This is a genomic window from Streptomyces sp. NPDC017095 (assembly GCF_044332325.1).
In the GTDB taxonomy this organism is placed as follows: domain Bacteria; phylum Actinomycetota; class Actinomycetes; order Streptomycetales; family Streptomycetaceae; genus Streptomyces.
On sequence record NZ_JBIROU010000002.1, the window covers coordinates 649,640 to 705,928 of the forward strand.

Annotated in this window: 38 protein-coding genes and 1 pseudogene (1 of these 39 running past the window's edge); 23 read left to right on the top strand and 16 right to left on the bottom strand. The window is 73.9% G+C overall.

Features of this window, described 5'->3' with window-relative positions:
* Positions 1-800: the beginning of a serine/threonine-protein kinase gene (locus ACH4OA_RS05955; RefSeq protein ID WP_397967818.1), read on the bottom strand. It extends 937 nt beyond the left edge of the window; 800 of the gene's 1,737 nt are visible here — the first part of the coding sequence; it begins with the start codon at positions 798-800; the stop codon falls past the left edge of the window.
* A gap of 428 nt (positions 801-1,228) precedes the next feature.
* Between ACH4OA_RS05955 and ACH4OA_RS05960 the strand changes: the two genes are divergently transcribed.
* The 7 genes and pseudogenes from ACH4OA_RS05960 (at position 1,229) to ACH4OA_RS05990 (ending at position 13,828) form a co-directional block, all read left to right on the top strand.
* On the top strand, positions 1,229-4,993 hold the full coding sequence (locus tag ACH4OA_RS05960; RefSeq protein WP_397967820.1) for an FHA domain-containing protein: 3,765 nt from the start codon (positions 1,229-1,231) through the stop codon (positions 4,991-4,993).
* Between the two features lie 196 nt (positions 4,994-5,189).
* A complete protein-coding gene (locus tag ACH4OA_RS05965) occupies positions 5,190-6,575 on the top strand; it encodes an ABC transporter substrate-binding protein (RefSeq protein WP_397947382.1) in 1,386 nt (461 codons plus the stop codon).
* 70 nt (positions 6,576-6,645) lie between these two features.
* The gene (locus ACH4OA_RS05970) at positions 6,646-7,926 is read left to right on the top strand and encodes a carbohydrate ABC transporter permease (RefSeq protein ID WP_397941269.1); all 1,281 of its coding nucleotides are present in this window, start codon (positions 6,646-6,648) and stop codon (positions 7,924-7,926) included.
* The gene (locus ACH4OA_RS05975; protein ID WP_397941271.1) at positions 7,923-8,831 is read left to right on the top strand and encodes a carbohydrate ABC transporter permease; all 909 of its coding nucleotides are present in this window, start codon (positions 7,923-7,925) and stop codon (positions 8,829-8,831) included. Before ACH4OA_RS05970 ends, ACH4OA_RS05975 begins: the two co-directional genes overlap by 4 nt.
* Positions 8,832-9,023: 192 nt before the next feature.
* A pseudogene (locus tag ACH4OA_RS05980) lies at positions 9,024-9,203 on the top strand (hypothetical protein); the annotation flags it as partial.
* 200 nt (positions 9,204-9,403) lie between these two features.
* On the top strand, positions 9,404-11,605 hold the full coding sequence (locus tag ACH4OA_RS05985; RefSeq protein ID WP_397947384.1) for a CDP-glycerol glycerophosphotransferase family protein: 2,202 nt from the start codon (positions 9,404-9,406) through the stop codon (positions 11,603-11,605).
* Positions 11,606-11,611: 6 nt separating this feature from the next.
* A complete protein-coding gene (locus tag ACH4OA_RS05990; RefSeq protein WP_397967822.1) occupies positions 11,612-13,828 on the top strand; it encodes a CDP-glycerol glycerophosphotransferase family protein in 2,217 nt (738 codons plus the stop codon).
* Between the two features lie 3 nt (positions 13,829-13,831).
* Here the strand turns inward: ACH4OA_RS05990 and ACH4OA_RS05995 are convergent, their stop codons facing one another.
* Positions 13,832-14,245 carry an organic hydroperoxide resistance protein gene (locus ACH4OA_RS05995; RefSeq protein WP_365880771.1) on the bottom strand — a complete coding sequence of 138 codons (414 nt, stop codon included), beginning with the start codon at positions 14,243-14,245 and terminating at the stop codon, positions 13,832-13,834.
* A gap of 99 nt (positions 14,246-14,344) precedes the next feature.
* Between ACH4OA_RS05995 and ACH4OA_RS06000 the strand changes: the two genes are divergently transcribed.
* A complete protein-coding gene (locus ACH4OA_RS06000) occupies positions 14,345-14,863 on the top strand; it encodes a MarR family winged helix-turn-helix transcriptional regulator (protein ID WP_397941279.1) in 519 nt (172 codons plus the stop codon).
* On the opposite strand, the gene ACH4OA_RS06005 is transcribed toward ACH4OA_RS06000, so the two are convergent.
* Positions 14,757-16,394 carry a hypothetical protein gene (locus ACH4OA_RS06005; protein WP_397967824.1) on the bottom strand — a complete coding sequence of 546 codons (1,638 nt, stop codon included), beginning with the start codon at positions 16,392-16,394 and terminating at the stop codon, positions 14,757-14,759. The two genes, ACH4OA_RS06000 and ACH4OA_RS06005, sit on opposite strands and share 107 nt — an antisense overlap.
* A 228-nt stretch (positions 16,395-16,622) precedes the next feature.
* On the opposite strand from ACH4OA_RS06005, the gene ACH4OA_RS06010 reads away from it, so the two are divergent.
* Complete coding sequence (locus ACH4OA_RS06010) at positions 16,623-17,894, top strand: glycosyltransferase family 87 protein (protein WP_397967825.1); 1,272 nt, start codon at positions 16,623-16,625, stop codon at positions 17,892-17,894.
* Between the two features lie 35 nt (positions 17,895-17,929).
* Positions 17,930-19,618, top strand: a complete 1,689-nt coding sequence (locus tag ACH4OA_RS06015) for a glycosyltransferase family 2 protein (RefSeq protein ID WP_397967826.1) — start codon at positions 17,930-17,932, stop codon at positions 19,616-19,618.
* Here ACH4OA_RS06015 and ACH4OA_RS06020 read toward each other — a convergent pair.
* On the bottom strand, positions 19,605-20,243 hold the full coding sequence (locus tag ACH4OA_RS06020) for a TetR/AcrR family transcriptional regulator (protein WP_365882565.1): 639 nt from the start codon (positions 20,241-20,243) through the stop codon (positions 19,605-19,607). The genes ACH4OA_RS06015 and ACH4OA_RS06020 overlap by 14 nt on opposite strands.
* 202 nt (positions 20,244-20,445) lie before the next feature.
* On the opposite strand from ACH4OA_RS06020, the gene ACH4OA_RS06025 reads away from it, so the two are divergent.
* From ACH4OA_RS06025 to ACH4OA_RS06040, 4 genes are all read left to right on the top strand, one after another.
* Complete coding sequence (locus tag ACH4OA_RS06025) at positions 20,446-21,360, top strand: ABC transporter permease (protein ID WP_397941285.1); 915 nt, start codon at positions 20,446-20,448, stop codon at positions 21,358-21,360.
* Complete coding sequence (locus tag ACH4OA_RS06030) at positions 21,353-22,189, top strand: ABC transporter ATP-binding protein (protein ID WP_397941287.1); 837 nt, start codon at positions 21,353-21,355, stop codon at positions 22,187-22,189. The genes ACH4OA_RS06025 and ACH4OA_RS06030 overlap by 8 nt, the downstream gene beginning before the upstream one ends.
* Positions 22,190-22,291: 102 nt before the next feature.
* Positions 22,292-24,502 (top strand): CDP-glycerol glycerophosphotransferase family protein, encoded by a 2,211-nt coding sequence (locus ACH4OA_RS06035; protein WP_397967828.1) that lies wholly within the window; start codon positions 22,292-22,294, stop codon positions 24,500-24,502.
* Positions 24,499-26,145, top strand: coding sequence for a glycosyltransferase family 2 protein (locus tag ACH4OA_RS06040; RefSeq protein ID WP_397967830.1), 1,647 nt, complete (start codon positions 24,499-24,501; stop codon positions 26,143-26,145). Before ACH4OA_RS06035 ends, ACH4OA_RS06040 begins: the two co-directional genes overlap by 4 nt.
* Positions 26,146-26,220: 75 nt before the next feature.
* Here the strand turns inward: ACH4OA_RS06040 and ACH4OA_RS06045 are convergent, their stop codons facing one another.
* Both ACH4OA_RS06045 and ACH4OA_RS06050 read right to left on the bottom strand, forming a co-directional pair.
* The gene (locus ACH4OA_RS06045; protein WP_397967873.1) at positions 26,221-27,654 is read right to left on the bottom strand and encodes a hypothetical protein; all 1,434 of its coding nucleotides are present in this window, start codon (positions 27,652-27,654) and stop codon (positions 26,221-26,223) included.
* A gap of 159 nt (positions 27,655-27,813) precedes the next feature.
* Positions 27,814-32,760, bottom strand: a complete 4,947-nt coding sequence (locus tag ACH4OA_RS06050) for an NAD-glutamate dehydrogenase (protein WP_397941293.1) — start codon at positions 32,758-32,760, stop codon at positions 27,814-27,816.
* 604 nt (positions 32,761-33,364) lie between these two features.
* Here ACH4OA_RS06050 and ACH4OA_RS06055 point away from each other — a divergent pair.
* Positions 33,365-33,931: a DJ-1/PfpI family protein gene (locus ACH4OA_RS06055; RefSeq protein ID WP_365883086.1), complete on the top strand. Its 567-nt coding sequence runs from the start codon at positions 33,365-33,367 to the stop codon at positions 33,929-33,931.
* A 109-nt stretch (positions 33,932-34,040) separates the two neighbouring features.
* Here the strand turns inward: ACH4OA_RS06055 and ACH4OA_RS06060 are convergent, their stop codons facing one another.
* Both ACH4OA_RS06060 and ACH4OA_RS06065 read right to left on the bottom strand, forming a co-directional pair.
* A complete protein-coding gene (locus ACH4OA_RS06060; RefSeq protein WP_397941295.1) occupies positions 34,041-34,709 on the bottom strand; it encodes an HAD family hydrolase in 669 nt (222 codons plus the stop codon).
* A gap of 47 nt (positions 34,710-34,756) precedes the next feature.
* Entirely contained in the window at positions 34,757-35,269 is a 513-nt protein-coding gene (locus ACH4OA_RS06065) for a DUF6912 family protein (protein ID WP_397941296.1), read from the bottom strand.
* Between the two features lie 329 nt (positions 35,270-35,598).
* Between ACH4OA_RS06065 and ACH4OA_RS06070 the strand changes: the two genes are divergently transcribed.
* Positions 35,599-36,171, top strand: a complete 573-nt coding sequence (locus ACH4OA_RS06070; RefSeq protein WP_397941298.1) for an Rv3235 family protein — start codon at positions 35,599-35,601, stop codon at positions 36,169-36,171.
* A 105-nt stretch (positions 36,172-36,276) separates the two neighbouring features.
* Here the strand turns inward: ACH4OA_RS06070 and secA are convergent, their stop codons facing one another.
* On the bottom strand, positions 36,277-39,090 hold the full coding sequence (gene secA / locus ACH4OA_RS06075; RefSeq protein WP_365941931.1) for a preprotein translocase subunit SecA: 2,814 nt from the start codon (positions 39,088-39,090) through the stop codon (positions 36,277-36,279).
* A 252-nt stretch (positions 39,091-39,342) separates the two neighbouring features.
* Between secA and ACH4OA_RS06080 the strand changes: the two genes are divergently transcribed.
* Complete coding sequence (locus ACH4OA_RS06080) at positions 39,343-39,912, top strand: GNAT family N-acetyltransferase (RefSeq protein ID WP_397941300.1); 570 nt, start codon at positions 39,343-39,345, stop codon at positions 39,910-39,912.
* Between the two features lie 78 nt (positions 39,913-39,990).
* Complete coding sequence (locus ACH4OA_RS06085; protein WP_365881029.1) at positions 39,991-41,166, top strand: DNA glycosylase AlkZ-like family protein; 1,176 nt, start codon at positions 39,991-39,993, stop codon at positions 41,164-41,166.
* On the opposite strand, the gene ACH4OA_RS06090 is transcribed toward ACH4OA_RS06085, so the two are convergent.
* The 7 genes from ACH4OA_RS06090 to mtnA all read right to left on the bottom strand — a co-directional run bounded on the left by ACH4OA_RS06090 (position 41,163) and on the right by mtnA (position 50,369).
* On the bottom strand, positions 41,163-41,909 hold the full coding sequence (locus ACH4OA_RS06090; protein WP_365881031.1) for a response regulator transcription factor: 747 nt from the start codon (positions 41,907-41,909) through the stop codon (positions 41,163-41,165). The genes ACH4OA_RS06085 and ACH4OA_RS06090 overlap by 4 nt on opposite strands.
* Positions 41,910-42,113: 204 nt before the next feature.
* Positions 42,114-42,806: a ribosome hibernation-promoting factor, HPF/YfiA family gene (gene hpf, locus ACH4OA_RS06095; RefSeq protein WP_397967833.1), complete on the bottom strand. Its 693-nt coding sequence runs from the start codon at positions 42,804-42,806 to the stop codon at positions 42,114-42,116.
* 311 nt (positions 42,807-43,117) lie between these two features.
* Positions 43,118-44,158, bottom strand: coding sequence for a ComF family protein (locus ACH4OA_RS06100; protein WP_397967835.1), 1,041 nt, complete (start codon positions 44,156-44,158; stop codon positions 43,118-43,120).
* Positions 44,159-44,277: 119 nt separating this feature from the next.
* Entirely contained in the window at positions 44,278-46,110 is a 1,833-nt protein-coding gene (locus ACH4OA_RS06105) for an LpqB family beta-propeller domain-containing protein (RefSeq protein ID WP_397967837.1), read from the bottom strand.
* Positions 46,100-48,205: an MtrAB system histidine kinase MtrB gene (mtrB, locus tag ACH4OA_RS06110; protein WP_397967839.1), complete on the bottom strand. Its 2,106-nt coding sequence runs from the start codon at positions 48,203-48,205 to the stop codon at positions 46,100-46,102. Before mtrB ends, ACH4OA_RS06105 begins: the two co-directional genes overlap by 11 nt.
* 1 nt (position 48,206) lies before the next feature.
* Positions 48,207-48,896 (bottom strand): two-component system response regulator MtrA, encoded by a 690-nt coding sequence (gene mtrA, locus ACH4OA_RS06115; RefSeq protein ID WP_187279108.1) that lies wholly within the window; start codon positions 48,894-48,896, stop codon positions 48,207-48,209.
* A gap of 330 nt (positions 48,897-49,226) precedes the next feature.
* Positions 49,227-50,369: an S-methyl-5-thioribose-1-phosphate isomerase gene (gene mtnA / locus ACH4OA_RS06120; RefSeq protein WP_397941310.1), complete on the bottom strand. Its 1,143-nt coding sequence runs from the start codon at positions 50,367-50,369 to the stop codon at positions 49,227-49,229.
* A 140-nt stretch (positions 50,370-50,509) separates the two neighbouring features.
* Here mtnA and ACH4OA_RS06125 point away from each other — a divergent pair, with 140 nt between their 5' ends.
* The 5 genes from ACH4OA_RS06125 to ACH4OA_RS06145 are packed head-to-tail and all read left to right on the top strand — an operon-like array spanning position 50,510 to position 56,126.
* Positions 50,510-51,853: a glycerophosphoryl diester phosphodiesterase membrane domain-containing protein gene (locus tag ACH4OA_RS06125; RefSeq protein ID WP_397967843.1), complete on the top strand. Its 1,344-nt coding sequence runs from the start codon at positions 50,510-50,512 to the stop codon at positions 51,851-51,853.
* Positions 51,854-51,857: 4 nt separating this feature from the next.
* A complete protein-coding gene (locus ACH4OA_RS06130; RefSeq protein ID WP_397941313.1) occupies positions 51,858-52,634 on the top strand; it encodes a DUF4129 domain-containing protein in 777 nt (258 codons plus the stop codon).
* The gene (locus ACH4OA_RS06135; RefSeq protein ID WP_397967844.1) at positions 52,631-53,827 is read left to right on the top strand and encodes a DUF4350 domain-containing protein; all 1,197 of its coding nucleotides are present in this window, start codon (positions 52,631-52,633) and stop codon (positions 53,825-53,827) included. Before ACH4OA_RS06130 ends, ACH4OA_RS06135 begins: the two co-directional genes overlap by 4 nt.
* Positions 53,824-54,816, top strand: a complete 993-nt coding sequence (locus ACH4OA_RS06140) for an AAA family ATPase (protein WP_397967846.1) — start codon at positions 53,824-53,826, stop codon at positions 54,814-54,816. Before ACH4OA_RS06135 ends, ACH4OA_RS06140 begins: the two co-directional genes overlap by 4 nt.
* Entirely contained in the window at positions 54,816-56,126 is a 1,311-nt protein-coding gene (locus ACH4OA_RS06145; protein ID WP_397967848.1) for a DUF58 domain-containing protein, read from the top strand. The genes ACH4OA_RS06140 and ACH4OA_RS06145 overlap by 1 nt, the downstream gene beginning before the upstream one ends.
* Positions 56,127-56,289 lie beyond the last annotated feature (163 nt).

Below are 56,289 nucleotides of genomic sequence, written 5' to 3' on the forward strand. Positions count from 1 at the left end.
TCGGCGCTCGGCCGCTGCCCGGGGTCCTTGCGCAGGCAGCGCTCTATGACCGTCCACAGCGGGTCCGGGACGGTGGACGGGCGGCGCGGCTCGGCGCTCAGGTGCTGGTGCAGCACCTCCAGGGCGCTGCCGCCGGAGAACGGCGGCCGGCCGGTGACCAGCTCGTACAGCAGGATGCCGGCGCCGTAGATGTCGACGGCGGAGGTCTGCGGGCGGCCCTCGGCGGACTCCGGGGCGACGTACGCGGGCGTGCCGACGAACTCGTGGGTGCGGGTCAGGCCCGGCGAGTCGGCGAGGCGGGCGATGCCGAAGTCGGTCAGCATCGGGTGCATCTCGCCGCTCTGCTGCTTCAGCAGCACGTTGGCGGGCTTCAGGTCCCGGTGGACGACGCCGTCGGCGTGGCTCGCGGCGAGGGCGTCGGCGATCTGGGCGGTCAGCAGGGCGGCGGCGACGGGGGTGAAGGGGCCGTTCTCGCGCAGGTAGCGGTGCAGGTCCGGGCCGTCGACGAGATCCATGACCAGGGCCAGCAGGTCGCCCTCGACGACCAGGTCGCGGACCCGGACGATGTTCGGGTGGGTGAGCCGGAGCAGGACGGAGCGCTCACGCAGGAAGCGCATCACGATGTCCGGGTCGCTCGCCAGCTCCTCCTTGAGGACCTTGATCGCGACCGTCTCCCCCGGCTGGCCGGGCACGGCCGCCTCGGCGCCCGCGGTCTCCCTCTGGCGGGCACGCCAGACGGTGCCTGTGGCGCCGCGTCCGAGCGGCTCCTCAAGCAGGTACTTGCTGCCGACTGGCCGCACGTCACGCGCTCCCTGCTGGTTGCTGTTGTTCGCTTGCTCGCTGCCTGCGTTTCCCGGTGCTTGCCGGTGTTCCGCCCCACTGTAGTGCCGCCTTTCGGGGCGCCACCCACGCGTTGCCGGGCATGTCCGGGGGCGCCGGCACGGGGTTTCGACGGAAAGACGCGGGTCGCGGGCGCGTGGTTGCCGGGGCCGGACGTGACCGATCTCAACTGATCGCCGGCGGTGCACGGGTCCGGCATTTTTGGGGGCAGAGCCGACCAATCAAGATCACTTGTTGCCGGGTTCGGGGCGCGTTGTCGGCGGCAGGTGCGAGGATGCCTCCAGCAGCCTGCTGGGACGGCTCAGCGGCTACTGGCCGACGTGCTCGTGTGGGGGTGGGGGGAAGTCCGCGCCCGCGCAGACCCGCGCAGAAGGGACCGCTGACGCCGATGCAGATCCGGCTGACCGTCGTAGACCCGCTCGGTCCGCATCCGCAGCGGGGCCGCACCGCGTGCCGGGACGTGCTGGTCACGGCGCCCGTGGGCACGGAGCTGGCCGCGGTCGCGTCGGCGCTGGCCGGGGCGGTCACCGGCGAGAGCGGCGCGGGCCGGGAGGCCGGCGGTGCCGTGGTGCTGTACGCGGGCGCCGAGCGGCTCGATCCGCGCCGGTGCACGCTCGGCGAGCCGCCGCTGGTCGACGGCGCGGTGCTGTCCCTGGGCGTCCCGGCGGCCCCCGAGCCGCATCCCGAGCTGGACGAGGCGCCGACCCGGCTGCACGTGGTCGCCGGGCCGGACGCGGGCGGGGTCCACCTGCTGCACGGCGGCCGGATCACCGTGGGCCGCTCCGCCGACGCCGACGTCCCGCTGGACGACCCCGACGTCTCCCGGCTGCACTGCGCGGTCACCGTCGGCGCCGACGGCCGTGTCTCGGTCGCCGACCTCGGCTCCACCAACGGCACGGTCCTGGACGGCACCCGGGTGACCGAGCGGCCGGTGCGGTTCCCGGCCGGGGCGCTGCTGCGGATCGGCGAGTCCGCCCTGCGGGTCACCCCGTCCGGCGGCCCCGGGATACGGGTCCGCACGGTGCCCGACGGAGAGGGCTGCGTACGGGTGCCGGCGGGCGGCGCGGACGCGGACGCGCCGGGTGCGGACGGCTCGCGCGCGGGCGGCCCCGGCGGAGCGGGAACGGGTGCCGGCGGGCAGGCGTCCGGGGCGCGGGCCGGCGCCGCGGGTCCCTCGGGCCGTACGCGGCACGCCTATGGCCCCTACGCCCCCGCCGGCCGGGAGCATCGGCGCGGCGCGGCGCCGCTGGTGCCGGGACAGGCCGGGGCGCCGAGCGTGGAGAGCCACGGCGCGGGCTCCGGTGCGCCCGGCACGGGGTCCGGCGGCGACACGCACGCGGGGCGCTTCGGGGCCGGCGGGCCGGGCGGGGCCCCCACGGCGGCGTACGGCGGCGGGCCGGACGGCGAGGACGTACGCGCGGGCGGCCGCAAAGGCACCCCGGTCAGGGGTACGGACTTCCCCGACTATCCGGATATCACGCACACTTCCGATCCTTTCTCCGGTGGCCGTCCCGGCCCCGCCGACGCCCCGCAGGGCACCCGTCCCGAGCCGGCCGGCGCCCCGCAGGGCGGGCTGCGGCGGGGGCTCGGCGCCTGGGCCCGGCGGCTGGCCGGCGGGCGCGGGGAGCAGACCGCCGGGACCGCGCCGTACGAGGGCACGGCCGTCCCGGCCGGTGACGTCCCGCCGGCCGGACCCGCGCGGCAGCCGGAGACCTGGCCGGACCCGGCCGCCCTGCTGCTGACGGCGCTCGGCCCCGGGCCCCGGCTGTGGGAGCGGGGGCCCGGCCATCCGGAGGCGCTGACGGTGCGGCTCGGCACGGCCGACCGGAGCGCGCCGGACGGCTCGGGCCCGCTGCCGGCCGTGCCGGTGACCGCCGCGCTCCGCGAGGCGGGCGCGCTGGGCCTGGCCGGGCCGCGCCCCCGGCTGTCCGGGCTGGCCCGCGCGGTGCTGGCCCAGCTCGCCGCGCTGCACTCCCCCGACCTGCTGGAGATCGTGCTGATCAGCGCGGACCGCGCCCGTCCGGTGGCGGACCGCACGGCGGAGTGGGCCTGGCTCGGCTGGCTCCCGCAGGTGCGGCCGGGCCACGGCCAGGACTGCCGTCTGCTGCTGGCCTACGACCGCGAGCAGGCGGCGGCGCGGGTGGAGGAGCTGCTGCGCCGGGTGGAGGACCAAGCGGCGACGGACCGGCCGTCGGCCCGCCCGGCACCGCACCCCGCGGAGCCCGAGGACCCCGCGCGCTCCTTCCCGGCGGCCGGCACCCCGGCCCGGACCGCGGCACCGGGTCCGGCCGGCCCACCCGCACCAGGCTTCCCCGCACCCGGCGTCCCCGCGCCGGGCACGCCCTCCCGGACCGCCGGCCGCCCGGCCCCCGCCGATCCCGCGCACGGCCCGTACGGCCCGCGCGCCGCGGGTCCGGGTCTGCCGGGTCTGCCCGTCCCCGGCACGGCCCCCGGCGGCCCGGCGGACCCGCGCGGCGCCCTCGCCGGTCCCGCCCCCCGCGTGCCCGCCGGCCCCCGGGACCACGGGGCCGGAAACCCGGCCGCCGCGCGCACCGCCGGCCGTCCGGCCCCGGACAGCACCGCGACCGGCGGGGACCCGCGTGCCGGCCGCTTCCCGGGCCCGTTCACCGTCGTCGTCGTGGACGGTGATCCCGGCGGCACCGCGTTGCGGGACGCCCTCGCGCGGCTGGCCGTGGCCGGACCGCGGGCCGGGATCCATCTGCTGTGCCTGGCCGAGACCGAGCCCGCCTCCCCTTCCTCCCCGGTGCCGCGGACGTACGAGGCGGCCTGCGCGGTGACGCCCGCCTTCCGGCACTGCGGTGCCGTCGCGCTGCTCAGCGGGGACGTCGCCGCCGCGCTGCACCTGCTGCGGGTCGCGCCGGGCGGCCCGGTCGGCCCCGGTACGCACGCCACCGTCGACGCCATCTCCGCCGCCTGGGCGGAACGCTTCGCGCGGGCGCTGGCGCCGCTGCGCCCGGACGGCCCGGCCGGCGAGCCGCACGCGCGCGTGGCCACGCCGCTGCCCCGCTCGGCGCGGCTCCTGGACGAGCTGGGCCTGGCCCGCGCCACCCCGGCGTCGCTGATGGCGCGCTGGGCGGACGCGGCGGACGACACCGAGTCGCCGGGCGGCCGGGCCCGGGCGGTGCTCGGCGCCGGACCGCGCGGCCCGGTCACCGTCGACCTGGTGGCCGACGGCCCGCACCTGCTGATCGAGGGCCCGCCCGGCAGCGGCCGTACCGAGCTGCTGCGGACCGTGGTCGCCGCGCTGGCCGCCGCCGAGCGGCCGGACCGGCTGGCCGTGGTGCTGCTCGACGGCCGGGACGGGATCGGCGCCGGCGGGGACGAGGGCCTGCGCCTGTGCACGGACATCCCGCACGCGACCACCCACCTGATCGCCAACGACCCGGTGCGCATGCGGGAGTTCGCCCAGTCGCTGAGCGCCGAGCTGAAGCGCCGGGCGGAGCTGCTGGGCCGGACGGACTTCACCGACTGGCACGCGGGGCGGGAGGTGTCCGGCCGGATGGTGGCCCAGCGCACCGCCCCCGGCGGCACCGCCTCCGGGGACATAGAGTCGCCGCCCAGCTCCACCCTGCGGCTGCGGCCGGGCGCGGCGGCCCGGCAGCGCGCCGGGGCGGTCCCGCCGCTGCCCCGGCTGGTGGTCGTCGTCGACGACCTGGACGCGCTGGTCTCGCCGGCGCTCGGCTCGCCGGGCCGGCCGGCCGCCGGCTCGGTGATACGGGCGCTGGAGGCGGTGGCCCGCGAGGGCGAGCGGCTCGGGGTGCACCTGGTGGCGGCGGCCGGGGCCGACGGCCGGACGGCGGAGTCGGAGCCGGCCCGCCGGGCGGCCCTGCGGGTGGTGCTGGAGGCGCCGCAGCCGGGGCCGGACCAGCCGGCGCCGGGGCGGGGCAGGCTGGCGTACGCGGACGGGCGGGCCGTGGCCTTCCAGGGCGGCCGGGTGACCGGCCGTATCCCGCGTACCGCGACCCAGCGGCCCACGGTGGTCCCGCTGGACTGGCAGCGCATGGGCGATCCGCCGGCCCGCCGGCCCGTGCGGGAGCTGGGCAACGGCCCGACCGACCTGGCCCTGCTGGCGAGCGCGGTGGAGCGGGCGGCCCGGCAGGTCGCGGCGGCCGAGGTGCCGTCCCTGCTGTAACCGGCCGCCGGAGCCGTCCGCGCCGGCTCCCGGAAACCGGTGCGCATACACCGCTGGTCACGAGCCGATCACGATGCACCGGTCCGTGCCGCAGGTGCTCTTGCCCGCCCGGAGCGGCCCGGCGTAGACCGGACCGCACGGGACAGAGTTCATACGTTCAACGCGCGTTCAACGAAGAACGACGAACGGGGAAGTGATGCGCAGCAAGAGCAACACGTTCCACACCCACAGGGCCGTCACCGCGGTCGCCGCCCTGCTCGCGGGAGCCCTGGCGCTCTCCGCCTGCTCCGGCGGCGACGGCGACGACGGCGAGAGGGGAACCGGGCAGGAGAGCGGCGGGACCACCGGGTCCACGGTCACCCTGCCGAAGCTGGACGGCGCCAGACTGGAGGTGGCCGCCGTCTGGACCGGTGGTGAGCAGGCCAACTTCAAGAAGGTCCTCGCCGAGTTCGAGAAGCGCACCGGAGCGCAGGTCACCTTCGTGCCCGCGCAGGACCCGATCATCAACTTCCTCGGGTCGAAGATCGCGGGCGGCCAGCCGCCGGACGTGGCGCTGCTCCCGCAGCCCGGCGCGATCAGGCAGGCCGTGCAGAAGGGCTGGGCCAAACCGCTCGGCCCGGAGGCGCTGAAGGAGCTGGGCGAGAACTACTCGCAGGGCTGGCAGGACATCGGCGCGGTCGGCGGCAAGCGGTACGGCGTCTACTACAAGGCCGCCAACAAGTCGCTGATCTGGTACAACGCCGAGGTCTTCGCGAACGCGGGGGCGAAGGAACCGAAGACCTGGCAGGACCTGCTGACCGCCTCGCGCGCGGTGTACGACTCCGGGGTCACGCCGTTCTCGGTGGCCGGCGCCGACGGCTGGCCGCTGACCGACTGGTTCGAGAACGTCTATCTGTCCCAGGCGGGCCCGGAGAAGTACGACCAGCTCGCCCAGCACAAGATCAAGTGGACCGATCCGTCGGTGAAGCAGGCGCTCACCACCCTCGCCCAGCTCTGGAACCGCAAGGACTACCTGGCGGGCGGCCAGAACGGCGCGCTCCAGACGGAGTTCCCGCAGTCGGTCACCCAGACGTTCACCGGCGGCGACCAGCCGAAGTCCGCGATGGTCTACGAGGGCGACTTCGTGCAGGTCAACATCGCCGAGACCAAGTCGAAGGTGGGCACGGACGCCAAGGTGTTCCCGTTCCCGGCCGTCGGCTCGGCCGCGCCGGTGGTCTCCGGCGGCGACGCGGCCGTGGTCCTGAAGGACTCCAAGGCGGCGCAGGCGCTGGTCACCTTCCTCGCCTCCCCGGACGCGGCCACCATCCAGGCCAAGCTGGGCGGTTACCTCTCCCCGAACAAGAACGTGCCGCTCACGGCGTATCCGAACGCGGTACAGCAGAAGATCGCCAAGGCGCTGGTCGCGGCCGGCGACGACTTCCGCTTCGACATGTCCGACCAGGCGCCGCAGGCCTTCGGCGGCACGCCCGGCAAGGGCGAGTGGAAGGACCTCCAGGACTTCCTGAAGAACCCGCGGGACGTCGCGGGCGCCCAGGCGAAGCTGGAGAAGGACGCGGCGGCGGCGTACGGGAACGGGGGCTGATCCGGCCATGGCGTCGGCAGCGGCGGCGGGGTCCCCACCGGGCCCCGCCGCGCCCCGCGGTCGCAAGAGCGTGACCGGCACCCGCAAGACCGTGGCAGCGCTGTTCCTGCTGCCCGCGCTGGTGCTGCTCGGCGCGCTCGTGGTCTACCCGATCGGGTACTCGGTCGTCCGCAGCTTCTACGACAACTCCGGCGACGGCTTCGCCGGGATGGACAACTACCGGACCCTGTTCACCGACGACGGCATCCGGACCGCCCTGAAGAACAACGTCATCTGGGTGGTGTTCGCGCCGACGGTCGCCACCGCGCTCGGCCTGGTGTTCGCGGTGCTGACCGAACGGGTGCGCTGGGGCACGGCGTTCAAACTGGTCGTCTTCATGCCGATGGCGATCTCCATGCTGGCCGCCGGGATCATCTTCCGGCTGGTGTACGACCAGGACCCGGACAAGGGCGTCGCGAACGCGGTGTGGGTGGGCGTGCACGACACCTTCGCGCAGTCGTCGGCGTTCCCGAAGGCCCACCCGGGCCGTCGGTCGCCGCTGGTGGCCGAGGGCGGCGGCTTCGTCACCCAGGACGTCGTGCACGCCGGGCGGCCGGTCGCGCTGCCGCTGGTCGGGGTGGCCCCCGACCAGTTGCCGGACGGGGTGCGCAAGGCGGCCGCCGCCCGCGCCGAACCGGGCCGGATCACCGGCAGCACCTGGCAGGACTTCACCCGCGGCAAGGGCGTCGGCCGGCTCGGCGCGCCCGATCCCACCGAGGTGGGCTATGCCGGGATGCGGATCGAGGCGGTGAAGGACGGCACGGTGGTGGCGTCCGCGACGGCGTCCGGCGACGGCACGTTCACGCTGCCCGCGGCGGCGGACGGGGCCCGGCTCCGGCTGCCCGCGGAGAACTTCCGGGAGCCGTACGACGGCGTCGGCTGGCTCGGCCCGGCGCTGGTCACCCCGGCGATCATCGGGGCGTACGTGTGGATGTGGGCGGGCTTCGCGATGGTGCTGATCGCGGCGGGGCTCGCGGGCGTGCCCCGGGAACTGCTGGAGGCGGCGCGGGTGGACGGCGCGACCGAGTGGCAGGTGTTCCGCAAGGTCACCGTGCCGCTGCTGGCGCCGGTGCTGGCGGTCGTGGTCGTCACCTTGATGATCAACGTGCTGAAGGTGTTCGACCTGGTGTTCATCATCGCGCCGGGCTCCTCCCAGGACGACGCGAACGTGCTGGCGCTGGAGCTGTACCGCAAGGGCTTCGCGGAGGGCCGCCCGGGTGTCGCGAGCGCGATCTCCGTGTTCCTGCTGCTGCTGGTGATCCCGGTGATGCTGTTCAACGTGCGTCGGCTGCGGCGGGAGGTGCGGCGATGACGGTGACCGCCGAAGAGGTGGGCAAGGCCGGGCCGGTCCGCAAGACCGCGGCCCGGCAGTCGGCCGGCTCCCGGATCGCGGAGCGGCTGAGCGGCGGGCTGGTCCGTGTGGTGCTGATCGTCGTGGGCCTGTTCTGGCTGGTGCCGACGATCGGTCTGCTCGTCTCCTCGCTGCGCACGCCGCAGGACATGAGCGCGAGCGGCTGGTGGACGGTGTTCGCCAAGCCGTCCCAGCTCACCGTCGACAGCTACCAGAAGCTGCTGGAGAACGGCGATATCACCGGCTCCCTGCTGAACACCGTGCTGATCACGGTCCCGGCGACCGTCCTGGTCGTGGTGATCGGCTCGCTGGCCGGGTACGCGTTCGCGTGGCTGGAGTTCCCCGGCCGGGACTGGTGGTTCCTGGGCGTGGTGAGCCTGCTGGTGGTGCCGGTGCAGGTGGCGCTGATCCCGATCGCCGAACTCTTCGGGAAGATCGGGCTGTTCGGGACGATCTTCGGGGTGGTCCTGTTCCACACCGGTTTCGGGCTGCCGTTCGCGGTGTTCCTGCTGCGGAACTTCTTCGCGGAGATCCCGCGCGAGCTGCTGGAGGCGGCCCGGCTGGACGGCGCCGGCGAACTGCGGCTGTTCGCCCGGGTGGTGATGCCGCTGGGCGGGCCGGCGATCGCGAGCCTCGGCATCTTCCAGTTCCTGTGGGTGTGGAACGACATGCTGGTGGCGCTGGTGTTCACCAAGTCCGGCACCCAGCCGGTCACGGTCGCCCTCCAGACCCAGGTGCGGCAGTTCGGCAACAACATCGACGTGCTGGCACCGGGCGCGTTCCTGTCCATGGTGATTCCGCTGGCCGTGTTCTTCGCGTTCCAGCGGCAGTTCGTGTCCGGAGTGATGGCGGGCGCGGTCAAGTAGGCGTACACCAAGGGCGCTTCGAGGGGCGGGCCGCCGGCGGCCCGCCCCTTCGCGTTGCCCCGGCGGTAGCCCGGATGACGCAGGGGCCGTAACCAAGTCGCCGCGCCGGGCGTTCCCGGGCAGTACGCCCGCGCCGAGCCGACCGTTGGATGTCCCTTGCCCAGGTCCAGTGTCATCGTCCCCGTGTACCGGCTGCTCTTCCTGGAAAGCGACGACACCCTCACACCCGGCGCGCTGGAGGCGATCGCCGACCGGCTCGCGGAGACCGGCGACCCGGACGTGCCGGTCTTCGACTCCGCGCGCGCCCACGGCGACTGCCGCCTGGTGCGCGACCAGCTCGCCGCCCAGCTCACCGAGCGGGGCCCGGCGCCACCGGCCCGCGCGCGCTCCCCGCTGGCCACCGTCGAGCAACCTCCCGGTCCCCTCCCCGTCACCGGGGGCCGCTGAACGCCGTTGTTGCTTCCGGGAGTTCCCATGCCCCTCGGCTCGACGCGGCCCGCCCCGAGCCGGCCGTCCACCTGGCGCCCGGCGGGACGGCCCGGCCGCGTCCGCACGACGACAGAGAGAACACAATGCCCCGCTTCAGCATCATCGTCCCGTCCCACGGGGTCGCCGGCCGGCTGTCCCAGGCGCTGGACTCGGTCCTCGGCCAGTCCTTCGGCGACCTCCAGCTGATCCCGGTCTGCGACGCCCCCGACTCCCCCGCCGCCGAGGTCGCCGCCGGATACGCCGGGCGGGACGCCCGGGTGAGCGTCGTCCACTCGCCGCCGTCCGCCGGGCTGAGCGGGGCGCGCAACACCGGGATGCGGGCGGCGGACGGCGCGTACCTGCTGTTCCTGGACGGTGACGACCTGCTGCTGCCGGGCGCGCTCGCGGCGCTGGACGCCCGGCTGACGGAGACCTCCGGCGTGGACGTGCTCTACACCGAGCACGAGCGGGTGCCCTGGTGGGAGGGCGAGCCGACGAACCCGGCCGGGCCGCTGCTCGCGGGCGCCCCGAAGGGTGCCTTCGCCCCCGCCGAGCGGCCGGAGCTGACCGGTGTCCCGCTGCCCGCGTGGAGCGCCGTGCACCGCCGCGCCTTCCTCACCGAGCACGCTCTGGCCTTCCCCGAAGGGCACTTCACCGACCTCGGCTGGGGCGGCCTGGTGTCCGTCGCCGCCGGACGGATCGCGGTGCTGCGCCGGCCCGTCGTACGGCACCGGGCGCGCCGCCAGGGCAGCCGGCTCAACCAGCCCGGCCCGCACCAGTGCACCCTGCTGGACCAGGTGGAGCGCGTACTGACCCGGGCGGCCGAGCGGGAGCTGCCGGCCGAGCGGACCGGGCCGCTGTTCGACCAGTTGTTCGCCGTGGTGCTGAAGACGGCGTCCCGGCCCGAGCGGCTGCCCGCCGGGCACCGGGCGTTCTTCCGCCGCGCGGCCCGGCTCTACCGGCGGTACCGGCCGGCCGGGCACCGGGTCCCGGACGGCAGCCTCGGTGTGCAGCACCGGCTGCTGGCGGCGGGCGCGTACAGCGCGTTCCGCGCGCTGCGCGGCGCCAACCAGGCGGCCGGCGGCGCCGCCGCGCGGCTGCCGCGCCCGCGCATGGCCCGCACCCGGCTGCGCTACGCCCGCGATCTGCGCCGCCCGCTCGACCCCGACCTGGCCGTGTACTGCGCCTACTGGGGGCGCGGCTACGCCTGCAACCCGGCCGCGATCCACGCCAAGGCCCGCGAACTCGCCCCGCACATCCGCTCGGTGTTCCTGGTGGAGGCCGGCCAGGAGCACACCCTCCCCGGGGACGTGGAGTACGCGGTGATCGGCTCCCGCCGTTACTGGGAGGTGCTGGCCCGCGCCACGTACCTGGTCAACAACGCGAACTTCGCGGAGGGCGTCGTCAAACGGCCCGGCAGCGTGCACCTGCAGACCCAGCACGGCACCCCGCTGAAGACGATGGGCGTGGACCAGGCGGCGTACCCGGTGGTGGCCGCGCGCACCGGCAGCTTCGCCAGGCTGCTGGGCCGGGTCGACCGCTGGGACTACAACCTGTCCGCCAACCGCCACTCCACCCAGATGTGGGAACGCGCCTTCCCCGGCTCCTACGAGCACCTGGAGTACGGCTATCCGCGCAACGACGTGTACTACACGGCGACCGCCCGCGACGTGGCCCGCGTCCGCCGCGAACTGGGCGTCCCGGAGGGCAGGACGGCCGTGCTGTACGCGCCGACCCACCGCGACCACCACACCGGTTTCGCCCCCGGCCTGGACCTGGAGGCGTTCTGCGAGGCGGCCGGCGAGGACGTCGTCGTGCTGCTGCGCGCCCACTACTTCTACGACGAGGGCCGCCGCCGGAGTTCGGGCCGGGTCCTCGACGTCACCGCGCACCGCTCCTCGGAGGACGTGTGCCTGGCGGCGGACGCGCTGGTCACCGACTACTCGTCGATCATGTTCGACTACGCCAACCTGGACCGGCCGATCGTGATCTACGCCGACGACTGGGAGGTCTACCGGGAGACCCGGGGCGTCTACTTCGACCTGCCGGCCGAGCCGCCCGGCCCGGTCGCCCGGAACCCGCGGGAGCTGGCCGCCGTGTTCCGCGACGGCTCGTACGCGGGCCCCCGGGCCCGGGCGCTGCGGGCCGCGTTCCGGGAGCGGTTCTGCCAGTTCGACGACGGGCGGGCCGCGGAGCGGGTGGTGCGGCGGGTGCTGCTCGGCCAGCCGCCGGAGGCGGTGCCGCCCGTCCTCCCGCTCGCCGAGCGCGTCCCCGCCCCCGCCGCCGCGACCCTCGTGAGGAGCTGACCCGCCGTGCCCCGCTTCAGTGTGATCGTGCCCTGCTACAAAGTGCAGGGCTTTCTGCGCGAGTGCCTGGACTCGGTGCTCGGGCAGTCCTTCGGGGACTTCGAGCTGATCGCCGTGGATGACCGCTCCCCGGACGGCTGCGGCGCGATCCTCGACGAGTACGCCGTCCGCGACCCGCGGGTGCGGGTGCTGCACCTGCCTCAGAACGTGGGCCTCGGCCGCGCCCGGAACGCCGGGACGGCCGAGGCGGGCGGCGACTACCTGCTCTTCCTGGACAGCGACGACACCCTCACGCCGGGCGCGCTGGAGGCGATCGCCGACCGGCTCGCGGAGAGCGCCGACCCGGACGTGCTGGTCTTCGACTACGCGCGCGCCTACTGGTGGGGCGGCATCCGGCGCAACGTCCTCGCGCACCTGCTCGCCCGCGAGGACACCTTCAGCGCCGCGGAGTACCCGCAGATCCTCGACCTGCTGATGGTGGTCTGGAACAAGGCCTACCGCCGGGAGTTCGTCGCCCGGCACGGTTTCACCTTCCCGCCGGGCTACTACGAGGACACGCCCTGGACCTTCCCGGTCCTGCTCAGCGCCGGCCGGATCGCCGCGCTGGACCGGATTTGCCTGAACTACCGGCAGCGCCGGCAGGGCAACATCCTGTCCACCACCAGCCGCAAGCACTTCGACATCCACGACCAGTACGAGCGGGTGTTCGCGTTCGTGGCCGAGCGGCCGGAGCTGGCGCGGTGGCGGCCGTACCTGCACCGCAAGATGGGCGAGCACTGCCTGGACATCCTGGCCAAGCCGGACCGGCTGCCGCCCGCCGACAAGGCCGAGTTCTTCCGGCGCACGGCGGAGATGTTCCGCGTCCACCGGCCGCCGGGCGCGCCGGTGGACGGTGAGGTCGCCGTGCTGACCGGCTCCTGGACCGGGTACCGGATCAGGCGGCAGGCGGGGCGGGCCCGGCGGGAGGCGGCCCGGCGGGCGGTCCGGGCCCGCCAGGCCGCCGCCGCGCGGGCCGGGACCGGCTGGGCGGCGCTGCACGCGCACCGCCCGCTGGACGAGCATCTGGTGGTGTACTCGGCGTCCTCGCACCGGGGTCTGCTCGGCGACCCGGCCGCCGTGTACGCCGCGGCCCGCGAGATCGCGCCGCACCTGCGCGGGGTGTGGGTGGTGCGGGACGCGGAGACGGCCGCGGCGCTGCCGGCCGGGGTCGAGCACGTGCTCGTCGGCTCCCGGCGCTATCTGGAGGTCACCGCGCGCGCCAAGTACTTCGTCAACGACGTCAACTGGCCCGGTTCCCTCGCCAAACGGCCCGGCAGCGTGCACATCCACACCCACCAGTGCACCCCGCTGAAGCACCTGGGCGCCGACCTGCTGGACAAGCCCGGCGCCCGGCTCGGCTTCGACGTGCCGCAGATGCTGCGCCGGGCCGACCGCTGGGACCACAGCCTGGTCGCCAACCGCCACTCCGAGCTGGTCTGGGAGCGGGCCTTCCCCTGCCACTTCGCCTCGGCGCGCACCGGCAGCCCGCGCAACGACGTCCTGGTGAACGGCGGCCCCGGCGGTCCCGGCGCGGCCGGGGGCTTCCGGGAGCGGCACGGCATTCCGGCGGACCACACGGTGGTGCTGTACGCGCCGACCCGCCGGGACTACCGCCGGGGCGGGCTCGTGGACCGGATCGACCTGGCCCGGTTCGCGGCCGGCCTGGGCGAGGGGCGCACGCTCGTGGTCCGGCTGCACCCGTCGCTGGCGAGCGGCCCGGCGCGGGGCCTGGGCCTGGCCGAGCTGGCCCGGCGCCGGGTGGTGGTGGACGCGACCGACGAGCCGCACCTCGCGGAGGTGCTGCTCGCGGCGGACGTGCTGGTCACCGACTACTCGTCGATCATGTTCGACTACGCCAACCTGGACCGGCCGATCGTGATCTACGCCGACGACTGGCCCGCGTTCACGGCGAGCCGGGGCGCGTACCTCGACATCACCGCCGAGCCGCCCGGCCATGTCGCCTCCTCCTACCGGGACCTGGCCTGGCTGCTGGCCTCGGGCGCCTGGCGGGACGAGGAGTCGGCGCGGCTGCGGGCCCGGTTCCGGGCCCGGTTCTGCGAGTTCGAGGACGGGCGGGCCGCCGAGCGGGTGGTCCGGACGCTGCTGCTGGGCGAGACCATGCCCGGTCCGGCGCCGCGGGTCCCGGGCCAGGCCGCGTCCCCGGACGCGCTGTCGCCGGCGTAGCGGCTACTCGACGACGAGGTCGACCTCGATGTTGCCGCGGGTGGCGTTGGAGTAGGGGCAGACCTGGTGGGCGGACTCGACCAGCTTGCGGCCGGTCTCCTCGTCCACGGTGTCGGGCAGCTCGACGCGCAGGGTGACCTTCAGGCCGAAGCCCTCGCCCTGCTTGCCTATGCCCACCTCGGCGGTCACGGCCGCGTCGCTGACGTCGACCTTCGCCTGGCGGCCGACCAGCCCGAGGGCGCTGCCGAAGCAGGCGGCGTACCCGGCGGCGAAGAGCTGCTCGGGGTTGGTGCCCTGGCCGTTCCCGCCGAGTTCCGCGGGCATGGCCAGGGCCAGGTCGATCCTGCCGTCGGAGGAGACGGCGCGGCCCTCGCGGCCGTGGGTGGCGGTGGCGACGGCGGTGTAGAGCGCGTCCATGGAGACCATCCCTTTCGGGGTCGGGGTGCGTTGCGCCGCCAACTACATCACACAATTAAGTTGCGCACAACCAAATTGGGTGAGGGCTATCCTGGAGTCATGACCGAATCGGAGTGGCTCCGCCTGGACCGCCAGATCTGCTTCTCCCTGCACGCCGCCTCCCGCGCCTTCAACGGCGTCTACCGCGTCGTCCTGAAGGACCTCGGGCTCACCTACCCGCAGTACCTGGTGATGCTGGTGCTGTGGGAAGAGGGCGACCTGCCGGTCAAGAAGCTGGGCGAGCGGCTGCGGCTCGACTCCGGCACGCTGTCCCCGCTGGTCAAGCGGCTGGAGGCGGCCGGTCTGGTACGGCGCGAGCGCAGCGCGGCGGACGAGCGCTCGGTCCTCGTGCGCGTCACCGGGGAGGGCGCGGCACTGCGCGAGCGCGCGCTGGAGGTGCCGCGCCGGATCGGGTCGGCGACCGGGTTCGACCTGGCGGAGATCGGCGCGCTGCGGGACCGGCTCGACCGGCTCACGGCCGCGCTGGACGCGGCGGCGCGGACGGAGGCGGCACGGACGGAACCGGGACGGACCGAGGCGGCGAGGACGGAAGCGGTGCGGACGGAGGCGGGGCGCTGACCGGGCGGACGTAGAGCCGTACGGTGATCCAGCCCCGCACGGTCTCCCGGCGCGCCGTGAACTGCTGCCACAGGACAGCCGCCTTGGCCCGCTCCACGGGGTCGTGCGGGACCCAGGCGCCGCCCAGCAGTCTGCGGTCCCCGACGACCCACACCCGCTCCAGACCCGCCAGCCTGCGGCGCGCCTCCGCCACCCCGGCCTCCCGTCCGTAGAGCGTCCCGGACTCCGCCGCGCCCGTCACCAGCAGCACGTCCCGGGTGCCCCGGAACGGCCGGGGATAGGTGAGCGCCGCGTTCCGCAGGGCCGCCGGGACGAACACCACGGCCTGGCCGGCCCCCACCTCCCGCCCGGCCGCCCGGGAGACGGCGGCCAGATCGTCCGGGCGCCGCCCGGGATCGCGGTCCAGCCGCAGCAGCGGGAACTGGTGGACGAGGGCCAGGACGACCGCGAGGACCCCGGCGAGGGCGACGGCGGAGGACCGCCCCGGGACACCCGGGCGCGTGTCCGGCCCGCCCGCATCCGTCCCGCCCGCGTCCGGGCAGCCGTCGCCCGGGGCGGGACGGGCGGGCGCCCGGAGGGCACCGGCGGGCAGCCGCGCCAGGGCCCCGGCCAGCCGCTCCGCCCCACAGGCCACGAGCAGCGGGGCACCCGACAGCGCGTACAGCACGTACCGGTCGACGTACAGCGGTGACACCTGGGAGACCAGCATCAGCACCGCCGGCGGCACCACCATCACCGGCAGCCCCACCCCCGGGCACGTCAGCTCGCCCTTGCGCCCGACCAGCCCCGCCAGCCCCAGCACTCCCAGCGCGAGACACACCCAGAACACCGAGTCGGCCGGTCCGAGGAACTTCCGCAGCAGCCCGCCGGCCGTGTCCCCCGTGGGCGCCCGCAGCCAGGCCAGTTGCGCGGCCTGCCCCGACGACACCAGCGCCATCGGCAGCAGCGCGAGGACGACCGCCGCCGCCGTGCCGCCCCAGGCGCGCCACACCCGCGCCCCGGCCCGGGCCAGCGCCAGCGACCCGGCGTGGGCGAGGAGCAGCAGGACGGCGAACTCGTGCAGCCAGCAGGTCAGGGCGAGCACCGCGCCGTACGGCCACCAGGTGCCGCCGCGCACGGCCCGCACGAACAGGAGCGTCGCGGCGGTGGCGCCGGCCGCGACGAGGGCGTAGGAGCGGCCCTCCTGGGCGTAGTGGCCGGCCATCGGCGTGACGGCGTAGAGCAGTCCGGCCCACAGCCCGACGCGCGGCCGGACCAGCCGGGCGCCGAGCGAGGCCACCAGCGCCGCCGTGCCGGCCGCCGCGCACACCGAGGGCAGCCGCAGCGCGACCTCGCCGGGACGGACGGCGAGGACGGCGTGCACCAGCAGGTAGTACAGGCCGTGCACCGCGTCCACGTCGTGCAGCAGCCGCCAGATCTGCGGCACCGTACGGCGGCCCACCTGGAAGCTGACGGCCTCGTCGCGCCACATGCCGCCCCGGTCCAGCCGCCACAGCCCGAGGGCCAGCATCACCAGCGCGGGCACCGCCACGGCGGCGGCCCGGCGCGGCCGTTCCCGGGCGGGCGCCCGTAGCCGGCGCGGCGGGTCGCTCGTTGCACCGGATACACCCGTGGTCGCCCCGGCCGGCCGACGTGACTGCGGTTGCGCAGGAAGCCCGACGTTCACCCTGGCCCGATCTCTTGCGATTAGCCAACATTTGCGGCCGTTGACGGCGTATCAGCATGGATACACCATCCGCACCGCTTAGGCTCCCATGTGATGAACCGTTCCCGTGTCACCCCCGGCCCGGTCCTCGCCCTCACCGCCCTGTGGCTCACCACCCGCGCCCTGATGCTGTGGCTGATCGTCCACGGCGCCGCCCGGCTGCCGGGCGGCGGCGCGGTGACCCGGGAGGTGTGGCGGCTGTACTTCCACTGGTACGGCGTGCTCGCGCACGGCTCCTTCCCGGACCACGACACGCTGTGGCAGTACCCGCCGGGCGCCGGCGCGGTGCTGCTGGCGCCGGGTCTGCTGCCGGGCCTGACGTACTTCCAGTCCTTCGTGCTGCTCACCCTGGCCGTGGACGCGCTGACGGCGGCGGCGCTGGTGCGCGCGGGCACCGCGGCCGGGCGCAGCCTGCTCGGCGCGGCGCTGTGGACGGGCGGTCTGCCGCTGCTGCTGCACCTGCCACTCGCCCGGTACGACGTGCAGGTCACCGCGCTGGCCGTGCTCTCCCTGCTGGTCTCGGCGCGCTCCCCGCGCGCGGGCGGGGTGCTCGGGGCGCTGGGCGCGCTGGTGAAGGTGTGGCCGGCGCTGGTGCTGCTGGGCACGCCCCGGGGCCGGCCGACCCGCACGGCGTGGGCGTCGGCGGTGTGGACCGGCGCGGGGTGCCTGGCCGTCCTGTCCGTCTTCTTCACCCATCCGCTGTCCTTCCTGCGCGAACAGGGCGGCCGGGGCGTGCAGGTCGAGTCGCTCGGCGGGACGGTGCTCAGCCTGGCCCGGCACGCCGGCTGGCCGGGCCGGACCCGCTACCAGTACGGCGCGGTGGAGTTGGTCGGCCCGCAGGTGCACGCCGTCGCCGCCGTCTCCCTCGCGCTGTCGGCCCTGTCGCTGGGGCTGCTGGTGCTGTGGCGGGCGCGGGCCCGGCGCTGGAGCGAGGCCACGCCGTACGACGCGGCGCTGAGCGCGGTGCTGCTGTTCACGGTCACCAGCCGGGTCATCAGCCCGCAGTACATGATCTGGCTGATCGGACTGGCCGCCGTGTGCCTGACCTCGCGCCACACCAGCCAGCGGCCGGTGGCGGCGCTGGTCCTGGCGGCGTCCGCGCTGAGCACCGTGGCGTTCCCGGTGTACTACCGCGAGGTGGTCGACGGCACCTGGGCCGGATGCCTGCTGATGCTGGCCCGCAACGGGCTGCTGGCCGCCGCCGCCGTGCTGTCCTTCGCCCGGCTGTGGCGGGCCGCGCGGCCGCCGGCCGGAAAGACCGTGCCGGTGACGGAACCCCGGCCCGGCGCCGGCCGTCTACCGGAGCGAGCACTCAGTGCCCCGTAGCGGGGTATCGGCGGACGTCCCGACGCTCCTGGCCCATGGACACCATGCACCCAGAACCGCGTGACCCCCGTCCGGCACCGCCGGCGCCCGCGTCCGAGCCGACCACGGCGCCCCGGGTCGCCGTGGTCGTCATCGGCTACAACGACCGCGCCCATGTCGCCGACGCCGTGCGTTCGGCGCTCGCGCAGGGCCCCGCGGTCGCCGAGGTGATCGCCGTGGACGACTGCTCCACCGACGGCAGCGACGGCCTGCTCGCCCGGCTGGCCGCCGGCGAGCCACGGCTGCGGGTGGTGCGCCGGAGCGTGAACAGCGGCGGCTGCGGCACCCCGCGCAACACCGGTGTCGAGGAGGCGACGGCGCCGTACGTGATGTTCCTCGACAGCGACGACGTGCTGCCGCCCGGCGCGGTGGACGCGCTGCTGACGGCGGCCACCCGGGCGCGCGCGGAGGTCGCGAGCGGTCTGTGCGTGCGCCGGGAGCTGCCGTCGGGGCGCGAACAGCCCTGGCAGGCTCCCCTCTACACGGCGCACACCGTCCTCGCGCGCCCCGCCGAGCGCCCCCGCCTGGTCCACGACACGCTGTGCGTCAACAAGCTGTACCGCACCGACTTCCTGCGCGCCCACGGCATCCGCTTCCCCGAGGGCCGCTTCCTCTACGAGGACATCGTCTTCACCGCCCGCGTGCTGGCCGCGAGCCCGCGCGTCGCGCTCGTCGCGGACCGGGTGTACGTGTGGCAGGTGCGCCGGTCGGCCGAGCGGCTGTCGCTCTCCCTGGACCGGGGGCACATCGGGAACTGGACGGCGCGCGTCGAGGCGTGCGCGCTGGCGTACGACACCCTGCTGGGCGCCGGGCAGAAGGAGCTGGCGCGGGCGGCGCGCGCCAAGTTCCTCGACCACGAGGTGCGCATGTACGCCCGTGAACTGGTGCTCCACGACGCGCGCTACCAGCGCGAGTGGTGGACCCGCACCCGGGCGTACCTCGCGCGCTACGACACGGCCGACTGGGAGAGCCACCCCGCCGCCCCGGGGCATGTGCTCGGCCGGGTGGTGCTGGCGTCGCCCGAGCCCCGCGACCTGGACCGCCTGCGCGAACTCGCCGCCCGCCCGGCCCGCCTGCTCCCGCCCTACGCCCGTGACCGCGAGGGTGCCCCGGTCTGGTCCGCCGGCCTTCCCGAGGTCTCGCTGGCCCCGCTGCTGACCGCGCCCGTCGCCGCGCTGCCGCTCGCGGTCGACGCCGCACTGCGCCCGGGCGCGCGCGCCGCGCTGCTGCGCCTGCGGCTGCACGAGCTGTACGGGACGGTGGCCGGGGCGGCCCCGCGCGAGGTGGAGGTCGTCTGGCAGGCGCGCGAGGACGACCGGACACGCGGGCGTACGGCCGCGGCGCTCACGCCCTCGGCGGCGGACACCTGGACGGCGGAGGTCCCCGTGGACCTGGCCGGGCTCGGTTCGGGCACCTGGGATCTGCGGCTGACGCTCCGGTTCGCGGACGGCACCGGGCGCGAGGTCACGGCGCACGCGCTTGCAGGCCCCGGCCGACTGCGCCGCCGCGCCGTCCCGAGCGCCGTGCACGGCGTACTCCTGGTGCAGCCGTACGCCACGCACTCCGGTGCGCTGGCCGTGCGGGTGGCGACCGGCCCGGGCGGAGTGCTCCGGGTGCTGCGCGGCCGGCTCCACCGCCTGCTGCGCCGGGGCAGGGGCGCGGCCGGCGCGGTCACAGCGCCTTGAGCGCCCCGGCCGTGGCCCTGGCCAGCCGTTCCAGGTAGCCCTTCGGCGGTTTCGGCGCGCGGATGACCACCGAGCGCCAGTAGAGCGGGCCGGAGATCAGGTCCAGGGCCACGTCGGTGTCGATCCCGGGGCGCAGTTCGCCGCGCTCCTCGGCCGCCGCCACGATCCGGCTGGCCACGCCCTCCTGGCCGTCCCGCAGGGCCTTCTGGAAGGCCTCGGCGAGGTCGGGGTTGCGGGCGGCCTCGGCTTGGAGGTCGGGGATGACCTGGGAGGCCACGGGGTGGCGCAGGGCGCGCGAGGTGACCTCGTACAGCAGGCGCAGATCGCCTTCCAGGGAGCCGGTGTCGGGGACCGGGAAGCCGGTCACGGCCAGCGCGGAGACCACGTCCAGGACCAGGTGGAGCTTGGAGCGCCAGCGCCGGTACACCGCCGTCTTGCCGACGCCGGCCCGGCGGGCGATGCCCTCGATGGACATGCGCGCGTAGCCGGCGGCGGCCAGTTCCTCGAAGACCGCCGCCCGGATGGCCTCGGTCACGTCCTGCCGGAGCACGGCGGCCCCGGCGGGCGCCCGGCGGGCCGGACGCGCCGGCGGCTCGTCGGCGGAGGCGGCGGCGTTCGTGGTCATACCCCCAGCATAGGGCGTGACGACGAGACGGTTGCGTTCCGACGTCGGTTGGGCCTACGCTCACGTCACGACGATACGGTCCCGTCCCGTCGTAAGAGAACGTGAAGAAGAGCGTAAGGAAACGCCGTACGACGGGACGGACGCGGCGGCTCCCGGCGAGAGTCGGCCGCGGCACCCCCTCCCCCGAGCGAAAGCAGCGGATGTGAGCCAGGTCCTCGACACACCGCCCCCCACCCAGGCCCCGGCCGGCGACGATCTCGCGGCGCTGGCGGCCCGGCACGGCCTGTCCGTCAGCGGCGCCCGGCCCTCCCTGCCGGAGTACGTCCGCCAACTGTGGGCCCGGCGCCACTTCATCGGCGCCTTCGCCACCGCCAAGCTCACCGCGCAGTACAGCCAGGCGAAGCTGGGCCAGGTCTGGCAGGTCATGACCCCGCTGCTGAACGCGGCGGTCTACTACTTCATCTTCGGCGTGCTGCTCGGCACCAAGCACAACGTGCCCGACTATGTGCCGTTCCTGGTCACGGGCGTCTTCATCTGGACGTTCACGCAGAGTTCGATCATGGCGGGCACCCGGGCGATCTCCGGCAACCTCGGCCTGGTGCGCGCCCTGCACTTCCCGCGCGCGGCCCTGCCGATCTCCTTCGCGCTCCAGCAGCTCCAGCAGCTCCTGTTCTCCATGTGCGCGCTGGTCGTCATCCTGCTCTGCTTCGGCGTGCCGGTCGCCGCCTCCTGGATCCTGGCGCTGCCGGCGCTCGTGCTCCAGTTCACCTTCAACGCGGGCGTGTCCATGATCGTGGCGCGGATGGGCGCCAAGACCCCGGACATCGCCCAGCTCATGCCGTTCGTGCTGCGCACCTGGATGTACGTGTCCGGTGTGATGTGGAGCATCGACAAGATCACCGAGCACGACCACCTGCCGCACCTCGTCACCGTCCTGCTGCAGATCAACCCGGCCGCCGTCTACATCGACCTGATGCGGTTCGCGCTGATCGACAGCTTCCACGCCCACCAACTGCCGCCGCACGTCTGGGCGGCGGCCGTCGGCTGGGCGCTGCTCGCCGGCATCGGCGGCTTCATCTACTTCTGGAAGGCTGAGGAGACGTACGGCCGTGGCTGAGCACACCGCAGAGAAGATCCCCACCGTCGTCGCCGACCGCGTCGACATCGTCTACCGCGTCAACGGCACCGGCGCCGGCCGCGGCTCCGCCACCGCCGCCCTCAACCGCATCCTGCGCCGCGAGCGGGCCGAGAAGGCGGCCGGGGTGCGCCGGGTGCACGCGGTGCGGAACGTGTCGTTCGTCGCGTACCGGGGCGAGGCCGTCGGGCTCATCGGCACCAACGGGTCCGGCAAGTCGACCCTGCTCAAGGCGGTCGCCGGGCTGCTCCCGGTGGAGAACGGGCACATCTACACCGACGGCCAGCCGTCCCTGCTGGGCGTCAACGCGGCCCTGATGAACGACCTCACCGGCGAGCGGAACGTCTTCCTCGGCGGTCTCGCCATGGGCATGGCCCGGGAGCAGATCAAGGAGCGCTACCAGGACATCGTCGACTTCTCCGGCATCAACGAGAAGGGCGACTTCATCACCCTGCCGATGCGCACCTACTCCTCCGGCATGGCGGCCCGGCTGCGCTTCTCCATCGCCGCCGCGAAGGACCACGACGTCCTGCTCATCGACGAGGCGCTGGCCACCGGCGACCGCTCCTTCCAGCGGCGGTCGGAGGCGCGGATCCGCGAGCTGCGGCAGCACGCCGGCACGGTGTTCCTGGTCAGCCACAACAACAAGTCGATCCGCGACACCTGCGAGCGGGTGCTGTGGCTGGAGCGGGGCGAACTGCGCATGGACGGGCCGACGGAGGAGGTCATGAAGGAGTACGAGGCCTTCACCGGCGAGAAGAAGCCCGCCCCGAGGAAACCCGCGGCGCCGAAAGTCCCTCTTCCGTCCTGAGCTGTACCCCTCCAGCCGGTGCGATTATCCCTTTCACTGCCTTGGTGCCACTATGTGGGAAAAGGTGCGCCCGGAGCCGTCGAGCCGAAGGAGTCCCCCGCGATGCCCCAGCTGAGTGTGATCGTCTACGGGCCGAACGCACAGGGGCATCTGGCCGGGCTGCTGGACTCCCTGGCGGCCCGTCCGCTGCCCGACACCGAGGTGATCGTCGCCGCGGTCGGCGACTGGGCGCGGGAGACGGCCGAGCGCCGGGCACCGGAGACGACCGTCGTGGCGCTGCCGGACGGCACCGGTGACGCGGCGGCCCGCGCGGCCGGCGCCGACCGCGCGTCCGGCCGCTGGCTGCACTTCGTCCACGCCAGGGACGGCCTGCCGGCCGGCGCGCCCCGCCTGATCGTCGAGCGGACCGCGGAACTGGACGCCCCGGACGACGCCGGCCCCGTCGACGTCCTCCTCTTCGACCACGTCACCACCACCTGGCAGACCGCCGCCAGGCCCTCCCGCGACGGCCGCCACCTGGCCGCCGCCGGCCGGGCCGCCCGCCCCCTGGACGAGACCCCCGACCTGCTGCGGCTCACCCCGCTGCTCGGCAACCGCGCCCTGCGCGCCGCGTTCTGGCAGGCCCACCGGGACCACCTGGCCACCGACGACGAGCCGCGCGCCGCCCACGCGGCCCTGCTGCGCGCCGGCCGGGTCGCCTGCCTGAACCAGACGGCGTACGAACACCGTGTGCTGCGCCCGGAGAGCCTGCCGCCGCGCGCCCCCGAGGACCGGCTCGCGCTCGTCGACCGCTACGAGTCGCTGCTCCCGCTCACCCGCGGCCGCCGCGCCCCGCACACGGTGCTGTACGACCTGATGGTCCGCGAGCTGGTGCGCACCTTCGCCCGCGAGGACCTGCCCGACCCGGTGGCCCGCGAGTTCTTCCGCCGCGCCTCCCTGGCCGCGGTCCGCTGGCGGCCCGAGGGCCACCGGCACCCGCCCGGGCTGGACGGCGTACGGCACGCGCTGCTGGAGGAGGGCGCGTACGCCAAGTACCGCGCGTTCCAGACCGCCAACCGCGCCCGCCGCGCCGCCCGCCAGACCGTACGGGCCCGCAAGCGGCAGCTGGGCGCCAAGGTCCGCGACCAGCAGTACCGCCGGGCGCTGAGCCGCCCGGTGGACCCCGAGCTCGCCGTGTTCGCGGCCTATTGGGACCGGGGGGTCGCCTGCAACCCGGCCGCGATCGCCGCGAAACTCGCCGAACTCGCCCCGCACATGCGCCGCGTGTGGGTGGTGAGCAAGGAGAACGCGGCCCTGCTGCCGCCCGGCACCGACCACGTGGTGCCCGGCACCCGCCGCTACTGGGAGACCCTGGCCACCGCCAAGTACCTGACGAACAACGTCAACTTCCCGAACGCGGTGGTCAAACGCCCGGACGCCGTCCACCTCCAGACCCACCACGGCACCCCGCTCAAACGCATGGGCCTGGACCAGATGGACCACCCGGCCGCCGCCAAGGGCCTGGACTTCGCCGCCCTGCTGGCCCGCGTCGACAAGTGGGACTACAGCGTCAGCGCCAACAGCCACTCCACCCGTATGTGGGAACGCGCCTACCCGTCCCGCTACACCTCGCTGGACCACGGCTATCCGCGCAACGACGTCTACTACACGGCCACCGCCGCCGACGTCCGCGCCGCCCGCGCCCGGCTCGGCATCGCCCCCGGCCGGACCGCCGTCCTCTACGCCCCCACCCACCGCGACTACGAGGCCGGCTTCACCCCGCGCCTCGACCTCGCCGCCCTCGCCGACCGGCTCGGCGAGGACACCGTCCTGCTGGTCCGCGCCCACTACTTCTACGGCGGCGCCGCCTCCCCGCTGACCGGTCTGCGCCGCTCCGGCCGCATCATCGACGTCTCCGGCTACGACCCGGTCGAGGAGCTGTGCCTGGCCGCCGACGCGCTGGTCACGGACTACTCGTCGATCATGTTCGACTACGCCAACCTGGACCGCCCGATCGTGATCTACGCCGACGACTGGGAGACCTACCGCACCACCCGGGGCGTCTACTTCGACCTGATGGCCGACCACCCCGGCCAGGTCGCCCGCACCCAGGAGGAGCTCGCCGAGATCCTCCTCTCCGGGGCCTGGCGCGACGACAGCGCGGCCAAGGCGCGGGCCGCGTTCCGGCGCCGGTTCTGCGAGTACGACGACGGACGCGCCGCCGAACGGGTCGTACGGCGGGTCTTCCTCGGCGAACCGGAGGAGGCACTGCCCCCGGTGCTCCCCGTCGAGGACCGCCGCCCCGCCCCGACCCCCGAGGAGGCCACGGCATGACCCGCCCCGACGTCACGGTGACGGTCATCGTCTACAACGACGCCGCCCGCCTGCCCCGCGCGGTCGCCTCCCTGCGCGCGCAGACCCACGCGAACATCGAGATCGTCATCAGCGACGACCACTCGACGGACGGCACGCCCGAGGTGGCCCGGCGGCTGGCCGCCCAGGACCACCGCATCCGCTACCTCCGGCTGCCGGAGAACAGCGGCGGATGCAGCGCGCCGCGCAACCGGGCCGTCGAGATCGCCCGGGCGCCGTACCTGATGTTCCTGGACAGCGACGACGAACTCCCGCCGCGCGCGGTCGAGTCGCTGCTCGCCGCCCACCGGGAACGCGAGGTGGACTTCACCATGGGCGCGGTGCGCCGGGTCCGGGTGGACAACGGCCGCCGTACGACGTGGATGCCCCACCTGGTCGCCGAGCGCCGCACGCTGGAGGGCATCGAGCAGGACCCGCGGCTGCTGTTCGAGCACCTGTCGACCAGCAAGATGTACGCCCGCACCTTCCTGGACCGCCACCGGCTCCGCTTCCCCGAGGGCATCCACTACGAGGACCAGCTCTTCTCGGCGCAGGCGTACTGCCTGGCCGAGGCGTTCACGATCATCCCGGACCCGGTCTACGTCTGGTACATCGAGCCGTTCGCCGCGGCCGCCGCCGCCTCCATCTCCAACCAGCGGCACAAGCTCTCCAACGTCCGCGACCGCGTCCACGTCCAGCGGCTGATCGACGACTTCCTGGCCGGCAGCGGGCACGCGGGGCTGCGGGAGGACAAGGACTACAAGTTCCTCAAGCACGACTTCCGCATGTACGCCGGTGACCTGCCCTACCGGGACGACGCGTGGCTGGCGTCCTTCGCCGGGATCGTGAACCCCTACCTGGACACCCTCTCCCCCGGCGCCTACGCCAGGCTGCCGCGGGCCGAGCGGGTGGTGCTGGAGCTGCTGCGCCAGGGCCGCACGGAGGAGGTACGGCAGGCGGCGCGCGCGCTGGGGCACGCGGTGGCGCCGCGGCAGGTGACGACGGACGGCGCGGGCGTCCCGTACTGGGGCGACACACCGCCCGCCACCGAGCGCGCCCGGCGCGAGCTGGACCTGTCCGAACTGGAGCTGGAGACCCGGCCGTTCCCCACCGCCCTGTTCCGCCACGAGATCACATCCCTGGCGTACGGCGCGGGAGCGGTCCTGACGCTCACGGTCCGCACCCACGACCCCGGGCTCCGGCTGCCCGTGGGCCCCCAGCGCGCCGCCCTGCTGCTGACGCCCGGCAGACGCCGGCTGACGGTCCCCTTCCGTCTGGACCCGGTCCGCCCCGGCGTCTTCGAGGGCACGGTCCGCCTCGACCTCGCCACCGCCTCGCTCCCGCTCCAGGGCTTCGAGGGCGTCCGGCACCCCGTGGTCCGCCTGAACCAGCAGGGCCTGGCCAACGCGGGCGTGCTGCTCGCCCCGCCGGACTTCCCGGCGCGCCGGGTCCGGCTCGGCAACCACCTCGTCACCGCGGAACCGGAGGGCCGCGATCCCGGCCGCCTCCAGTTCCGCTGGCGCCCGCTGGGCGTGACGGCCCGGGTGATCCGCCCGCTGTCCCGCCGGGTGGCGCGCCCGGCGGTGCGCAACGCCGCGCGGCTGGTGACGAGCGCCCTGAGGTGAGGACCCGCGCGGCCTGAGCGGGTTCCCGCGGCGCGGCCCAGGGTCCTTCGTCTGGACCGGGCCGAACGAGAGGCCCTAGGGCAGCACCCGGTACAGGGTCCGGCCGCCCGGTCCTACGGCCGCCTTGCGGAGCCACGGTGCCGGGGGGCCGTCCACGACCCAGCGCGCCCCGTACTCCCGCAGGATGTCCCGCCGCCCGGCCGCGTCCGTCCCGCCCGCGTAGTAGCGCGCGACCGCCGCCTCCCGCCGACCGGCGTCCCGCAGGAACAGGTCCGGGTAGCCGGGCGCCACGGTGTACGCCCCGTACGCGGGGAGCTGCCGGGCCGGGAACGTGCGCGCCATCACCACATCGCCGTACCGCAGCCCCGCCCGCACCATCCACTGGCAGCCCGCCCACGGCGCCCGGTACTTGGCCGCGACCACCCCGGGCAGCGCGTCCCGGTCCACCACGTACCCCAGCGTCCCGGCCTGCGTCCACGCCCCCGCCGCCAGCGCGGCGAGCAGCACGCACGCCCACCCCCGGCGCACCGCCCGCCGTCCCGCCGACACCGCCTCCAGCGCGGCGGCGAGCTGCGCCGGGATCAGCGCGGCGGGCAGGGCGCGGCCCCAGGAGTAGTGGCCCGTCAGTCCGCCCGCCGCGCACACCGCCGCGCCGAGCAGGAAGAACACCACGAGCGCGTCCCGGCGGTCCCGGCGCCACCGCGGCACCAGCGCCGCCACCCCGAGCGCCGCGAACCCGAACCGTCCGGCCGGGTCCCGGTACAGCGAGCGGTGGATGGCCTCCAGGTCCCCGCCCGCGGAGAACAGCGCGAAGAAGTCGTAGTACGGCCACAGCCACAGCACCAGCAGCCCCGGCACCAGCCCGGCGCCGAGCCGCAGCAGGGTCCCGCGCGCCGGCCGGGCCGCGACGATCACGGCCGTCGCGCCGAGGGACGCCACCACCCCGGTGAACTGGTGGCACAGCAGGATCACCGCCCACAGCACCCCCAGCCCGAGCACCGGCCCCCACCCGGCCGGCCCGCGTGCCGTCCGCGTCAGCCACGCCCAGAAGTGGAAGGTGAGTCCGAGCGCGCACACGCTCGGGTACGAGACCGTCAGCGCCAGGGAGTGCAGACCGAGGAAGCCGCTCCAGTCGAACAGCGCCGGGCCCCACAGGAACAGCAGGCTCAGCAGGGCCAGCGCGGGAGCGGCCGGGTGGGCGGTGAGGGTGCGGACGTAGCGCCGCACGCCGGTCACCAGCAGGGCCAGCCCGGCGAGCGCGGCCAGGCGCAGCACCACGAAGACGGAGAGCCCGGTCAGCCGGGCGACCAGACCCAGGAGCAGCATCCACGGCGAGTAGTACGGGCTCGGCGTGCCGGCGTCGACCAGCGGATCGCCCGGGTGCGTCAGGCTGTGCCGGAGCCGCTGGAGGGTGGCCGCGTGCATGCCGAGGTCACCGGCCCACGGCAGGCGGACGACGACCAGGAGCAGCAGCACCACGACGAGCGCCGCCGCGGCGCGCGCCGACACCCGGCCAGCGCGGGCCGCCGGGGTGCGCGCCGGTGCCGTACGGCGCTCCCGCTCGGTTTCGGACGGCACGGTGTGCATGGTCCACCGACCCTACCGCCCGGACACGGCGAAGGCGCCCCGGGCCACGGCGGGCCCGGGGCGCCTGTCACGCCGCAGCGGCTACGCGTGCGTGCGCAGCAGCGTCCGCATCGTGCGCATCGCCACCGACAGGTTGGCGAGGTCGAACGAGTCCGAGCTGCGGATCTCCTCCAGGGTGGTGCGGGCCCGGCTGAGGATCGGGGCGTTCTTCTCCTCCCACGCCGCGAACCGCTGCTCCGGCGTCGAGGTGCCGTCGCCCGCCGCGAGGACGTCCGCGGTGAGGGCCGCGTGCGCCGCGTACAGGTCCTCGCGGATCGAGGCGCGGGCCATGGACTGCCAGCGGTCGGCGCGGGGCAGCTCGATGATGCGGTCCATGAGCTGGGTGATGCCCAGCCGGTCGCCGAGGTCGTAGTAGACCTCGGCGACGTCCAGCGGCTCCTTGCCCGTGCGGTCGGCCACCGACACGATGTCGAGCGTCGGGAAGGCGGAGGAGAACCCGGCCACCCGCGCGGCCACCTCGTCCGGGACGCCGGCCGCGGACAGCTCGTCGTACACGTGCTGGTACCACTCCAGGTCCGCGCCGCGCAGCAGCTTCGGCAGTTCCTGCCAGACCCGCTCGACCCGGTCGGCGAAGAACTCCACCGTCTCGGCGAGCTGGAGCGGCTGCGGCCGGTTGTTCAGCAGCCAGCGCGTGCCGCGCTCGACCAGCCGGCGCGAGTGCAGCCGGATGCGGGTCTGGACGGCCGCGTCGACCTTGTTGTCCAGCGCCTCCACCGCGTCCCACACCGGGGCCGAGGAGAAGATCGCGCGGGCCGCGGTCTGGGCGCGGACGATCTCCTCCAGGGAGGCGCCGGTCTCCTCCCGCAGCCGGTGCAGATACGTCGTACCGCCCGTGTTGACCGTGTCGTTGACCAGCACCGTCGTGGTGATCTCGCGGCGCAGCGGGTGGTTGTCGATGGCGTCGGCGAACCGCTCGCGCAGCGGCGCCGGGAAGTAGGCGTGCAGCAGCCCGCGCAGGTACGGGTCGTCCGGCAGCGAGGTGTGCAGCAGCTCCTCGGCCACCGTGATCTTCGTGTACGCCAGCACGACGGCCGTCTCCGGGCTGGTCAGGCCCTGGCTCTGGGCGAGGCGCTCCCGGATCTGCCGGTCGGTCGGCAGGAACTCCAGCGCCCGGTCCAGGTGGCCCTCGCGCACCAGGTGGCGCAGGAAGCGCTGCTGGGCGTGGAGCATGTCCTTGGCCTGGAACAGGGCGTTGGCCAGGGCGGTGTTCTGCGCGTAGTTGTTGCGCAGGACCAGCGCGCCGACCTCGTCGGTCATCTCGGCGAGCAGCTTGTTGCGCTGCTTGACGGTCATGTCGCCGTCCGCGACCAGGCCGTTCAGCAGGATCTTGATGTTCACCTCGTGGTCGGAGGTGTCCACGCCGGCGCTGTTGTCGATCGCGTCGGTGTTGATCTTGCCGCCGAGCAGGGCGAACTCGATCCGGCCGAGCTGGGTCAGGCCCAGGTTGCCGCCCTCGCCGACGACCTTGGCCCGCAGGTCCCTGCCGTCGACGCGGATGGCGTCGTTGGCCTTGTCGCCGACGTCCGCGTTCGACTCCGTCGACGCCTTCACGTATGTGCCGATGCCGCCGTTCCACAGCAGGTCGACCGGCGCCTTGAGGATCGTCTTCATCAGGTCGGCGGGGGTCATCTTGGAGATCTTCTCCTCGATGCCCAGCGCCTGCCGGATGTGCGCGTTCAGCGTGATCGACTTGGCGCTGCGCGGGAAGATCCCGCCGCCCGCCGACAGCAGCCGGGTGTCGTAGTCGGCCCAGCTGGAGCGGGGCAGCTCGAACAGGCGGCGGCGCTCGGCGTAGGAGGTGGCCGCGTCCGGGGTGGGGTCGATGAAGATGTGCCGGTGGTCGAAGGCGGCGACCAGGCGGATGTGCTCGGACAGCAGCATGCCGTTGCCGAACACGTCACCGGACATGTCGCCGATGCCGACGACCGTGAAGTCCTCGCTCTGCGTGTCCACGCCCAGCTCGCGGAAGTGCCGCTTGACGGACTCCCAGGCGCCGCGGGCGGTGATGCCCATGCCCTTGTGGTCGTAGCCGGCCGAGCCGCCGGAGGCGAAGGCGTCGCCGAGCCAGAAACGGTAGGTGTCCGCGACGTCGTTGGCGATGTCCGAGAAGGTCGCGGTGCCCTTGTCGGCGGCGACCACCAGATAGGTGTCGTCGCCGTCGTGGCGCACCACGTCCTGCGGCGGTACGACCTCGCCGGCCACCATGTTGTCGGTGATGTCGAGCAGCGCGGAGATGAACGTGCGGTAGCTGGCGATGCCCTCGGCCAGCCACGCGTCGCGGTCCACGCCCGGGTCGGGCAGTTGCTTGGCGACGAAGCCGCCCTTGGCGCCGACCGGCACGATGACGGTGTTCTTCACCATCTGCGCCTTGACCAGGCCGAGGATCTCCGTGCGGAAGTCCTCGCGCCGGTCGGACCAGCGCAGACCGCCGCGCGCGACCTTGCCGAAGCGCAGGTGCACGCCCTCCACCCGCGGCGAGTACACCCAGATCTCGTACGCCGGGCGCGGCGCGGGCAGGTCCGGGATGGCCTGCGGGTCGAACTTCATGGAGACGTAGTCGTGCGGCTCGCCGCCGGGCGCCTCCTGGAAGAAGTTGGTGCGCAGGGTCGCCTTGATGACGGTGAGGAAGGAGCGCAGGATGCGGTCCTCGTCCAGGCTGGCGACCTGCTCCAGGGCCGCTTCCAGCTCCTCCAGCAGCGCGTCGGTGATCTCCACGCCGGCCTGCTGCCGCTCCGGCGACATCCGCGCCTCGAACAGGGAGACGAGCAGCCGGGTGGTGTGGACGTTGTTGCGGAGGGTGTCCTCCATGTAGTCCTGGGAGAAGGTCGAGCCGGCCTGCCGCAGGTACTTGGCGTAGGCGCGCAGCACCATCGCCTGCCGCCAGGTCAGCCCGGCGCTCAGCACCAGCGCGTTGAAGCCGTCGTTCTCGGCCTTGCCGGTCCAGGTCGCGGCGAAGGCGTCCTGGAACCGGGCGCGGCCGTCGTCGCCCAGGAAGTCGCCGTTGCCGCCGCCGAGCGTCTTCGGCATGCGCAGCCCGAAGTCGTAGATCCAGGCGGTGGTGCGGTCGGCGCAGCGCAGCTCGTACGGCCGCTCGTCGGTGACCTCGACGCCGAGCCGGCTCAGCACGGGCAGCACCTTGGACAGGGAGACCGTGCCGCCGTTCTGGTAGATCTTGAAGCGGCGCTCGTCGGGGGCGGCGCCCACCGGCTCGTACAGGCTCAGCGAGAAGTCCTTGTCCGCGCTGAGCTGCTCCAGGTGGACCAGGTCGGCGACGGCGGCCCGCGGGCTGTGGTCGGCCTTGTAGCCCTCGGGGAAGGCGTGGTTGTAGCGGCGCAGCACCTCGGCCGCGCGCTCCTCGCCGCACTCGGCGGTCAGCGCCTCGGCGAACGCGTCGGCCCAGGAGCGGGCCGCCTCGACCAGGCGGGTCTCGATGCGCTCCTTGTCGGAGTCCGACAGCTCGGGCAGCTCGGTGCCCTGCGGGACCCGGACGACGAAGTGCAGCCGGGACAGGATCGACTCGGTGTTCCAGGCGGTGAAGTCGACGCTGGTGCCGCCCAGCTCCTCCTTGAGGATGTCGATGATCCGCAGCCGGACGCCGGTGGTGTAACGGTCGCGCGGGAGGTAGACGAGCGCCGAGTAGTAGCGGCCGTACTCGTCCTGGCGCAGGTACAGCCGCAGCCGGCGGCGCTCCTGGAGGTAGAGGACGCTGGTGACGATGGCCTGGAGTTCCGCGACCGGCGTCTGGAACAGCTCGTCGCGCGGGTAGGTCTCCATGATCTGGAGCAGGTCGCGGCCGTCGTGGCTGTGCGCCGAGAAGCCGGCGCGGTCCAGCACCTCGGCGACCCTGCGGCGGATCACCGGGACCCGGCGCACGGACTCGGTGTACGCGGCGGAGGAGAACAGGCCGAGGAAACGGCGCTCGCCGACGACGTTGCCGTCCGCGTCGAACTTCTTGACGCCGATGTAGTCCAGGTACGACGGCCGGTGCACGGTGGCCCGGCTGTTGGCCTTGGTCAGCACGAGCAGCTTGTGCTCGCGGGCCTTGGCGCGGGCGTCGGCCGGGAGGCGTTCGAAGGAGGGGCTGACCGGGTGCTGGTCGTCCTCGGCGTGGTGCGGGTCCGAGCGCAGTATGCCGAGCCCGGTGCCGGGCACGGCGGCGAGCGTGTCGTCGTCGCGCAGCTGGTACTCGCGGTAGCCGAGGAAGGTGAAGTGGTCGGCGGACAGCCAGCGCAACAGCTCGCGGGCCTCCTCGACCTCGGGCCGGGGCAGGTCGGCGGGGACGGGCTCGTCCTCCATGCCGTCGGCGATCCGGATCGCCGCGTCCCGCATCTTCTCCCAGTCCTCCACGGCCTCGCGGACGTCGGACAGGACGCGCAGCAGGTCGGCGGAGATCTGCTTGAGGTCGGCGCGGTCGGTCTCCCGGTCGATCTCGACGTGGATCCAGGACTCGATGTGCGCGTCGTGCGGGAGGTCGCCGAGGGGCCCGGTGAACGGGGTCGGCAGCACCTCGATCAGCTTGCCGGTCAGGTCCCGCCGGACCACGACCTGCGGGTGGATGACGACGTGGATGCCACGGCCCTGCCGGGTCAGCTCATTGGTGACCGAGTCCACGAGGAAGGGCATGTCGTCGGTGACGACCTCCACCACGGTGTGCGTGCAGGTCCACCCGTTCTCCTCCACGGTCGGGGTGTGCACCCGGACGTTCGCGGTGCCCTGCGGGCGGTTCTCGGCGAGCCGGTAGTGCGAGACCGCGGCGCCGAAGACGTCGACCGGGTCGCGGTCGGCGAGGTCCTCCGGGGCGGTGTGCAGGTAGTAGCGCTGGAGGAACGCGAGCACGCTGTCCGGGGTGCCGGGGGTGCCCTCGCTCGTCGTCCCGGTCGGTAGATGCCCCCCGGCCGGGCTGTTCTCAGCTACCCGGGCGGCCCTCTCGAGCAGCTCGGCCTTGGCTTCGTCCAGCTTGGTCTGCATTGTCCTCTGACTCCTGTCGCGCGCCGTTGCGTGACGTAGAAGGAAGTTCTGTCTCGTCCCTCTCGACACAACGCCACGGCCCGGGGTGTCCGGTCTGTTCCGACGGTATGCCGCGAGATGAGATGAGCGGGGGGATTTCGGCCATTGTCGTGACGTCCGCCGGATGTGACGCTGCTCTCGGCACCGCCGCGGCCCGGACCGTCCTCGGCGCCCCGGGGGCATCGGCGCCCCCGTCCCGCCCGCGAAGACCAGCGACCGCCGCCCGGCCACGGAGGTGCTCCGTGCAACCCGGGCGCAGGGCGGGGGCAGGATCGCACCCGCGAGCTATCGCGCTGATCACGCCACAAGGCTATCGCTCCGCACCCGGACTCCGTCATGAGCCGTATGTGTACAAAACCGAGTGGTGAAGTTTGACGTTCTGCACAGCGGCAGGGTGCGGCCGGGTGACGTATCCGGCCGCGGTCTTTCCGGATACGCGGGCGCCGGGGTGCGGATCTGCGGCACCCTGGGAGGGCAACGGGTCCTCCCGGCGAGCGCGCCCGGCGGGGGCACGGTGCCGGAAGCCGCCCCGCCGAGCCCGGGGTCCGCCCCGAAGGAGCCGACCATGCCCACGAAGATCCTCATCGTCACCGGTGACGCGGCGGAGTCCCTGGAGGTGCTCTACCCCTACCAGCGGCTGCGCGAGGAAGGCTACGACGTCCAGATCGCGGCCCCCACCCGCAAGACGCTCCGTTTCGTCGTCCACGACTTCGAGCCCGGCTACGACACCTACACCGAGAAGCCCGGCTACACCTGGCCCGCCGACCTGTCCTTCGCCGAGGTGGACCCCGGCGCGTACGCGGCCCTCGTCATCCCCGGCGGCCGGGCCCCCGAGTACCTGCGCAACGACCCCGAACTGCGCAAGATCCTCAAGGCGTTCTTCGACGCGGACAAGCCCGTCGCCCAGATCTGCCACGGCCCGCTGCTCACCGCCGCGATCGACTCGCTGCGGGGCCGCCGGGTCACGGCCTACCCGGCGCTCGAACCGGACATGCAGGCCGCCGGAGCGGGCTTCCAGGACGCCGAGACGGTCGTCGACGGCACCCTGGTCTCCGCCCGCGCCTGGCCGGACCACCCGGCCTGGATGCGGGAGTTCCTGAAGATCCTGCGCACGACCGCCCCGGCGGACTGAGCACGGCGCGGGGCCGCCGGGAGCCGCCCGGAGGGACCGGCAGCCGCCGGGAGCCGCCTGAAGCGACCCCGAGCCCCGCAGTGACCGGGAGCCGGAAGCGGACCGGCCGCTACGCCGCTATGCCGCGCGCCAGTGCCACGGCCTCCTCCAGTGTGTCCACCACCGGTACGCCCACGCCCTCCAGGCTGGCGCGGCTGTGCGACCCTCCGCTGTACAGCACGGCCCGCGCCCCCACGTACCGCGCCGCGACCGCGTCGTCCGCCGCGTCCCCGATCACCACGGTCCGCTCCGGCCGCGCCGCCCCGGTCAGCGCCTGGAGGTGCCGCACCATGTGCTCGGCCTTGCTGCCGCCGGACGGCCCGGTACGCCCGTCGACCCGCAGGAAGTGCGGCTCGATCCCGAGGTTCTGGACCAGCGGCACCAGTTCCTCGTGCCCGTACATGCTCAGCAGCGACTGGCTGTGCCCGTCCGACCGCCACCCGGAGAGCAGTTCCTCCGCTCCCTCGGTGAGCCGGCAGCGCACCCGGTGCTCGGCGTAGTGCCGGTGGAAGACGCCGTCCATCAGCTCCCACTCGGCGTCGGTCGGCAGCCGGCCGAGCAGTCGCTCGTAGAACTTCGGCACCGGCACGCAGTACAGCGAGCGGTACTGCTCCAGTGTGATCGGCGCGAGTCCCAGCTCGGCGAAGGCCGCGTTGGTCGCCCCGATGATCGCGTCGTTGTCGTGGAACAGCGTGCCGTTCCAGTCCCAGACGATGTGCGCGCTTGTCTGCATCCCCATGTCCAAGACCGTACCCGCCGCCACCGACACCGCGACCGCGCCCCGGATCAGCCCCGGGCGACCAGGTTCGGGATCTCCTGCGTGGCGTACCACAGCAGCTCGTGGTCGTCGGCGCCGTCCACGACGAACTGCGCGTCGTCGTCCCCGCCGTCCGCCGCGGCGAGCGCCCGGGCCGCCGCGGCCACGTCCGGCCCGGCGTCCTCGGCGTCGACGTGCACGGCGGCCGCCTTCGCCAGCGGCACCGACGTCCGCACGGTGACCTCGCCGAGCGCGGCCGGGTCGAGTCCGCGGTCCGGGTCGGCGCTCGCGGCGCCGTCGGGCACGTCCACCGCGACCACGACCCGGCGCCGTGCCGCGTCCGGGTCCGCCGCCAGCAGCCGCAGCGAGGCGAGCGCGGCCCGGCTGAGCGCCGCGTACTCCAGTTCCTCGATGTCCTCGGAGAGGTACCACTCGCGGAGGGCGGGCGTGACGGCGTACGCGACGAAGGGGCCGGCCCCCAGCTCACCCGTCCTGTGCGCCTCGGCGAGAGCGGGGAGGGTCAGGGGGACGTAGACGCGCATACTGGCCGCTCTTTCCTGGTCAAAGGCTCCGCTCGGACCCCGGGGAGAGCGGCGGGGCGCGTCTCCCGGAGGGCCTTCAGGATACGTGCGCCCGTCCCCTTTCGGGCCCCTGCCCGCACCCGCCGGGCCGGCAACCCCGGTCCCCCGGTTCACCCGGTCCCGCCGCCCGCCCACGGGGCCCGCGCACCGCCGGGTCACTCTGATAGGTGAATTCTCCCGCTCCGCCCCGCCCGCGGTGTCCTCCTTGCCGGTCCGCCCCGCACCCCGTACAAGATCCCCACCAGCAAGTTACCGCCCGGTATCACCGGGCCCGGCGAACGGGGACTCCCGTGAACAAGGTCATGAGCCGCACCGCCCGGTCCCGCCCGCGGCACCGCCCGCCGACCCGCCGTGACTCCCGCCGCCCCGGCGGCGCGCCTCCCCGCACGCCCAGCAGGCCTGCGGCCGTCCGCACCGGCCGTCCCCCCGCGGCGCAGGAGACGGCCCCGGCGGCTGTCTCGGGGACGGCTCTGGGGACGGCCCCGGGGACAGCTCTGGGGACGGCCCCGAGTCAGCCCCGTCCGACCGACCTGTTCGCCGACCGGCTGCTCGCCGTGCTGAGCGGCCGGCGGCCCGTCCACTGGATGCTCCGGCACACGGCGGGCCGCGCCTACGACGACCTGGCCCGCCTGGCCGAGCGCAGCCCCCTGCGCTCGGCCGGCGCCCGTCCGGTCGTCCGCGACATCGGCTACTACGTGGCGAGCGAAGGCACTCTGGAGGTCTTCGCCCGGATCGCCGCCGGCGACCGGCTGCGGGCCATCGCCTTCCGCCTGGAGCGCGGTGCCGACCTCCGCTGGCGCTGTACGGCGGTGGAGACGGGCCCGCGCGGCGAGGCGGACGCGGCCGCCGCCGTACCGGGGTAGCCGCGCGCCCACGCGGAAGGGCCGGGCTCCCCGGAGGGAAACCCGGCCCTTGCCGACGGCCGAGGCGCCGCGGGCGACGGCAAGGGCCGCGCCTGCCGCCCGCGCCTACTTCTTGCGGCGCCGTCCGCCCTTGGCCTGCCGCCGCCGCTCGGCGCGGGTCAGGCCGTCCGACTCGGAGCGCACCGGCTCGTCGTCCTCCAGGTCACGCTCGACGATGCCGCCCTCGCCGTCCACCGTCGGCGCGGAGAAGTGCAGTTCCCGGCGCTGCGGGACGTCCAGTCCCTTCGCGCGGATCTCGGGACGCCCGCCCGCCTGCGCCGGCACCGTGTCCTGCGCGCCCTCGCCGGCCGGCTGGGCCTCCGCCTCGACCGGGACCTCCTCGACCTGCTGCTCGACCTGGACCTCCAGGTTGAACAGATAGCCGACGGACTCCTCCTTGATGCCGTCCATCATCGCGGTGAACATGTCGAAGCCCTCGCGCTGGTACTCGACCAGCGGGTCCTTCTGCGCCATCGCGCGCAGGCCGATGCCCTCCTGGAGATAGTCCATCTCGTAGAGGTGCTCGCGCCACTTGCGGTCCAGGACCGACAGCACGACCCGGCGCTCCAGCTCGCGCATGATCTCCGAGCCGAGCTGCGCCTCGCGGGCCGCGTACTGCTCGTTGATGTCTTCCTTGATGGACTCGATGATGAACTCGGCGGTCAGACCGGCCCGGTCGCCGGCCGCCTCCTCCAGCTCCTCGATGGTGACCTTCACCGGGTAGAGCTGCTTGAACGCGCCCCACAGCCGGTCCAGGTCCCAGTCCTCGGGGAAGCCCTCGGAGGTCTCCGCGTGGACGTACGCCTCGATCGTGTCGTCCATGAAGTGCTGGATCTGCTCCTGCAGGTCTTCGCCCTCCAGGACGCGGCGGCGCTCGCCGTAGATGACCTCGCGCTGCCGGTTGAGCACCTCGTCGTACTTCAGGACGTTCTTGCGGGTCTCGAAGTTCTGCGTCTCGACCTGCGACTGCGCGGACGCGATCGCGCGGGTGACCATCTTGTTCTCGATCGGCACGTCGTCCGGCACGTTCGCCATCGACATCACGCGCTCGACCATCTGCGCCTTGAACAGACGCATCAGGTCGTCGCCGAGGGAGAGGTAGAACCGGGACTCGCCCGGGTCGCCCTGACGGCCGGAACGGCCGCGCAGCTGGTTGTCGATACGGCGCGACTCGTGCCGCTCGGTGCCCAGGACGTACAGCCCGCCGAGCGCCTCGACCTCGTCCTTCTCCGCCTTGACGGCCTCGGCGGCCTTCTCCAGGGCGGCGGGCAGCGCGGCGGCCCACTCCTCGATGTGCTCCTCGGGGTCGAGGCCGCGCTGGCGCAGCTCCGCCTCGGCGAGGTCCTCGGGGTTGCCGCCCAGCTTGATGTCCGTACCACGGCCGGCCATGTTGGTGGCCACCGTCACCGCGCCCTTGCGGCCCGCCTGCGCAACGATCTGCGCCTCGCGCTCGTGGTGCTTGGCGTTCAGCACCTCGTGCTGGATGCCGCGCTTGCTGAGCTGCTGCGAGAGGTACTCCGACTTCTCCACGGAGGTGGTGCCGACCAGGATCGGCTGGCCCTTCTCGTGCTTCTCGGCGATGTCGTCCACGACCGCCTCGAACTTGGCCACCTCGGTGCGGTAGATCAGGTCCGACTGGTCCTTGCGGACCATCGGCTTGTTGGTCGGGATCGGCACCACGCCCAGCTTGTAGATCTGGTGGAACTCGGCGGCCTCGGTCATCGCCGTACCGGTCATGCCGGAGAGCTTCTTGTAGAGGCGGAAGAAGTTCTGCAGGGTGATCGTGGCGAGCGTCTGGTTCTCGTCCTTGATGTCCACCCCTTCCTTCGCCTCGATCGCCTGGTGCATGCCCTCGTTGTAGCGGCGGCCGGCGAGGATACGGCCGGTGTGCTCGTCGACGATCATGACCTCGCCGTCGATGACGACGTAGTCCTTGTCGCGCTTGAACAGCTCCTTGGCCTTGATGGCGTTGTTCAGGTAACCCACGAGCGGGGTGTTCACCGACTCGTAGAGGTTGTCGATGCCCAGCCAGTCCTCGACCTTGCTGACGCCGGACTCGTGGATGGCGACCGTGCGCTTCTTCTCGTCGACGTCGTAGTCACCGGTCTCCTCGAGACCCTTCAGCGGGTTGCCCGCCTCGCCGCGCTTGAGGCGGGTGACCAGCTTGGCGAAGTCGCCGTACCACTTGGTGGCCTGGTCGGCCGGACCGGAGATGATCAGCGGCGTACGGGCCTCGTCGATGAGGATGGAGTCGACCTCGTCCACGATGGCGAAGTTGTGGCCGCGCTGCACCAGCTCGTCCTTCGCCCACGCCATGTTGTCGCGCAGGTAGTCGAAGCCGAACTCGTTGTTCGTGCCGTAGGTGATGTCGCACGCGTACTGCTCGCGGCGCTGGGCCGGGGTCATGTTGGCGAGGATGCAGCCGACGCTCAGGCCCAGGAACCGGTGGACGCGGCCCATCATCTCGGAGTCGCGCTCGGCCAGGTAGTCGTTGACCGTGATGAGGTGGACGCCGTCGCCCGACAGGGCGTTCAGGTACGCCGGCAGGGTGCCGACGAGGGTCTTGCCCTCACCGGTCTTCATCTCGGCCACATAGCCGAGGTGGAGGGCGGCACCGCCCATCATCTGCACGTCGTAGTGGCGCTGGCCGAGGACGCGCTTGGCGGCCTCGCGCACCGTGGCGAAGGCCTCGGGGAGCAGGTCGTCCAGGCTCTCACCGTCGGCGTACCGCTGCTTGTACTCGTCGGTGAGGGCCCGCAGCTCGGCGTCGGAGAGGTCGACGAAGTCCTCTTCGATGGAGTTGACCTGGTCCGCGATGCGGTGCAGCTTGCGCAGGATCTTGCCTTCGCCTGCACGCATGATCTTCGAGAGGACGGACACGGGGGCTGGTCTCCTTGCCGGTCGGGCCTGGGACGGTCGGTTTTCCTTCTGACGTACTGAGCAACGGCCATCGTATGCGAGGACCCGGCCACGCCGGGAGGCCTGGCGGCCCGGCGGCTGCTCATCGAGGACAACGGGCGGGGCGTCTGGATGGTGCCGCCCCGCGGCGAGGAATTGCGCTGATTGTGATCACCTGCTCACGCATCGCGGAAACCCGTGGCCCCGGACGGCCGGCCCGAGCAGAATCGGGCGATGGAACACGTCACGCTCACCACGGACCGTCTCCTGCTGCGTCCGGTCGTCCCCGGCGACGCCGACGCCGTGTACGCGGCCGTACAGGACCCGGACATCCAGCGCTGGACGACGGTCCCCTCGCCCTACCTGCCCGAGCACGCGATCAGTTTCACGGAACAGACCGCCCCGGACGGCTGGGCGCAGGGGGCGGTGTTCACCTTCGGCGTGTTCCTCGCCGACGGTCCGCTGACCGGCATGCTCGCCCTGACGATGCGCTCGCTGGGCACCGCCGAGATCGGCTTCTGGGCGGCCAAGGAGCACCGCGGCCGCGGCTATGTCGTGGAGGCCACGCTCACCGCCTGCCGCTGGATCTTCACCGCGATCGGCGTCGACCGCGTCGAATGGCGGGCCGAGGTCGGCAACCACGCCTCCCGCGCGGTGGCCGAACGCGCCGGCTTCACCGTCGAGGGCACCCTGCGCTCCGGCATCAACAACAAAGGGGTGCGCCGCGACTGCTGGGTGGGTTCCCTGCTCCCCTCGGACCTCGGTCTGCCGTCCACGGCCCCGTACCTGCCGGCGCGCGCCTGAGCCCGCTCTGCGCGCGCGGTCCGCGGGGGACCCGGCGCCCCTCGCCGCCTGTCAGTGGCACCCTCTATCGTCCGAAGCATGACGACCCTTCCGCGTCCCACCCTCACGCTCACCGCGGACGAAGCCCGCCGGATCGTCCTGCGGGCCCAGGGACTGCTCGGCGCGCCCGACCGGCGCGCGGGCGTCCGCGGTGTGCTGCGCCGGCTCGGCGCGGTCCAGCTCGACACGATCTCGGTGCTGGCCCGCTCCCATGAACTCGTGCCGTACGCCAGGCTGGGCGCGGTCGGCCGCAAGGCGGTCGACACCGCGTACTGGACGGGCACGCACGCGTTCGAGTACTGGTCGCACGCGGCCTGCGTCCTGCCCATCGAGGAGTGGCCGTACTTCGCCTTCCGCCGCCGCGCCTACCGCGACCGCCCGCACTGGAGCCACGAACTGCCCGACGGCACCTATGAGCAGGTCGTCAAGCAGCTCCGCGCGGAGGGCCCGCTGACCGCCACGGACCTGGGCGGCGCGAAGAAGACGAACGACTGGTGGGACTGGTCGGGCACGAAGGTCGCCGTGGAACGCGCGCTGATGTACGGCGAGGTGGTGTGCGTGGAGCGGCGCGGCTGGAAGCGGGTGTACGACCTCGCCGAACGCGCGATCCCGGAGGCGCTGCTGCACCAGGAGCCGGACGACACCGAGTGCCTGCGCCGTCTGGTCCGGCTGGCGGGCGAGGCGCTCGGCGTCGGCACCCGCGCGGACATCGCCGACTACCACCGGCTCAAGGGCGAGCAGGTCGACGCGGTGATCGCGGACTCGGGTCTGGTGCCGGTCGCGGTCGAGGGCTGGGGCCGGCCGGCCTGGGCCGATCCGGCGGCCCTGGCGGCACCGCCGCGCGGCCGGCACCGCACCACGCTGCTGTCCCCTTTCGACTCCCTGATCTGGGAGCGGGCGCGCACGGAGCGGATCTTCGGCTTCACCCACCGGCTGGAGGCGTACGTCCCCAAGCCCAAGCGGGTGCACGGGTACTTCGCGATGCCGGTGCTCGCCGGCGGCCGGCTGGTCGGGCGGGTCGACCCGGCGCGCGAGGGCCGCACGCTGGTGGCCAAGCAGGTCACGCTGGCCGGGCCGAAGGCGGTCCCGGCCGTCGCGCAGGCCCTGGCCGAGGCGGCGACATGGGTGGACTGCACGGACGTCCGCGTCGAGCGCGCCGACAGCCCGGAACTGCGCGAGCCCCTCACCAGGGAACTCGCCGGCCTTCTCGGCTAGCGGATCTCCAGGATCTTCTCCCGCATCGCGTAGACCACGGCCTCCATGCGGGAGTGCAGTTGCAGCTTCTCCAGGATGTTGCGGACGTGGTTCTTCACGGTGTTCTCGGAGATGAACAACTCCTTGGCGATATCGCGGTTGTTCATGCCCGTGGCGACGAGTTTGAGGACCTCCAGCTCCCGGTCGGTGAGCCGGGGCGCGGGCACCAGCCGGCGCTCGTCGGTGCGCTGGATCATCGACTTGAACTCGGTGAGGAGTTTGGACGCCATCGACGGGCTGATCTGCGACTGTCCGTCGGCCACCGCGCGGATGGCGGTGGCCACCTCGTCGGTCGAGATCTCCTTGAGGAGGTATCCGGTAGCGCCCGCCTTGATCGCGTCGTAGAGGTCGGCCTCCTCGTCGCTGATCGTCAGCATGATGATCTTCGCGCTGGGGGCGACCTCCTTGATGGAGGTGCAGGCCTCGATCCCGCCGCGCTTGGGCATGCGGACGTCCATCAGCACGATGTCGGGCAGCAGGTCGGCGGCCTTGTCGACGGCCTCGGCTCCGTCGCCCGCCTCGCCGACGACCTGGATGTCCTCCTCGGCCGCCAGCACGATCTCCAGGCCGCGCCGGAAGAGGGCGTGGTCGTCCACGACCAGGACTCTGATCGGCTCCTTGCGAGACGATTCCGCGGCCGGGCCGCGGCCGGCGGTGTCGTCGCCGGCGCCTCCGTCCCGCATCGGTCCGAAGGTGTCCGCCATCGTTCCTCCCCCTGAAGGCTGTGGCCTGTGGTCCTGTGCCATCGCCAACCCAAGGCAACGGCCCACCGGTTGGGCCGGTGCGGCCATGATTCCATGCCTGGCCGGCCCCGGGGTGCCATGTGGGACGCGAAGTGGTCGCACACTGGTGCCCCTGGGGGCGCACACGCGCTCCAGGGGCACCGGCTCGGCTTCGGCCGGGCGGGGTCAGCCGCCCAGCGTGCCGCCCGCCGCGGAGGTCTCCGCCTCGGCGACCATCGGATCCGTGCTGAGGTGGATCACGCCGTAGTCGTAGGCGTGCCGGCGGTAGACGACGCTCGGTTCCTTCGTCTCGGAGTCGACGAACAAGTAGAAGTCGTGACCGACCAGTTCCATCTCGTACAGGGCCTGGTCGAGGCTCATCGGGGAGGCGACGTGGGTCTTCTCGCGGACGACGAGGGGGCCTTCGCCCTTGACCTCCAGCGGGCCGATCCTCTTGGTCGGCACCCCGTCCGTCTCCTCGTCGTGGACGGGGAGGCCGTCGCCGTTCAGGGTCACCGCGTCCGGGACGTGGTCGGGGACCTCCGCCGCCGAGATCCGGCGCGCGCCTCGGCGGGAGAACCGCTTGTCGTGCTGCTTGCGCAGCCGCGCGTCCAGCTTCTCCGCCGCCAGGTCGAGTGCGGCGTACGGGTCGCTGGCCGCCGCCTCCGCCCGGATCACCGGACCGCGGGAGCGGAGCGTGATCTCCACTCGGTCACAGCGGTCGGCCTGTCGGGGGTTGGGCTCCTTGGACACCTCGACGTCGAGGCTGATCACCTTGGCATCGAGCCTCTGGATCTTCTCCAGCTTCAGCTTCTCGGCCACGTGCTTGCGGAACCGCTCGGGCACCTCGGTCTTGCGGCCCTTGACGACGATGTCCACGCAGAACTCCGTTCCCGGATCGCTCCACCGCGCCGGCGGAGCGTCTCCCTTTCGCACCAGGTCCGGTGAGCACCGGACCTCGGACTCGGTGACTTCCACCTCCTCCTCCCCCGTGGGCGAGATCTCCACCCCACCGACACGGGTGATAGTGAAAACCCGCAGCGCGGCATTCGGATATGCGAGGTGTGGCCTGCGCCTTTCCTCACAACCGAACATATCTCGCCCGGACGGATGTCGTCACCCTCTACCGCCCCGCACCTCCGTTCAGGTGAATTGAGGCTCTCACTACCTGCAACGATGCACGTCGATGGTCAGTTCCTGGTTATTTCCAGAGAATCGGCGGGGGCGGCGATCACGACGGCCCGCGGCATCCACCCGGGGGCGTTCGGCAGCGTCTTTCTTGATGCACCGTGCACCGACTCTCTCCTCTCCGGCCGTACACCGATCTGTCGTTCCTCCCTACCTTCCCGGGTTATGGCCCGATACACAGCCGTTTCGTCATCGCCCCGGGACATCGCGGTCCGCCGGCCCTCCCGCAGGGCCCGCGCCGCCTCCGCGAGACTGGCGCCCGTCGTCATGAGGTCGTCGACGAGCACGAGGCCGCCCTCGCCGAGCAGCCGCCCGGCGCCCGGGGTGACCTCCAGTGCGCCGGCGAGGTTGGCCAGGCGCCGCCGCGCGTCCAGTCCGGTCTGGTCGGCGACGGCCCGCCGCTGGCGCAGCACGGCCGCCACCCGGGCCGGCGTCCCGGCGCGCCGCAGTTCCCGGGCCGCCGCGAGCGCCATCCGCCGCACCGGATCGTGCCCCCGCGCCCGCACGGCCCACCGGGCGGAGGGCACGGGCACCAGCAGCACGGGCCGCCGCCAGGCCCGCCCCGCCGCCCCGGCACCACCCGAGTCACCCAGCTGTCCCAGGTCCTCTGAGTCACCGCCGCCGTTTCCGAGATGCGGGCCGTCACGCCCCGCACCGCGAGCCGCGCCGGGGCCCGCGCCTGCGCGGCCCTCGCCTGCGCGGCCCTCGCCGCACCGGCCCCCGCCACCTTCGGCCGCGCCCTCACCGGCCTCACCGAGGCTCGCCCGCACCGCCCGGGCCAGCACCGCGCCCAGCGGTCCCGCCAGGGCCAGGGCGCCCCGCTCCTTGTGCGCGAGCAGGAGCGAGCGCACCTCCGTCGCGTACGGCGCCACCGCGTGCACCACCGGCAGCCCGGCCGGCTCCGGCACCGGCCGCGCGCGCCGCGGCACACACCCGTGCAGCATGGCCCGGCACCGCGGGCACAGGGCCGTACGCGGTGCGCCGCAGCCCGCGCAGTCGGCCGGCAGCACCAGGTCGGTGAGGTCCTGCCACCACCCCCGCATGACCACCACTGTGCCCACTCGGCGGCCGGCCCGCCACCCCTGTGGACAACCGCCTGTGGACAACGCGGACCAGCGGGCGGGACGCGTGGTCAGCCGGGTAGACCGGGGCCGTTCCGTGGTCAGCCGGGGTAGACCGGGGCCGTTCCGTCCTTGTCGACCTTCTGCCACTGCGCCCCGGCCGGCAGCCGTACGATCCCGTCCTCGGAGCAGGCCACCAGCGGCACCCGCTCGTCCTCGGCCGCGGCGATCGCCTTGACGCTGGTCAGCGCGCCCGGTGCCGGGCCGTCGAGCGTGGACCCGTCGGCCTGCACGTACCGCATCTGCTGCACGCCGCCCTGCTCCTGACCGACCACCAGCAGCCTGCTGTCCCCGGCCCAGGAGATGGCGCTGACCTGCTCCAGGTCCGGTGTCGCCGGCCGCAGCCCGTCCACCGAGACGCCCTGCCCGGTTGCCTCGTCGCGCTGGATGCGACCGATGAACAGGGACTGCTTGCCGTCCTTCGCCACGACCAGCGCGATCCGTGCGCCGTCGGCGGCCACCCGCGCGTCCTGGATCTGCCCGTGCAGGTCCGGGACGGCGACCCGCTCCGCCTTGTCGCCGCCCTGTTCCCGCACGAACAGCCGCGAGTCGCGCGGATCCCGGTCGGCCACCCACAGATCGCCGCGGGCGTCCCAGCTCGGGGTGGTCAGCCGTTCGTCCGGGCTCGCCCCGTCGCTGGTCACCAGCGGCTCGCCGAGCGAACCGCCCGACGCCAGCGAGGCCACGTACAGCGATCCGCCCGCGTCACCGACCCCGGCCGCGGTGTGCTCGTCCCGCGACACCGCCACCGACTGCAGCGGATTGTCGCCCTCGCCCAGCGGGCCCGGCACCGGAACGGAGCCCGTGCCGGTGCTCACGGTCGGCATCCGGACCACCCGGTGCCTGCCGTCGATGAAGTAGACGTACTCGGGGCGCTTGGACGACCCGTGCCAGGCGGTGCTCTCGGCGCGCTCCGCGGACAGCTCGCACAGCCGGTGGTCGCCGGTCCCGCGCAGTTCCACCGACTTCAGGGTCGGCGCCAGGTTCCGCACGGTGAACAGCACCTGTGCCGCCATCTCGGTGCACTTGCCCGCCGCGACGTGGGACGGCTTGAGGTTCAGCGGCACGGTCAGCTTGTTCTCGTCGTCCGGTGTCAGCCCGGACGCGCTCCCGCGCAGCGCCGTACCGGTCGGGAAGCTGGACCTGACCACCGGCCCGAGCCAGGTGGTGGGCCCGTTCAGCAGCGACCGGACCAGCTGGGTCGTCGGGTCCACCTTGCTGCGCACGAACACCGGGTCGGCGACCGCCACCGGCTGTCCGCTCTCCCCGACCGCCGTATTGGAGGCGAAGTAGTACTTGTCGACGGACGTGTAGTTCCGCTGGAAGTCCGACTTGCCCATGACGACGCCGTCGGGCAGCCCGTCGATGCGCCACTGCCCGTTCCCGTGATTCTTCGTCAGGTGCAGCTTCTTGCGGTAGGAGCCCTGGGCGGGCTGGTACGCCTGCTGTGTGTCGACCGTGGCGACCCGGCTGCCGGTCAGCACACAGGTGACGCTGTTGGTCTCCTCCCGGCCGCCCGGACTGCAGTCGGTCTCGATGCTCGGCCCGTTCGCCAGGACCATGGTCGAGCGTTCCGGCCGCCAGGTGCGCGCCGCGTCGTTCGTCAGGTACTTGCGCGCCGTGTCGTACTCCGGGTCGTCACTGGTCAGCGCCTCCAGGAAGCCCTGCATGATCTCGCCCGGGCCGGCGCCGTCGGCCGGCGGCATGGCGAACACCCGCACCCCGGTGTCCTGCCGCGGCGTGGACTCCACATCCCGCAGGTCCCCGCTGTCGGGCATCGAGGCGCACCCGGCCAGCAGGACGGTGCCCAAGGCGGCGTACGCCACCGCGCGCCCCGGCCGCCGCCGTGCGCCCCCCTCGCGGTCAGCGGCCACGAAAAGCCTCCCCTGGCTCGGTCGAGTCCTGCGGCGTGGCCGCGTCCGGCCGGCCCGCGCCGTGGCCGGGCGCCGGGCGTGCGGCCGGCCCGTCCCCGGGACGCCGGGCGCCTCCGGTGGGCCGGGGCACCACGCGCGCGCCGTTGCCGTTGCCGGGCAACGCGGTCGGGTCGGTGGCCGGGGTGCCGGTGGCCAGCCGCGGCGCGGCCGACGTCCGGGGCGGCAGCGCGGGCGCCTGCGGGCCGCCCTGCTGCACCGGAACGGTGGCCCGCTTCTCCTCGTCCCGGCGCGGCGCACCGGCGTCGTCCAGGCCGCGGTTGCGGCGCGAGTCCTTGGGCTCCAGCGGTATCGGCGAGCCCCGCAGCGGCTCGTCCGCGGTCCTCGGCAGCGTCAACCGGAACTGGGAGCCGCCGCCCGGCTCGCCCCAGGCCTGCAGCCAGCCGCCGTGCAGCCGCGCGTCCTCCAGGGCGATCGACAGGCCGAGGCCGGTACCGCCCGTGGTCCGCGCGCGGGCCGGATCGGCCCGCCAGAAGCGGCTGAACACCCGGGTCGCCTCCCCGGGCTTCAGGCCCACGCCGTAGTCCCGTACGGCGACGGCCACCGCCCCGCCCGCGGCGGCCAGCTTGACCACGACGTCCCTGCCCTCGCCGTGCTCGACCGCGTTGACGACGAGGTTGCGCAGGACGCGCTCCACGCGCCGGGCGTCCGCCTCGGCGACGACGGGCTGCTGGTCGCCGGCCACCCGGATGCGCGTGCCCTTGCGCTCGGCGAGCGGCTCGGCGCCGCTCACCACCCGCCGCACGACCTCCCGGAGGTCTATCGGCTCTGCCTCCAGGGCCGCGGCACCGGCGTCGAAACGGCTGATCTCCAGCAGGTCCGCGAGCAGCGACTCGAACCGGTCCAGCTGGTCGGCGAGCAGCTCGGCCGACCGCGCGGTCACCGGGTCGAAGTCCTCGCGTGCCTCGTGGATGACGTCGGCGGCCATCCGGACCGTGGTCAGCGGGGTGCGCAACTCGTGCGAGACGTCGGAGACGAACCGCCGCTGCATCCGCGACAGGTCCTCCAGCTGCTGGATCTTGACCTGGAGGTTCTGCGCCATCTTGTTGAAGGCCTCGCCCAGGCGCGCGATGTCGTCCTCGCCGGTGACCTTCATCCGCTCCTGCAGCCGCCCGGCGGACAGCCGCTCCGCGATCCCGGCCGCCATCCGCACCGGCGTGACGACCTGCCGCACCACCAGCCAGGCGATGGCGCCGAGCAGCACGACGACGAACAGTCCCGCCGTGGCCAGGGTGCCCTTGACCAGGCTCAGGGACTTCTCCTCCTGCGTGAGCGGGAAGAGGTAGTACAGCTCGTACGGGCGGCCGTTGGGGTCGCTGACCTGCTTGCCGATGGCCAGCCCCGGCTGCGACTCCTTGCCGCCGAAGTACACGATCCGCGTGTTGCTCTGCACGGCCGTCGTACCGCTGTTCACCCGCTCGCGCAGACCGGCGGGGACGCTGGAGGCCGGGTTGACGTTCCCGGAACCGCGCGGGCTGCGTCCGCCGCCGCTGTCGTCGCCGACGGGGAGCGTGACCACGTCGAAGGCGCCCGCGCCGCCGCTGGACAGCGACTCCACGAGATCGCTCATCCACTGGATGACGTTCTGCGACTGCCGTCCGTCCGCGGTCGCCGTGCCGTCACCGGTGCCGCCGGCGGCGTCCGCGGCGCTCACCGCCTCGGCCGCCTTCTGCCTGGCCACCGCGAACCCGCCCGTGGCCTGGCTCTGCGACGCCTTCACCTTCGCGTCGAGCAGGCCGTTGCGCACCTGCCCGATCACGACGAAACCGAGCAGCAGGACGACACCCAGCGACATCACCAGGGTCGTCGCGACGACCCGGAGCTGGATGTTGCGCCGCCACAGCCGCATCACGGGCAGCAGCGGACGGCGCACCCAGCGCAGCAGCAGCCGCAGGACCGGACTGCCCTGGACACCGCCCCGCTGCAGTCCGCCCTCGATCAGGCTCCTCACCCGCGCACCCGTCGCCGTCCGGCCGACAGGCCGCCCCGGACGGGTCCCGGGTCCGCCGGGAGCCGAAGCGGCGCTGTCCCCGGACATGTCAGCTCGGCCCGGCCTTGTAACCGACACCACGGACGGTCACCACGATCTCCGGCCGCTCCGGGTCCTTCTCGACCTTGGAGCGCAGCCGCTGGACGTGCACGTTGACGAGCCGGGTGTCGGCCGCGTGCCGGTAGCCCCACACCTGCTCCAGCAGCACCTCACGGGTGAACACCTGCCACGGCTTGCGCGCGAGCGCGACCAGCAGGTCGAACTCCAGCGGCGTCAGCGCGATCGACTGCCCGTCCCGCTTCACCGAGTGCCCGGCGACGTCGATGACCAGGTCACCTATGGTGAGCTGCTCCGGCGCCGGCTCCTCGGACCTGCGCAGCCGCGCCCGGATTCGGGCGACCAGCTCCTTGGGCTTGAACGGCTTCACGATGTAGTCGTCGGCGCCCGACTCCAGGCCCACGACGACGTCGACGGTGTCGCTCTTGGCCGTGAGCATCACGATCGGCACCCCGGACTCCGCCCGGATCAGCCGGCACACCTCGATGCCGTCCCGTCCGGGCAGCATCAGGTCGAGCAGCACCAGATCGGGCTTGCTCTCACGGAAAGCGGCCAGCGCCTTGTCGCCGTCGGCTACGAAAGACGGCTCAAAACCTTCACCACGCAACACGATGCCGAGCATCTCGGCCAGTGCGGTGTCGTCGTCGACGACAAGGACTCGTCCCTTCATAAACGACATCATCCCATTCTCGTAACAGTGACAGAGGCGCTGGTGAGCGAGGTCACTGGCCCGTGACGATAGTCGTAGGGGACCGTCACTGTCTGCCCCTGCCCGTCGGCATCGATGTCAGCGGTGAAGGTCAGGCCCGGGCATCCGGCCACCGGCTCCTCCCGACCGGCCAGGCGGACACCACCCCGGCTCCCCGGGCAGCCGTTCCGTACGACAGGGAGCGAGTGAGGAGGCGGTGCCGGGCAGACCCGGCGCCTGGCGTCCAGGTCTCGCACGCGGACGCGTCAAGCCGTGCGCGGCGTACGCCCCACGCACCGCCCCCTCTTTCTCATGGCGGCGCGGTCAGCCGGCGGCCGTCTGGCGTGACCGGGCGCAGAGGCCGGCGAGGGCCTCGGCGGTGACGGGGGACACGGCTCCCTCCTCGGTGACGATCGCCGTCACCAGTTCGGGCGGCGTCACGTCGAACGCCGGGTTGTACGCCTGCGTCCCCAGCGGCGCCACCGGGACCCCGCCGCCCGCTCCCGTCACCGGCACCTGCGGCGCCATGACCTCGGTGACCTCGAAGCCGGGACGCTGCTCGACCTCGATGGACGCCCCGTCGGGAGTGTCCGGGTCGATCGTCGTCACCGGCGCGACCACGATGAACGGCACATGGTGGTACCGGGCGAGCACGGCCAGCGGATAGCTTCCGACCTTGTTCGCCACCGAACCGTCGGCCGCGATCCGGTCCGCCCCGACCAGCACCGCGTCCACCTCGCCCGCCGCGAACAGCGAGCCCGCCGCGTTGTCGGTGAGCAGGGTGTACGACATGCCCCTGCGGGCCGCCTCGTACGCCGTCAGACGCGCGCCCTGGAGCAGCGGACGGGTCTCGTCCACCCACAGCCGCCGCAACCGGCCCGTCCGGTGCGCGGCGAGCGCCACCGCGAAGGCCGTACCCTCCCCGCCCGACACCAGCGCCCCGGTGTTGCAGTGCGTCAGAATCCGGTGCCCGCCGGCCGGCAGCACTTCCTCCAGCAGCGCCAGACCGTGCGCCGCCATCCGGGTGCTGGCCTCGGCGTCCTCCCGGTGCAGCGCCCGCGCCGCGGCCAGCGCCGCCACGGCGGCGGCGGTGGGATCGCCGGTCCCGGCCAGCGCCGTCCGGTACGCGGACTCCGCCCGGTGCACCCCGACGGACAGGTTCACCGCGGTGGGCCTGGCTCCTTCCAGCGCGCGCGCCGCCTCCGACACGTCGAAGCCGCGTGCAGCGGCGAGCGCGACGCCGTACGCGCCCGCGATCCCGAGCAGCGGCGCCCCGCGCACGGCGAGCGAACGGATCGCCTCCACCAGCGCCGGCGCGTCCGTGCACACCAGCTCCACCTCTTCGGCCGGGAGCCTCGTCTGGTCGAGAAGGACCAGCACGGGCCCTTCCGGTGGCTCCTCCCATCGGATCGCCGGTATCTCGGCCGGCCGCTTGTCCTCACCGGTACGCGCCTGCTGATCAGCCATGCCGACAGTCTTCCCCGGATCCGGCGGACAATTGAAGGAGTCCGGCCCTCACCGTGGCCGGTCCCGCGCCGACCGGCCCATGGCACGATGGCTGCCAACCCGCCGCGGCGACCGCGGACGGGCACCGAGAAGGAGCTTCGATGACAGACACTCCGGGCTGGGCCTCGCCCGGATCCGCCCCGTCGCCCGAGGGGCGGGAACCCGGCGCGTCCGGCCCCGCCGAGCCCGCGCCGCAGCCGGGTGCGGAACCGCAGGGACCGGGCGGGAAATGGTCCAAGGAGCAGCCGCCACCCGGCCAGTGGTCGGCACCCACCGGTGCCCCGAGCCCGCACCAGGCCCCGCCGCCCGCACCGCCCGGCCCCGGCTGGGGCGGCCCGCACCCCGGCGCTCACCACCCCGGCGGCCCGGGGTCCGGCGGCTACGCGGGCCCGCCCGCCGGCTACGGCGCTCCCCCGACCTGGGGCGGCGGCTGGGGCGGACCGCCACCCGCCGCCAAGCCCGGTGTCATCCCGCTGCGCCCGCTCGGCGTCGGCGAGATCCTCGACGGCGCCGTCTCCACCATGCGCACCTACTGGCGCTCGGTCCTCGGCATCTCGCTCGCGGTCGCCCTGCTCACCGAGACCAGCCTGGTCGTCCTGCAAGGCCTCGTCCTCAACGACGCCCTCGCCGGCCCGGCACTGGACAGCCGGACCGCCACGCCCGGCGAGGTGTTCCGCAGCCTGCGCGACACCATGATCGGCACCGGTCTCGTCACGGTGGTCTCCGCGGCCGCCATGATCATCGCCACCGCCCTGCTCACGACCATCACCAGCCGTGCCGTGCTGGGCCGGCCGGTCAGCACCGGCGAGGCCTGGCGCGAGGCCCGTCCGCAACTGTCCAGGCTGTGCGGTCTGCTCATCCTGCTCGGACTGATCATCGCCGGGGTGATCGCCGTCGGGGCGCTGCCCGGCATCCTCGTCCTGGCCGGCGGCGGCAGCGACGCCGGCGGGTCCGCGCTGCTGGTCCTCGGCATCCTGGCCGCCGTCCTGGTCGCGGTGTGGCTGGGCGTCCGCTACTACCTGGCCGCGCCCGCGCTGATGCTGGAACGGCAGGGCATCCGGACCTCCATGGGCCGCTCCGCCAAGCTGGTGCGGGGCTCCTGGTGGCGCATCTTCGGCATCCAGTTGCTCGCCGGACTGATCGCCAACATCGTCTCGGCGATCGTGACCATCCCGTTCGCCGTCATCGGTGCCGCCGCGAGCGGCGACGGCATGGCCGACGTCCTCAACACCGACGGCGGACACGTCGGCTGGGTGTTCCTGATCATCCGGGGCGTCGGCTCCCTGATCGGCACCACGCTCACCCTTCCGATCAGCGCCGGCGTCACCGTGCTCCTCTACATCGACCAGCGCATCCGCCGTGAAGCCCTCGACCTCGAACTGGCCCGCGCCGCCGGTGTCCGGGACCACGCCACCGGCGCCCCCGGCCCCGTCCCCGGGAGCTGATGCGGTGAGCGTCACGGGGGGAGTCCTCCCGGCGGCGATCCCGTCGGGCACCGCCGCCGCGGCCGTGCGTCTGTGGCGTACGGCGCACCGGGCGCTGCCGGCGGCCGGCGGCTCGGGTGACGAGCCGCCGGTGACCGTCCCGCGGGACCCCGCCCGGGAGGCGGCCCGGCGCGAGCTGGCCAAGCGGATGTACCACGAGAACGACCCCAGCCTGCTCCAGCGCGCCCTGAACGCGTTCTGGGACTGGCTCGGCCGGCTGTTCGGCACCGCCGCCTCGGCCACCCCGGGCGGCGCGGCCGGCCTGTTCGTCGTGATCCTCTTCGTCATCGCCGTCCTGGCCGCCCTGTGGTGGCGCCTCGGCACACCCCGCCGCCGGCCGTTCTCCGCCGCGGTCCTGTTCGACGAGCGGGTCCGCAGCGCCGCCGAACACCGCGCGGCCGGCGAGGCGCACGCGGCCCAGGGCCACTGGAACCAGGCCGTCCAGGAACGCATGCGCGCCATCGTCCGGGCCCTGGAGGAACGCGCCCTGCTCGACGCGCGCCCCGGCCGCACCGCCGACGAAGCAGCCGCCGAGGCAGGCCGGGTGCTGCCCGCCCACGCGGACCGACTGCGCGCCGCCGCCCGTGAGTTCGACGACGTCACATACGGCGGACGCGGCGCCGGCGAGACGTCGTACCACCGCCTGGCCGGACTCGACCGCGACCTGCAACGCACCAGACCGGCCCTCGTCGACGGCGCCGCCGGCCCGGCCGGCGGCACCCGCCGGGGAGCGGCCGAGTGACCACCGAGGCCCCGCCGGAGAGCACCTCCACCGCGCCCACCGGCCGTCGGCTCTGGACCCGGTCCCGCGGCATCATCCTCGCCGTCGTCCTCGTCCTGGCCGCGGCCGTCGCCATGGCCGCCGTACGCTCCACCGCCCGCCACGGCGAACTGGACCCACGCTCCGCCGACCCCTACGGCAGCCGCGCCGTCGCCGAACTCCTGGCGCAGCGGGGCGTGTCCACGCGCGTGGTCACCCGCCTCGACGCGGCCCGCTCGGCCGCCGGCCCGGACACCACCCTGCTGGTCGCCGTGCCCGACCTGCTGACCCACCGCCAGCAGAGCGAACTGCACACGGCGACCGCGGCCTCCGGCGGACGCACCATCCTGGTCGCGGCCGGCGTCTGGTCCGTCGAACGCCTCGCTCCCGGGGTCATCGCGGACCCCGCCACCAGCGACGACTCCCCGCTCGCCCCGGACTGCGCCCTGCCCGAGGCCCGGCGCGCGGGCACCGCCGACACCGGCGGCGTCCGCTACACCACCACCCACCTCGACGCCGAGTCCTGCTACCCCAGCGAGCGCCTCGCCACCCTGCTGCGCGTCCCCGCGGCCTCCGGGGGCGGCGACACGGTCGTGCTCGGCGCGCCCGACATCCTCTACAACGACCGCCTCGACGAGCAGGGCAACGCCTCGCTCGCTCTGCAACTCCTCGGTTCCCGCCCTCATCTGGTCTGGTACCTCCCCTCGCTCGCCGACTCCTCCGCCACCACAGCCGGCGACCGGAAGAGCCTCTTCGACCTGCTCCCCTCGGGCTGGCTGTGGGCCACCCTGCAACTCTTCGTCGCGGCGGCTCTCGCCGCCTTCTGGCGGGCACGCCGCTTCGGCCCGCTCGTGCCCGAGAGACTCCCCGTCGCGATCCGCGCCTCCGAGACCACCGAGGGCCGCGCCCGCCTCTACCGCAAGGCCGACGCCCGCGACCGCGCCTCGGCCGCTCTCCGCTCCGCCACCCGCCTGCGCCTCGCCCCTCTCGTCGGCGTCCCCCTCGCCCAGGCGCACACGCCCGAGGCGCTGCTGCCCGCGGTGTCCGCCCGCCTCACCCGCGACGGACAGCCCCTGCGCTCCCTTCTCTTCGGGCCGCCGCCCGGCGACGACGCGGCCCTCATCGCCCTCACCGACCAACTCGACGCCCTCGAAAGAGAGGTACGCCGTTCATGACGGACCCGACCGCTGACAACGCCGCGCGGGGTGGGGACGCGGACACCGCCCGCGCCTCCCTGGAAGCCCTGCGCACCGAGATCGCCAAAGCCGTGGTCGGCCAGGACCCCGCCGTGACCGGCCTCGTCGTCGCCCTCCTGTGCCGTGGACACGTTCTCCTTGAAGGAGTCCCCGGAGTCGCCAAAACGTTGCTCGTCCGCGCCCTCGCGTCCGCACTGGAACTCGACACCAAGCGCGTCCAGTTCACCCCGGACCTGATGCCGAGCGACATCACCGGCTCCCTCGTCTACGACACCCGCACCGCCGAGTTCTCGTTCCAGCCCGGCCCGGTCTTCACCAACCTGCTCCTCGCGGACGAGATCAACCGCACCCCGCCCAAGACCCAGTCCTCGCTCCTGGAGGCCATGGAGGAACGCCAGGTCACGGTCGACGGCACCCCGCGGCCGCTTCCCGAGCCGTTCCTCGTCGCCGCGACCCAGAACCCGGTCGAGTACGAGGGCACCTACCCGCTCCCCGAAGCCCAGCTCGACCGCTTCCTGCTCAAACTCACCATCCCCCTGCCCTCCCGCCAGGACGAGATCGACGTCCTGACCCGGCACGCCTCGGGATTCGACCCGCGCGACCTCAGCGCCGCCGGCGTACGGCCGGTCGCCGGAGCCGCCGATCTGGCGGCGGCCCGCGCCGCGGTCGCCAAGACGGCCGTGTCACCCGAGATCACCGCCTACGTCGTGGACCTCTGCCGCGCCACCCGCGAGTCGCCGTCCCTCTCGCTCGGCGTCTCCCCGCGCGGCGCCACCGCCCTCCTCGCGACCTCGCGCGCCTGGGCCTGGCTGACGGGCCGCGACTACGTCATCCCGGACGATGTGAAGGCCCTGGCCCTGCCGACGCTGCGGCACCGTGTCCGGCTGCGACCCGAGGCGGAGATGGAGGGTGTGACCGCCGACTCGGTCGTCAACGCCATCCTCGCCCACGTCCCGGTCCCCCGCTGATGGCACTCACCGGCCGCGCCGCCCTCCTCGCGGCCCTCGGCTCCCTCCCCGTCGGCATCCTGGAACCAGGCTGGACGGGCATCCTCGCGGTGAACGGCTCCCTGGCCCTGGCCTGCGCCTGCGACTGGGCCCTGGCCGCACCGGTACGCCGGCTGCGGCTGACCCGCTCCGGTGACACCACCGTCCGTCTCGGCGAGACCGCGGACGTGACGCTCACGGTCACCAACCCCGGCAACCGCCCGCTGCGCGCCCGGCTCCGCGACGCCTGGCCGCCGAGCAGCTGGCAGCCGGGCACCGAGGCGGAGGCGTCCCGGCACCGGCTGACCGTGCCCCCGGGCGAGCGCCGGCGCGTGACGACCCGGCTGCACCCCACCCGCCGTGGCGACCGCCAGGCCGACCGCGTGACCATCCGCTCCTACGGCCCCCTCGGGCTGTTCACCCGCCAGGGCGCCCACACCGTGCCCTGGACGGTACGGGTGATGCCCCCGTTCACGAGCCGCAAGCACCTACCCTCGAAACTCGCCCGACTGAGGGAACTGGACGGCCGCACCAGTGCGCTGACCCGGGGCGAGGGGACGGAGTTCGACAGTCTGCGCGAGTACGTCCCGGGAGACGACACCCGCTCGATCGACTGGCGGGCCACGGCCAGGCAGTCCGCGGTCGCCGTCCGCACCTGGCGGCCCGAGCGGGACCGGCACATCCTGCTGGTCCTGGACACGGGCCGCACCTCGGCCGGCCGGGTGGGCGACGTCCCGCGGCTGGACGCCTCGATGGACGCCGCCCTGCTGCTCGCCGCGCTCGCCTCACGCGCCGGTGACCGGGTGGCACTGCTGGCGTACGACCGCCGGGTACGCGCCCTGGTGCAGGGCCGGTCGGCGGGGGACGTGCTGCCTTCTCTGGTGAACGCGATGGCCGCGCTGGAACCGGAACTGGTGGAGACGCATGCCCGTGGCCTCGCCGCCACCGCGCTGCGCGCCGCGCCCCGTCGGTCTCTGATCGTGCTCCTGACGACATTGGACGCGGCACCGGTGGAGCAGGGGCTGCTTCCCGTGCTTCCGCAGCTCACACAGCGGCACACGGTTCTGGTGGCCTCGGTGGCGGATCCGTATGTCGCCCGTATGGCCCAGGCCCGCGGGACTCCGGAGGCCGTGTACGAGGCGGCGGCAGCGGCGCAGGCGCAGAACGAGCGCCAGCGCACCGCGGAACAGCTCCGCCGTCACGGGGTGACGGTGGTGGACGCGACTCCGGAGGAGTTGGCGCCGGCCCTTGCGGACGCGTATCTGGCTTTGAAAGCGGCGGGCCGGCTCTGAGGCTTCTGGCCGCGTCCGCCACCGCCCCATTTTTCGGGGCAGAAAGGCCATGCAAAGGCCGTACAACGCAGAAAACCCCCGCACCGGAGTGCGGGGGTTTCCTCAAGAATTGTTCGGCGGTGTCCTACTCTCCCACAGGGTCCCCCCTGCAGTACCATCGGCG

Bases quoted from the DNA above. Each gene is read 5' to 3' on its own strand.
- ACH4OA_RS05960 (WP_397967820.1), top strand. From the start codon at position 1,229: ATGCAGATCCGGCTGACCGTCGTAGACCCGCTCGGTCCGCATCCGCAG.
- ACH4OA_RS05965 (WP_397947382.1), top strand. From the start codon at position 5,190: ATGCGCAGCAAGAGCAACACGTTCCACACCCACAGGGCCGTCACCGCG.
- ACH4OA_RS05975 (WP_397941271.1), top strand. From the start codon at position 7,923: ATGACGGTGACCGCCGAAGAGGTGGGCAAGGCCGGGCCGGTCCGCAAG.
- ACH4OA_RS05985 (WP_397947384.1), top strand. From the start codon at position 9,404: ATGCCCCGCTTCAGCATCATCGTCCCGTCCCACGGGGTCGCCGGCCGG.
- ACH4OA_RS05995 (WP_365880771.1), bottom strand. From the start codon at position 14,245: ATGGACGCGCTCTACACCGCCGTCGCCACCGCCACCCACGGCCGCGAG.
- ACH4OA_RS06000 (WP_397941279.1), top strand. From the start codon at position 14,345: ATGACCGAATCGGAGTGGCTCCGCCTGGACCGCCAGATCTGCTTCTCC.
- ACH4OA_RS06010 (WP_397967825.1), top strand. From the start codon at position 16,623: ATGAACCGTTCCCGTGTCACCCCCGGCCCGGTCCTCGCCCTCACCGCC.
- ACH4OA_RS06015 (WP_397967826.1), top strand. From the start codon at position 17,930: ATGGACACCATGCACCCAGAACCGCGTGACCCCCGTCCGGCACCGCCG.
- ACH4OA_RS06020 (WP_365882565.1), bottom strand. From the start codon at position 20,243: ATGACCACGAACGCCGCCGCCTCCGCCGACGAGCCGCCGGCGCGTCCG.
- ACH4OA_RS06035 (WP_397967828.1), top strand. From the start codon at position 22,292: ATGCCCCAGCTGAGTGTGATCGTCTACGGGCCGAACGCACAGGGGCAT.
- ACH4OA_RS06040 (WP_397967830.1), top strand. From the start codon at position 24,499: ATGACCCGCCCCGACGTCACGGTGACGGTCATCGTCTACAACGACGCC.
- ACH4OA_RS06050 (WP_397941293.1), bottom strand. From the start codon at position 32,760: ATGCAGACCAAGCTGGACGAAGCCAAGGCCGAGCTGCTCGAGAGGGCC.
- ACH4OA_RS06055 (WP_365883086.1), top strand. From the start codon at position 33,365: ATGCCCACGAAGATCCTCATCGTCACCGGTGACGCGGCGGAGTCCCTG.
- ACH4OA_RS06060 (WP_397941295.1), bottom strand. From the start codon at position 34,709: ATGGGGATGCAGACAAGCGCGCACATCGTCTGGGACTGGAACGGCACG.
- ACH4OA_RS06065 (WP_397941296.1), bottom strand. From the start codon at position 35,269: ATGCGCGTCTACGTCCCCCTGACCCTCCCCGCTCTCGCCGAGGCGCAC.
- ACH4OA_RS06080 (WP_397941300.1), top strand. From the start codon at position 39,343: ATGGAACACGTCACGCTCACCACGGACCGTCTCCTGCTGCGTCCGGTC.
- ACH4OA_RS06085 (WP_365881029.1), top strand. From the start codon at position 39,991: ATGACGACCCTTCCGCGTCCCACCCTCACGCTCACCGCGGACGAAGCC.
- ACH4OA_RS06090 (WP_365881031.1), bottom strand. From the start codon at position 41,909: ATGGCGGACACCTTCGGACCGATGCGGGACGGAGGCGCCGGCGACGAC.
- ACH4OA_RS06100 (WP_397967835.1), bottom strand. From the start codon at position 44,158: ATGCGGGGGTGGTGGCAGGACCTCACCGACCTGGTGCTGCCGGCCGAC.
- mtrB (WP_397967839.1), bottom strand. From the start codon at position 48,205: ATGTCCGGGGACAGCGCCGCTTCGGCTCCCGGCGGACCCGGGACCCGT.
- mtrA (WP_187279108.1), bottom strand. From the start codon at position 48,896: ATGATGTCGTTTATGAAGGGACGAGTCCTTGTCGTCGACGACGACACC.
- mtnA (WP_397941310.1), bottom strand. From the start codon at position 50,369: ATGGCTGATCAGCAGGCGCGTACCGGTGAGGACAAGCGGCCGGCCGAG.
- ACH4OA_RS06125 (WP_397967843.1), top strand. From the start codon at position 50,510: ATGACAGACACTCCGGGCTGGGCCTCGCCCGGATCCGCCCCGTCGCCC.
- ACH4OA_RS06140 (WP_397967846.1), top strand. From the start codon at position 53,824: ATGACGGACCCGACCGCTGACAACGCCGCGCGGGGTGGGGACGCGGAC.
- ACH4OA_RS06145 (WP_397967848.1), top strand. From the start codon at position 54,816: ATGGCACTCACCGGCCGCGCCGCCCTCCTCGCGGCCCTCGGCTCCCTC.